Below are 57,187 nucleotides of genomic sequence, written 5' to 3' on the forward strand. Positions count from 1 at the left end.
CAGAACCGGGGCAGAGCCGCGTTCACATCGCTTCACGTCACGCGACCCGCGTCAGCGTTCGGTCCTCAGTGGGCGACGACCGGGACCTTGAACTCGTCCTCGACACCGTCGGCGTCGCCCGAACCGGAGGTTCCGGTCGCCGCGGTCATCGAGGGGCGCCCGGCGTTGATGAAGGTCACCGCGATCGCGGAGGCCACCACCAGGATGCCGACGGCCCACCAGATGGCACCGGTGAAGCCGTGCACCATCGACTGGAGCTTCAGCAGCTCCGGGTCGGTGGCGCCGAGTGCGGCGTGCGAGGTGGCGTACGCCGTCGCGGCCGACGCGGCAATGGTGTTCAGCAGCGCCGTACCGATCGCGCCGCCCACCTGCTGCGAGGTGTTGACCATCGCGGAGGCGACACCCGAGTCCCTCGGCTCGACACCGTGCGTGGCCAGCGACATGGCCGGCATGAACGCCGTACCCATGCCCAGCCCCAGCAGGAGCTGTGCGGGCAGGATGAGCATGGTGTAGGAGGAGCCGATCTCCAGCTGCGTCAGCAGCAGCATGCCGACGGCAGCGGTCAGGAAGCCGGGGCCCATGAGCTTGCGCGCCGGAACCCGGGTCATCAGCCGGGCACCGATCTGCGTCGATCCGGTGATCATGCCCGCGATCATCGGGAGGAAGGCGAAGCCCGTCCTGATCGGCGAGTAGCCCTTCACGACCTGCAGGTAGTAGGTAAGGAAGAGGAACAGCCCGAACATCGCGATGATGGCCAGACCCAGCGAGAGGTAGACGCCACCACGGTTGCGGTCCAGCAGGACACGCAGCGGCAGCAGCGGCGACTTGACCCGGGCCTCGGTCAGGACGAATGCCAGGAGCAGCACACCGGACGCGACGAACATGCCGATGGTCAGCGCGTCCGACCAGCCGGCGGACTCGGCGCGGGTGAATCCGTACACCAGAGAGACCAGACCCAGCGCGGACAGGACGACGCCCGGGATGTCGAGCGACGAGCGGTTACGGCTGCCGGCCGGCTCACGGATCACGAAGTACGCGCCCGCGGCCGCGACGACCGCGAACGGAATGTTGACGAAGAACGTCCAGCGCCAGTTCAGCGCCTGGGTGAGGAAGCCGCCGAGGATCAGGCCGACGGCGCCACCACCACCGGCGATCGCACCGTAGATGCCGAACGCCTTGGCGCGCTCCTTGGCATCGGTGAACATCACGGCGAGCAGCGACAGGGCCGCAGGGGCGAGCAGCGCGCCGAAGACACCCTGGAGCGCGCGCGAACCGAAGAGCATGCCCTGGTTCTGCGCCGCACCACCGAGCGCGGAGGCCAGTGCGAAGCCGATCAGACCGACGACAAAGGTCCGCTTACGGCCCCAGAGGTCGGCGATCCGGCCCCCGAAGAGCAGCAGGCCGCCGAAGGCGAGGGCATAGGCCGTGATGACCCACTGCTTGTTGGCATCGGAAATGCCCAGGGCCGTCTGGGCGTGCGGCAGCGCGATGTTCACGATCGTGGCATCGAGCACGACCATCAGCTGCGCAAGGGCGATGAACGCCAGCGCTTTCCAGCGACTGGGGTCCGGAAGTCGTATATCAGCTGTTTTTGACATGGAGGTATCCACCTAAGGACGCGCGTGCGCGCGAAGTCGTGAACCGAGAGGTCGGTGAACGGGCAGTCGGTCGAGGACGGTCGGCGAGAGGACCGTCGGCAAAAAAGAGCGCGGTGAAAGGGAAGAGATGGTCAACGTGTGGCGGGCGCGCCACCGGGCACCCGGCTCAGGGGCCCGGTGCGGGTGTCATGGCCGGCGCCGCAGATCCTCCAAGGTCGCAGCCCTTCCTGGCAGTTGGGACCGGGCCGGAGCCTCCAGCCCGTCCAGGAACAGTTGTAGATGGCGGTGGGTGAACCGGTCGATGTCCAGGCAGCCGGTGCCGGGCAGTGGCCGGGTGAGCTGGGAGAGGGCGACCAGCACATCACCGACGGCGATGTCGGTGCGCAGGCGCCCCGCGGACATGGCGCGCGCCACGAGCCCTTCGACGGCCTCTTCGAGGCGCCGACGCTCGGCGAGCAATTCGGGATGGTCCTTGTCGAAGCCGCCGGACAGCATCGGACACAGCGCCCCGATCCGCTCGTCGGCCGCCGCGTGCACAAAGCGGCTGAGCGCGGCGAAGGGATCGGCCTCTTCGGCCGTCGCCTCCTCGGCACGGTCGGTGGTGCGGGAGGTGACCGCGAGCACGACCTCGTGCGTCAGCGCGGCCCGGTCGGGGAAGTTCCGGTAGAGCGTGGCATTGCCGACGCCGGCGCGGCGGGCCACCTCGTCGAGCGGCACATCCGGCCCGAACTCGACGAACATCTCGCGCGCGGCCGTCACGATCCGCTCCCGGTTGCGCAGCGCGTCGGCCCGCGGACGGGTCGTCCGGGGCTGCACTGCTCCCGCGGCGGTGCGAGTGACGGTATCCACGACGGCTGCCCCTACCTTCCGGCTCTTCCAGCCCTCATTACGACGCCGTTGGTCATTGCGACGCTCTTCGTTCTTCATGGCGCCCCCTTCCCGTAACCGGGGACTACCTCCCCGCTTTCACGGGGACACAGGTTCAAACGGGGAAAGGATCCCCGGTTATTTCCCACCACAATGTGAGCTGAGCCACACCTCCAGGACGGGAAAACCAACCGATCGGCGCACCCAACGAGCGGTGCCGCACCACCCGTCACAGGCTGATCCGCAGAGGGCAGTCGGGGTCGGCCGGCTGCCGCGGACCCCGAGGCGCCTATATGCAGAAGACCCGCCACCGGATACGCAGGCACCGTCACCCGATCGCTCTCGGCTCGGCAACAGCCCTGGTCATTGCCGCAACGGCCACGGCCAGCAGCAATCTCCCGATACCCGGCCGGGCCTCGGCCGGCCCGGCGCCCACGGCCCGTTCGGCGGGGATCGCCCCGTGCCGGATACCGGTGACCATGGGCGTACAGATGTCGGAAGGCATACCGACTCCGGCGGGCTACGCTCGCTCCACGGGCAGGATTCACGCCCTCAACCTGATGATCGACTTCCCGGACGCGCCGGGCCCCGAGCCGGCGATGGACCGGTACGCCGAATTCTTCCCGCAGACCGCCGAGTGGTTCCGGACCGGTTCGTACGGGCGACTCACCTACATCCCCGACGCTCCCGTGAAGTCCTGGCTACGGATGCCACTGCCGTTCTCGGAGTACGGGATAGACCGCGGATCACCGTACGAGCCGGGCTACCACCACCTCGCCGAGGACATAGTCGCCGCAGCCGACCCGAAGGTCGACTTCAGTACGTACGACCTGGTCAACATCCTGGTCACCCCGAACGCCGGGCCATCCGCCCTGGACACCGTCCTGTCCGTGACGTTCTCCGGCAATGACGACGCCCCGCGCGCGGACGGCGTCCCGCTCACCAACGCGTCCTTCATCTACAGCCGCCAGGACGACGGCTCCGGGTCGTACGCACAGACCGGATACCGCGTCCTGCCGCACGAGAACGGCCATATCTTCGGCCTTCCCGACCTCTACACCCTGGAGGGCGGCGGCTCGGTAGGGCACTGGGACATCATGTCCGAGGACTGGGGGGTCAATAACGATCTGCTGGGCTGGCACAAGTGGAAGCTCGGCTGGCTGGACAACAAGCAGATCAGCTGCGCCTCCAAGCCCGGCACCAGCGACCACGTCCTGCAGCCGCTGGCCACCAAGGGCGGCACGAAGCTGGCGTTCATACCGCTGAGCAGTGAGTCCGGCTACGCGGTGGAGGTACGGACCCGGGCAGGCAACGACCAGGCGGTCTGCCGGCCCGGCGTGCTGATCTACAAGGTGAGCTCGGACATCGACACCGGTCAGGGACCGGTGTCCGTGACGGACAGCACCAAGGACAGCAGCGGCTGCACCCGGCTGCCGAATGTGCACGCCGAGCTCTCCGACGCCCCCTACGAGCCGGGCGAGACCTTCAGCGACCGGGCCAGCGGGATACGCATTTCCGTGATCGACAAGAACGACAAGGGGGACTACCGCGTCCGGATCACTCGCCCCTGACCACAGTGATCACTCGCCCCGACCGCCCGTGATCACTCCCTCCCGTCCACCGGCGTCCACTCATCCGACCGCCCGCGATCACTCGCCCCCGGCCGCCCGCCGCACCTCCGCCTCGACAGGGCCGCGCAACTCCCGCTTGAGGATCTTCCCGGTCGGATTCCGGGGCAGCGGTTCATCGCGTACGAGCACATGGGCCGGGACCTTGAACGCGGCCAGACTCCGCCCGACGTGCGCCCGCAGCTCCTCGACCGTGACCGTGGCACCGGCCCGCAGCCGGACGACGGCGGCGACCTCCTCGCCCAGGACCGGGTGCGCCACCCCCAGCACCGCCGCGTCCTCGACGTCCGGGTGGTCGTGCAACACCGCCTCGACCTCCACGCAGTACACGTTCTCCCCGCCGCGGATCACCATGTCCTTGATCCGGTCGACGACACTGACCCGCCCCGCGTGCACGACCGCGAGATCACCGGTCCGGAACCAGCCGTCGGTGAACGCCTGCTCGGTCGCCGCCTCGTCCCGCCAGTAGCCACGGACCAGGGACTGGCCGCGCAGCCACAGCTCACCGACCTCGCCCTCGGGCAGTGCCTCGTCGGCAGGACCGGCGATCCGCACCTCGGTGGTGGGCGTCGGACGGCCGACACTGCCGGGGTGGAGCCGGTATTCGGCGCCGAAGTTCGCCAGGACACCACCGCTGGTCTCGGTCAGGCCATAGCCGTTGCGGGGCTCGATCCGGTCGCCGTGGCGGGCGGTCAGCTGCGCGACGAGGTCGGGCGGGGCGGCGGCCCCGCCGGTGTTCAGCATCTGGAGGCTTTCCAGGCCGTCGCCCGCGTGCTCGGCCGCGGCAAGCAACTGGAGCGCGGTCGCCGGGACGCCCGCGTAGTGCGTGACGCGGTGCTCACGGATCAGCCGCAGCGCCTCCTCGGCATCCCACTTGCGCATCAGGACGAGCGTGCCGCCCGCCGCCATCGCCGCGTAGAAGCCGGTGAACGCGGCGACATGGAAGAACGGGAACGTCAGCAGCGACACCGGGGCGGGCCCCTGCCCCGGGATGATCCCGCGCCCGAGCATGGAGGCGGCCGCGTGGTACCGCGGGTTGAGTGCGGCCCCCACCTGGGCGAGATGCGTGGCGACCGCGCCTTTGGGCCGGCCGGTGGTGCCGGAGGTGTAGATGATCGTCGCGTCGTCCTCGGGCCGGATCTCGACCTCGGGGGGCGCGGCGAGCGGATCGGGCGCGGGCAGGTCCTCGTACCGCTCGACGCCGTCCGGAACCGCCCCCTCCTCGTGGAAGACGACCACGCGCGCCCCGTTCTTCGCCGCCCACCCGGCAACCCTGGGCAGACGCTCGCCGTCCACCAGGAGCACCCTCGGCCCGGAGTCGTCCAGCGCGTACGTGAACTCGTCCTCGGTCCACCAGGCATTGAGCGGTACGGCAACCAGACCGGCCAGCTGCGCGGCCCAGAAGGCGATCTGCCACTCAGGGTGGTTACGCATCGCGACGACGGCCCGGTCACCCCGGCGGAGCCCGTACGCCCCGGTCATCCGGCACGCCAGCGCGGACGCGGCGGCGAAGAACTCGGCGTAGGAGTAGCTGCGCTCCCCCGCGATCAGGAACGGCCGGTCCCCGAAGGCCCAGGTGGCCTCCACGAACTCACGGAGTGTCCTGGGCCCGTCCGCGTACACGAGCGAGCCCGCATGCACCCCGTCCTCCACCCGCACCACGGCGAACGGGGCTCCCGGACCGGTGAGCGCGGCTTCGACACGAGCGACAGTCTCCGCGGCGGCGGCCTCTGCGGCGGCCGATGCCTGGGCGTCCGGGTCGGGGGCGGCAGGAGTCGGGTCGGTGTGCGGCACGAACGACCTCTCTAAGCGCTTGCTCAGTACATTCGCGACGGTATGCCCGCCCCCGCCCCTCGTCAAGAGACCCTCCGGCCCCCGTCTCACCCTGACCGGGAACCCGCCCGAGGAGGTTCAAACGGAATCATCCGGACGAGGCGCGAAGGCGCCATGAGACTGCACCCGAACGACATGGGCGAAGTCCTCGGGCACTCCGGTCCGCTCCATCCCGTCGTCATCGCGATAGCGCCATTCGAACGGCAGGCCGTGCGCGGTCATGACATCGGAGCCGTCCATGAGCTGGAAGTGCAGATGCGGCTCGGAGGAGTTTCCGGAGTTTCCGCACTCGGCGATCTCCTGACCGCCCGTCACCCGGTCGCCCACAGCCACCCGGAGGGAGCCGCGCCGCAGATGGGCGCAGCCCGCGTACACGCCGTTCCCGAGGTCCAGCAGGATGTAGTTCCCCAAGAGATGGCAGGGCCATCCCAGGCTGCGAATGAATCCCTCCACAAAGAGGTAGGCGAAGCCGGGCAGGGACGTCCGGGACAGATGGTCGCGCTGCCTGCCCGCGGTCGCCACGACGACCCCGTCGCCCGGTGCCAGCACCGGCATACCGAAGGCGGGATAGAGCCGGGGACGCCGCCCGAACGGCCAGAGCCGGCGGAACGGCGGCGCCGCCGGTGAGTCCGCTTCACCCTGGGGCGGGTCGTACTTCAGGTCGACGGCATATGTCTGCGCGTGGCTGTGCACATGGCTGGGAACCTTCGTGCCGGGACCATTGAGCACCATCCAGCGGCCGGCCGCGGGCACCTGAACCGGCACCGGCACCGGCACTCGCCCCCGGGGCGGACGCTGGCTGCGCGCCAGGGTCCAGCGCATGAGCCCACCGACGGCGAGCAGCGCGACGCCGGTGTACCAGAGGGGGCCCAGGCCCTGCTTGTTCACCAGGATGCACAGCACCCCGGCACCGAAGATCAGGCCGTGCCGCTTCCACAGTCCTGACAGCAATGCACACCCCGCTCGTAAGCCGCTTGCGGCACCTCAGTTGACGACGCGTCCGGCCACGCAGGTGCGCGCCGCGCTCACGGCGATTTCACCGACGCCGTCGACCTCAACTGCTGGTACACCTCTGCCCACTTTACCTTCCATTGACTATCGCTTTGCAGTCACCGGACATTCTTCGCCAGAGGAAGGGACCCCTCGAAAGGTCAGGAGTCGAATCCCCACCCCCCAGTACGGGCCGCACCCACCCGCTACACTGTTCGCGGCGGCCCGGGCCTCACCGGCTGGACCACCACAACCCTGTCAGCAGCCCATCTGAAGCCCACCGCCCACCCGGGCCGGGTTCCAGACACGTTGTCCGACAGATCCCCGCCTTCGTAGCTCAGGGGATAGAGCACCGCTCTCCTAAAGCGGGTGTCGCAGGTTCGAATCCTGCCGGGGGCACAGTGCTAAGGGCCAGTTCAGAGGCTTGATCCTCTCGAACTGGCCCTTTTGCATGATCACGGCCGTGCCATGCGTGTGCCACTACGTCCCGGCGTCACCCTGCTGCTTGCGGATCATCGCCCCCAGCCGGTCAGCGATCGCACGGTCCCGGTCGGCCGTCATGTGCTGATAGATCAGCGCGGCACGGGCGGTGCTGTGTCCCATGCGCGTCATCAGCTCACGCGTGCTCGCCGTCGCCGCGACGAGATTGTTCCCCGTGTGGCGCAGATCGTGGAAGTGGACGTTGGCAGCGATGCCCGCGTCCCTGCGCGCCTTGATCCAGTCGTCCCGGAAGTTGCTGCGCCGCAGCTGTCCGCCCTGGGGGCCGAGGAAGACGTGGCCATCGCGGCCGGCACCCGCGTAGCGCTCCAGGTGCTCGACGACGTCGGTCAGGATCTCGTCCGGGAAGGCAACAGGGCGCACGCCGGCCGCAGAAAGGCAGAGCCGAGCAGTCGCGGCCCAGGGCGTCAAGGTCGTTCGTACAGTGGCGCGCTCCACCTTGACGCCCTGAACCACGCCCGCTCCACGGTGTGTGGGCCGAAGGCGGACGGGATGGGAGCTGGGGTGAGTGGTGGGTTGGGATGGGTGGTGAAGGCCCGCTGCAGCGTGACCGCATGGATGAACCCAGGATCAAGGTGTACGGCTCAGCGACCGAGATCACCGTTGCGGCGAATGCCGCAGGATTGCGCGACTTGGCTGAGCGACTCATGGGGCTCGCAGATCCCGAACTCAGGGACGGGTACCACGAGCATCTTGAGGGCGGCATCAATCTCGAAGAGGGCTCGGTCAGCCTGATCCTGGCCCGAGACGAAGCGCTGTAGAGCCACGCCGGATACGGCGAGAGGGCAGAACCGGCCGGATTCGAACCGGCGTCCTCGCGATTTTGGAGACCGCGCGCGACGACCTCTGCGCTACAGCTCCACCCTGTCCGCCATCCTAAGGACTCCCGCTGCTGCCGAGGTGGTATCCGTGCCCTTGCCGTGCCCGTTCGGCCGGGAACTGACGGGGAACCACGGATACCGACGGACAGCGCGCAGACGAACGGCCCCCGACCGATTCACCTGGTCAGGGTGCGTTCAACTGCGGTGGGTGTGGGATTTGAACCCACGGTGACATCGCTGCCACGACGGTTTTCAAGATCGTTGTTCAGTTACCACGAGCCCCGTACTTCGCATCAGGAGCCGTCGATCAGTTCCTCTACCTCGGGCGGGAGTTCTGAGCCGGAGTAGGAGGCGAAGAACGTGGCTTCCTCAGGTGTGTCCCCGATGGCGATGGCGACCTTCGGAGAGATGCCGTCCACCTCGTAGGCGGTCCCCGTCGTGGCCGGCTCCTCGTCCTTGTCCTGGCCGCCGGTGTCTTCGCAGGGTCGTTTGGTTGCGACGCCGAGCTTCTTCCCGACTGTGAAGTCCACGTTCGCCACGTCCCGATACAATCGGCCCTCGTGCGTGAACAGGTTGACGCAGGAAGCCGATTCCTCCCCGCCGCTACTGCTGTCGGCCGTGCACGCGGCTGCCGACAGCGCCATGGCCGCCGCCAGTAGCCCGCCCGCGAATCGCCCGGTCCAGTTCATGCGTGTCCCCCTCAGTAGATCTTCGCGCCAAGTAGACGTCGGCAACCCGGGACAGGTTCCCCTGCCGCGCCACCGCCCCGTTTCGGACCAAAACGTGATCTTGCAGCCTGGGCCTGAGCGGCAGAGAGGGCGATCTAGCATCCGCAGTTGACGTCAACGACATTGGACCGCTGCAGCGTTGAGCGGCTTTCAACGGCGCTGCTGCCCGTGGTGCGAGCAGGTGCGATGGCAGCCCGGGCGAACTTAGGGTCGGGTCGGGTCGTGCCACAACCGTGCCAGGTCGAGCGGGGAGCCACGGGGAGCCGGGGTGGCCGGCGGCGTGGTGGGCTTGGGTTCATCGTCGACAGCGAGCCGCAGGTCAGAGCCGGGGTCACCTGACCACTCTCCTTAAAGCGGGTGTCGCAGGTTCGAATCCTGCCGGGGGAACACAGGTCAGAGGGGCACCTCCGGATTTCCGGAGGTGCCCCTTCTGCTTTGACATCCACCATTGACATCAACGGCGACGGTCACTGACGACCGGGGACGCCTCCTCAGCAGCCGGTCCATGTGGCTCATGGCCTCGCGCTGTGTGTCCTGCACGACGTGCGTGTACACGTCCATGGTGATGCTCATCTGGGAGTGCCCGAGGATCTCCATCACGATGCGGGGCGCGACTCCGGGCGCCGTGAGGAGCGTCGCCGTGCCGTGCCGGGCGTCGTGCAGCCGGATGATACGGAGGCCAGCGGACTGGGCGATGCGAGTGAAGGAGCGGTAGACGTTGCGCGGCCCGACCGGGCGGCCGGTGCGGGTGGTGAGGACATAGACGGACTCCTGCCACTTCTCCCCCGCCTTCGCGCGGGCAGTCGCCTGCCGCATGCGGTGCCAGCGGAGGAGCGCGATGCAGGGAGCAGGCAGCGGGACGGCATGGTGACGGCGGCTCTTCGGGTCGTCGTCGTAGAGGACGCCACGGCGGCGAATGGAGCGACCGCCATGCCCGACGGAGAGATCGCCCTGGAGCTCGCCGAACTCGAAGTCGGGCTCGCGCGGATCGACGGCCAACTCGCGCTCCTGGTCCGGCGTTCCAGCCAGATCGACAAGGCCATCGAGGAAATCGCCGATGCCCGCACCTGCGTCGATCTCCTTCTGGACGAGGTGACCGAGCTCCGCGCCCGACTCGCCCGCGCGCAAACTCCTCGGCGCCGCACCTGGGGTGACCGGCTTCGCCTCAGGAACCGTGCGGACACGGGATGTCCACAACGACACCCGCTCCTCACTGTCCGCGCGGGGCATGGCAGGCGCCAACAAGAACGGCCGGATTGGGACGGTTGCGAGGGCGTCACAAATCGGGCCTGTTGGTCAGCTGACATCATGTTTCATCCAAGAAGACACAGGACCGCGAGGGCGACCCAGAGTCACGTCCGGGCCGCCCTTCGGCCGTCGCTCACGAATCCTCTGTCTCGTCGGCATCCAGAATCTCGAGCGCGCGCGGCACATCATCGCAGTCCCGCCAGCCGACTGGACGAGGGTCACTGAAGGCAGATGGCACGTCTACGTCCTCCCAAGTCGTCGTAGGCGTCCTTGCCTGGCAAGGTGAGTTAGGGCGGCCAGGGTTCATCTCTCTCCTCCAACTGTCGCGGCGGGCTTCTGACAGAGCTGGTTCACACCTTGAGATACAGAGCGAGCGCCACCCACACGGCCACGGCCAGCGTCATCGCCGGAATGAGCGAGGGGTGCGACACGGCGATGATTCCGGCAACCACAGCGCCCAGCGCAGCAATCGCAGTGCGTTCGGCCTTCATGTACTTCCTCCATCAAATCGGTACGGCACCCGCCACTGGGGCCAAGGACGACGTTGGAGGACCGAGGGGTTAGCGGCGCAACCCCGGCCACCGGGGCTGCGGTTCACCGTTCTCCGAAGCGACTGACGAAGTGAACCCCCGCCGCGAAGGCCGAGCGATGCTCACGGAATCGTGAGCCCGGGCCCCACACCCGCGGCGTTCACAGAGGTGGCGACGGCGTGCGGTACAAGCCGGGCGGCGGCCTCGGCGACCGCCCGATCCGTCGCGGGCAGCAGACGCGTACCGAACGGGACAACGTCCCCGCCGCACCGTATCCTCGCCGGCGGTACCGCGGCGGCTGCCGCACTGGGTCAGTGGTGCCGCTGGCCTGTTCCGGTCCCCTGGTGACGAGGCCACCGTGCCGGTTCCTCACTCTCGCCGTGGGCGCGCTGGTCGGATGGCGGCCGACGCGGAGGGTGCGTGAGCGGGATAGGCGTGCCGGGCGGAGGGCAGACAGTACGCTGAATCCAGCGGGATCGGGCCCGCAGCGCAGTGTCCGGGAGGTGCTACATGACGGCCGAGATGGTTGCCCCGGCGTGGATGCATGAACAGATCACGGCGGAGGAGTACGAGTCCTGGTCCGAGGAGCAGTGCGCCGGTATCGAGATCGTGGACGGGATGGTCGTCGTGAGTCCGAGTGCCTCCAAGCGGCACAACCGGCTGGCCCGGATTGTGGCGAACGCCCTGGATGCCGCCGCGGGCCCGGAGTGGAACGCCGACACGGACTTCGACGTCCGACTTCAGGACGTCCCGCTCACCAATCGGCGACCGGACGTTGTCGTGTACCGCGCAGAAACGATCGACGTCACTCCCACCCGCCCTGAGCACGTGCTGCTGGTCGCGGAGGTGGTCTCGCCAGGCTCGGAGACCACCGACCGGATCGTGAAGGTCGACCAGTACGCCAAGGCCGGCATCGGCTTCTACTGGAGGATCGAGCAGGCCGCGACAGGCGTTCCTCTCGTGTACACCTACGTACTCGACCCCGCGACGAAGACCTACCGGGACGGAGACGTGTTCACCGGCGTCCTCAAGGCAGCGGCCCCCGTCCCGGTGGAGATCGACCTCGGCCAGATCTGACCCACGCGTTGCTCAGCAGCCGGCAGCGCATGAGCAATGCGTGAGCGGACAGCCCGGTACAGGGCGGCATGAACCGGAATCGAGTGGCTCGCCGTGCGGTTCTGACCAGGGGAAACAGCATCGCGCAGCAGCGCCGGGCACTACCCGGTAAGGACTCGACCCCACTCCTGAAGCGGGTGTCGCAGGTTCGAATCCTGCCGGGGGCACCAGGCGAAAGGTCCCGGACCGATCACGGTCCGGGGCCGTTGCCTTCGTCCACTGCGCGTTCGACGAGCACCCTGCCTCGACATCCTTGGCAAGTCCGCGCCGCCGGCGGGTACCTCCGACGCGGGTCCGGCAAGTGGCCCGACGCGGACGGACTGCGGTCAGCCTTTGAACAGGTTCGAAACTGGGTGTCGTGTGGTGATCCCTCCTGGTACCGTCGCCCTCGCGCGCGGGGACGAGCGGCGGTTCCATGGGCGCCCCCCTGCGTCGCTCACCTTGGGGAGGGGCTCTTTCGTGATTCGTCCGCTGAACAGACGGGCCACGCGCCAGCAGCGCGCGCTCGGCCGTATCGCTCTCACCGTCACACTTACCATGACCGCCGGAATAGGCACCGCTGCGGGGACGGCCGTCGCCGAGACCCGCGACGCGTCCGCCGATCCCGTCGTCATCAGCCCGGGCGCACGCTTCGTGCCCCGCGCCACCATCGTCCTGAACGCCGGCGAGACCGGATTCCTCACCGCCCAGGAAGGTGACGACCGCCTCCGCTGGATCGACTACGCCACCGGTGTGACGACCATCCTCGATCACCGGCTGCCCGAGCCGCTCGCCTACGACGTGGACGAGTTCCGCTTCGCCAAGTATCCGTCGGACTTCGGTCATGGCTCCGACACCGTCGCCCTCTACGCGGAGTCCCCGACCCCGCGCGTGACGCTCCAGCAGCGGGCCGACGGCGGATCGTCGACCACGGTCCCGATCCCGGAGGGCCAGACGTACGTCGCGACCTACGGCGACACCGTCATCACCCGGACCGGTGACGAGAAGGCCGTGACGGATCTGCACCTCCTGCACCTGGAGGACGGCGAGGTGCGGGACCGGAAGCTGGAGGGCCTGCCGGAGGGGTGGACGCTTTCCATCAGCGAGGGCGACGCCCGGTCCGTCGCTGTCCGCGGCATCAAGTGGGAGGACAGCACAATGTCCCAGGGGTGGTGGGTCGTCGACCTCGCCACCGGGAGCGTGAAGGCGCTCTCCACGCGGGGAGAGCGCGTCTCCTTCGACCGGGACACCGTCTTCCACCTCGGCGCCCCGTCCAACGACGCCGCCCAGGTGTACCGCCGTGACGACCTGGACGCGGAGCCGACCACCGTCGACCTGCGGGACGTGGCCTCGTACAACGACGTCGTACGGCGCCTCGGCGACGACTTCGTCACCGTGACCCCGCCCAACCCCGGCGACAGCGAGTACCGGGGCAACCACCTCGTCCTGCGCGACGCCACGGGGAGCTGGAAGTCCCTGCTGGCCGTCGCCTCCCCCTCGGTGCACCGCACGCCCGACGGCTCGCTCCTGGTGGCCGGCGCGGAGGAGAACACCACCTACGGCGCACTCGACTGGGGGTACTACCTCTTCACCCCCGCCGCGGACGGCACCGTCACCCGCAAGCGCCTGGCGGACATAGAGAACCGGGAGGCCAAGCCGGCCGGCATCTCGCTGGGCAGCGGCATCCTCACCACGGCCGACGACTCGCAGCACTACAACCCTGCCACCACCATCGGCGGCTACCGGAGCACCTGGCTGACGACCTCCGGCCGTCCGGAGGAGCTGAACTCGACCGTCGACGGCACCGTGTCCGGCCGGGACGACGACGGCTGCAGTCCCACCTACGGCACCTACTGCGTGTCCATGTTCGCGAGCGGCGACGGGCATCACGGCCGCAAGGCCGCGACCGAGCAGGACGTCACCATGCTCTACCAAAACGGCGCCGCCCCGTGGGGCCCGAGGGTGACCTCCGGACTCAGCAGCCCGCAACTCGTCGACCTCTCGGGCCGGTTCGGTGTGGTGAACCAGGCGTCAGGCGGTAAGCAGGCGGTCCTCCACTTCAAGGACGCCGACACCGGGAAGGTGCTCCTGAACCGGGAGCCGGTCGCGGCCTCCGTCTGGGGCAACACGCTGTGGAGCGCCCTCGGCCGGTGGGACGACACCGGCTCGGGCGTGCAGACCCGGGTGGAAGCGAAGAACCTCTCGACGGATGCCGTCGGTGAGTCCTTCGACGCGGGCTGTGTCCCCAGTGATCTCCAGGCCGTGGGCCGTTGGGTGTACTGGCGGTGCAGCAACTACTGGCACGACTTCAAGGGCGCCGGCGTCTACGACCGGCAGGCCAAGCGTTCCCTGAAGCTCGGGTCCGACGAGACGCTCCTCGGCGACGGCTACCTGGTCCGCCGCTCGGACGCGGCCGGCCTCACCCTCGTCGACCTGCACAACGGACTCCCGGTCAGCGACAAGGAGGCCGACCTGCCCCAGCGGGTGGTCGCCACCGCCGCCGAGCTCGGTGACCGGACCGGGCGGCGTTCCGGGTGGACCGTCGACCGCTTCGGCGGTCACGTCGCCTACACGGGCGCGGATCGCCGAGTGCGGATCGTCCCGTCCGGCGTTCCGGCCTCCCAGATCGCCGCCATCGACGCCGACACGCCCGCCGCGGACATCAAGGCCGGTGCGTGGAAGCCGCGTTGGTGGCTTTCGAAGCCGGCGGGGTCGTGGGCGCTGACGCTGAAGAACAAGGCGACCGGGGAGACCGTACGGACGCTCTCCGGCAAAGAGGCCCGGGGGCTGGTCGCGCCGTCGTGGGACGGCAAGGACGCGGCCGGGAAGTACGTCCCGAACGGGGCCTACACCTGGACCCTTACCGCGAAGCCCGCCGACGGTGTCCAGGCGGACCTTTCCGTCCTCGGGACGGTGCCGGTGACCGGCGGTGCCGTCGTGCGCCGCGACTATGTCGGCGACGACGGCTACCCGGACCTCTACGCCCGCGGCACCGACGGCTCCCTGCTCATCTACCAGGGCAACGCCTCCGGCAGGGTATCGGCGAAGGCCGACGGCGGCACCTGGCCCACCACCTCCACCCTCGTCCCCTTCGGCGACCTCCAAGGCGACGGCACCAACGACACCCTGGTCACCGACAAGGACGGCTTCCTGTACCGCTACTCCCCCGAGCGCGGCAAGGTCGTCACCCCGGACGCCCCGCACACGAAGATCGGCAGCGGCTGGAAGGCCTTCGACGGCCTGACCTACTCGGGCGACCTCACCGCCGACGGCATCCCGGACCTGGTGGCCCGGCAGACCGCGACCGGTGACCTGTACCTGTACGCGGGCACCAGTACGGGCGGCTTCACCCGCACCGGCCGGATCGGCACCGGCTGGAAGAACCTGACCATCGTCGGCGCGGGGGACCTCAACGGCGACAAGCACGCCGACCTCGTCGCCCGCACCACCAACGGCGACCTCTACCGCTACTACGGCACCGGCAAGGGCACCATCTCCTCCGGCACGAAGATCGGCTCCGGCTGGGGCGGCATGGCCGACTTCGTCGGCATCGGCGACCTCACCGCCGACGGAAAGGACGACATCCTCGGCCGCACCACGACCGGTGACCTGTACCGCTATGCCGGCAACGGCACCGGCGGCATCGGCTCCGGCGTCAAGATCGGCACTGGCTGGAAGAACTTCACCAGCGTGCGCTAGGGCACCAAGGTGTAGGGCACGCTGGGCGTACGTCCAGCGTGCCCTACACCTTCTCGTCACTCTGCGGTCTGGTTGCGACCTGCGGCGCTACGCAAGGGCCGCCGCCTGGTCGCCTCTACCATCTGGCCCCTTCCCGTGTGGCCAGGCCGATGTGTCCCTGCAGTACTGGTCAGCCGTGCATCGCGGTGCGGTAGACGTACAGGGCGATCACACCGGCGACGCAGGCGAGGATCACCCATGAACCGAAACTGGTGTGTTTCCCACTGCCTTTGGGCCGCGCGGCCTTCCCGGACCGCTTGGACCGCCCGGGCGCTGCCTGTCCTGGCGCGACCGGCGCCACATCGGCTGCCGCCTCGGCGAGCAGGCGACGGCAGGTCGCGGCGAGCACGCCTGTACCGGCGGAGAGGGGCACCAGGGCCTCCGAACGCGCCGGAGCGGTGGTGCCGCCGTCCAGGATGCGCCCCGCGCGTACGAGGACCACGTCCCGGCCGCCCGCCGGAGCAAGGCTGACCCACCGCCGTACATGCTCACCCCGGATGACCACGCCCCCGGACCGCTCCCGGTACACGGTGTGTTCCCGCCACAATATCTCCGCCAACTCCACGGCAGTGTCCCTCAGTTGCGCGCTCACAGCGACTCCCCCTCCACCCCGCGGCAAATCGAACAAGCATCGCACTCTAGCGGCAGGCGCAGAGCGGGGGTCCAGCAGTGCCCCCAGCGGCCGTACCCGCCCCCGGGCATGGATCCAGTACTACGGGGATACATCAGCCTGGCCACACGGGAAGGGGCCAGAAGGCGGCGGCCTTGCACATCGCCGCAGGCCGCAACCAGATGCGTCCCTGCGGTACCAGCCAGTTCGACCGACTACCGCGGGTGTGGTGGCGGGCGGGATGAAGGAGTCACCGACGGGAGCGGTCGGCCAACCTCCGGCCAGGAAGTGCGCATGCGAGTCTTGCCGGACCTGTATGCCCAGGTCAAAGGCTCGTAGCGGCGATACGCGGACCGGTCTTGAAAACCGTCGCGATCCCAGCGCGGTAGAACTTTCCCCACTTCATCAAGGCCCGCGCACGGCGCGGGCGCGCAGGCGGGCGAAGGCCAGGGAAAACCTGCTGCTGCTGGGGCCGGTCGGTTCCACGGATTTGGCGACCTACCCGTTCCGCGACCTCAATGCGAATGTGCAGGCTCAATGCGAATGCGCAGGCCATTTCTCAAATAATCAACCTTTTGAGTATGCAGCGCATATCTGAGCATCATTGAATAAAACTTCGATATACACTCGCAGGTTTAAATCAGGCTCGACCAGCGCGGTGAAAGACGCAATCACCAACCTGGCCGGTCACTTTTCTTTCGGGGCGCGTGCTTGAATGCGGTCGGCCTATTTTTCGCGATGCATAGCAAATTGTCCGGGCCGCTTCATATATGCCCATGTTCACTGTTGCTTGCACGTCGTGACAACTGGAAAAGAGGTGGCGACAATTTCTGCAGTGAAACTTTCCTGGTGCACGCGCACTGCATCGGTGTCCCTGGTGGCACTTGCGATCGCGAGTACTCTTCCTGCCGCTCAAACCCAAGCCCAAGCCCAAGCTCCGGCTGCGTCGGCAGGGGTGAGCGCCCTTCATGCACCTGGCACTCCAGGGGTCCCACAGGCCCCGGTTGCGGTGTTCGTCGAAGACTTCGAAAACGCAGGCGAGACTCCGGTCTTCCTGGAGGACTACGTCGGCGCTCCACCGCTCGACGAGACGTACACGGCCGACCCATCGTGGCTTGACCACGGACAGTGCAACGGCATCATCCTCGATCAGACCGGTGCTGATCAGCCTGACTGCCCGGCAGTATTGAAGGACATGGCCAATGCGCTGGGACAGGTGGGCGGAACGAATCCGCCGACCAACCACGTGGTCGCGGCCTACACCAACTGGGTGTCACCTGGAGCCGACCAGGTGGAATTCCGGACCGAGCAGCCGATCCCGATCACGAAGCCGAACCGCTACATCACCTTCGCAGTGGACGCAGCCGCCGTGAATTGCGACCAAGTGACCCCTCTGCTGAAGTTCTATCTGACCGGCAACGGGTCAGACACCCCTACCTTCACCACCCCCATCAATCCCTGCACCGACCCCAACTCCAAGCCCTACCCCGGAGGTAGCGGGGTGATGGCCGGGACGTTCGCCAGCAACAGAGCTGTACTGCTCAACGACAGCCAGTTGGGCATCAAGATGGTCAACGGGCAAGGCGAGTGGTACGGCAATGACCACGCCTTCGACAACATTCGGATCCTGGATGCGACTCCGCAGCTGGACAAGGCATTCAGTCCTGCCACCATCGACGAGGGCGGCACCTCGACGCTCACCATGACGGTGACCAACACCAGTGAACTGGCGGCGAAGAACGACTTCAGCTTCACCGACAGCCTGCCCGACGGCGTGAATGTGGCCTCGGACGCGAACGCGTCGACGACCTGCGGCGACGGCACCGTCACCGCTGAGCCGGGCGGCTCGTCGGTGGCTCTGGACGGCGGCGACCTGGCCGTCGGCACGGAGTCCTGCACGGTCACGGTGAATGTCACCGCCGACGAAGCGGGAACCTACGTCAACGGCCCTGAAACGGTCACCACGGTCGGCCTGAACCTCCCCGACCCCACGACCCTGACCGTCAACGCGAAGGACTCAGCCGTGGGGACCGCGACGGGCTCGCCCGGTCTGCTGTCCGGCAACGTCGTCCAGGCACCGGTCAGCATCCCGGTCAACGCGTGCGGCAACACCGTGAACGTCATCGGAGTGCTCAACCCGGCAGCGGGCAACGCCTGCGTCAACAGCTAGCCGGCCAGATCGCTCACCGAGCCGGAACCCGGCGGTTCCCTGCGGATACGGGCAGTGCTCAGCGGTCCTTGCACCGGCACACCCGCTCCAGCAGGGCCGCCGGGTACAGCCATGAAGGCACCGACGCAGCGACCGGCGGACGCGAAGCCGAGGTGCAGCCAGCACAAGAAGCGTGCGGGTCACGACAATGACGCCCCATTAAGCTGCCGCTGTTGATCAGCTCATCGGATCAGGGGATCAGGGGATCAGGGGATCAGGGCATCAGGGGGACGAGGACCGATGAACAACGCGACTGAGGTGTTCCAGCCACTGCAGGCGGACGATCCGCCCCTGGTGGCCGGCTACCGCCTCGCCGCCCGGCTCGGCGCGGGAGGCATGGGTCGGGTCTATCTGTCGCACACGCAAGGTGGCCGACCGGTGGCGATCAAGGTGGTACGGCCGGAGTTGGCCGACGACCCGGCCTTCCGGCAGCGGTTCCGCCGGGAGATAAAGGCAGCCCAGCGGGTCAGAGGCGCGTACACTGCCGAGCTGATCAACGCCGACGCGGACGGCGTACCGCCCTGGCTGGCCACGCTGTACGTGCCCGGGCCCTCCCTGGCAGAGGCCATCGCCCGGCGCGGACCACTGCCGGTGCCGGCGGTGCTGTGGTTGATGGCGGGGGTGGCCGAGGCGCTGCAGGCCATCCATGGTGCGGGAATCGTGCACCGGGACCTGAAACCGTCGAACGTACTGTTGGCCGCCGACGGGCCGCGGGTGATCGACTTCGGCATCTCGCTGGCCTCTGGCGTCACCTCGCACACAGCCACGGGCGACGCCATCGGCACACCCCAGTTCATGGCTCCCGAGCAGGCGTCCGCGGATGAAGTCACGGCGGCGACCGATGTCTTCGCGCTCGGCCAGACAGCGGCCTTCGCGGCGATGGGTGAGCCGCTGTACGGGGACGGCCCCCCGGCCAGCGTGCTGTACCGGATCGTGCACTCGAAACCTGACCTGTCCCTTCTGCCCGCGCAGCTCCGTCCGATCATCGCCCGGTGTCTCGCCGCCGACCCGGAGGAGCGGGCCACCCCGGCCGAGGTCGTCGAGTGGTGCCGACAGCAACTGGGCCGGGACGCCGACGCAGGCGCGGGGCCGGCTGTCTGGCGGGAGGTCACAGGGCCGGAGGTGATGGTTCCGTCTCCGGTCCCCGATCCCACCCCGGTGCACACGCTGCCGTTGCTCGCGCTGCCGCAGCCGACGGGGCCGGACGAGCGGCGGGCCCGCCGGCGACACACCACGCTGGTCACGGCCACCGTGACGGCGGGTGCACTGCTGCTGACGGGTTTGGCGTGGACGGGCATGGACGCGGCGGACCGGCTCCGCCACCGGGACGCGGCCACATCCTCGACGCCCGGTCCGGTGGCGTCCGCACGGTCGTCGGCGTCCCCATCGGCATCCGCGCCGACCTCAGGAAACGCTGGTGGCCGGACACCGGGGTCGTCGCGCCCCTCCTCGACCGCGCCCAAGCCGCCGCAAGCCGTCGCGTACCCCCTCCTGTGGCTGGACGAGAAGAACTCGCTGAGCATCAAGGAGCCGGTCGAGCGCAAGGACCGCAAGGGGGACATCCGCCTCGTCTGCAAGAAGATCAGCTGTTCGCTGGAGAGCGATACCAGCGTGATCAGCATGCCGGACAGCAAACCGGGCGCCTCCCTCGATTCGTGCCGCCTCTACCTCACCGGCGCCGACAGCCACCGCCTCACGCTGACCGTGGCGGCGGCCGGCAGCGAGATCTGTATCAAGCACCCCTCCGGAGACATCGCACTGCTCGTGATCCAGGTGAAGTCGACCGCGATGCCGATGAGCGGGGTCAGCTTCGTGATGGCGGACATGACGGTCTGGCGGGCGGCCCGGTAGTCCAGTTGCAGTTCGCGATCTTGCTGGTTGAGTGAGTCGAGGCGTGTCGTGGTGGTTCGGCTGTTGCTGCGGTCGATGCTCACGCGGAGCACGCCGCCGAAGGTCTTCGGTCCGAGGGGATGAAGGCCATGGAGCAGAGCACGGGCCGGCCTGCCCCCGGCTGACAGTCGGGCGTCACGGGGCGATCTCCACCATGTCCTTGTGGCTGAGGCGCCCGTCCGTGAAGCACAGCCGGTAAGCCGGGGTGAAGGTGTGCGGGCCGGTGCGGTAGAAGCGGCAGTTGTCCGAGTCCTGCGGGGCCGCGGGGGCCCCGTCGGGGGGCCGGTTGTCGTCGAGCTCGTAGTCGGGGAGCTGCGGCTCGATGTCGGACTCGGACGCGCCGGTGCGCAGCCGGTCGTAGACGTCCGTGTCGAGCACGGAGCGGTACGAGGTGTAGAGGTTGAAGCCGAACATGAGCACGCCGAGGACCGCGACGGCCGTGATCGGCACCCAGATCGCGGCGAGCGTGCCGCGGCGCACCTTGAGCCGGGCCAGGGCGAGTTCGCGCCGGGAGACGTTCTCGCTCGGTGGGGTGGGCTCGGCGCCCGGGGCGAGCGGGAGGCGCGCGGACACCTCGTAGCCGCCGGCCGAGGGGCCCGCCCGGAGGATGCCGCCGGCGAGTCGGACTCGTTCGTCGAGGCCCACGAGTCCGTATCCGCTGGGGCTCGGCCCCGGGTCCGGTCCCGGCCCGGGAAGTGGGGCCGGCGGCGGTGTTTCGTTGGTGACAGTGATCTCGACCGTCTCGGCCTGCCACACCAGCGTGACGGTGACGGGTGCGCCCGGAGCGTGCTTGGTGGCGTTGGTGAGTGCCTCCTGCACCACGCGGTGGACGGCCCGGTCGGCCATCGGTGGCAGAGGTCCGCCCGACCCTTCCCGTACGAGTTCCACGGCCATCCCCGAGGCCGCCGCCCGCGCCACCAGCGCCTCGACGGTGTCTCCGGCGGGAAGCACCGGCGCGCCCTCGCCGTCCATCCGCAGTACGCCGATGATCTCCCTCAGCTGCTGGGTGGCCGTCGCCGCCGCCTGCCGCAGCTCGCCCGCCGCCGCCCGCTCGTGCTCGCCGAGGCCGGGTGAGACCTGCAGGGCGGCGGCGCGCAGTGCGATGAGGCTGAGTTCGTGGCCCAGTGAATCGTGCATGTCCCCCGCGATCCGAGAGCGTTCACGCAGTCGCGTCCGGTCCGCGATCAGGGTCTGCTCGCTTTCCAGGCGCTCGGCCAACTCCCATCCGGTACGCACCAGTTCCGCGTACTGGCGCCGGTTGCGGCCGAGCAGCCACGGCAGTACGAGGGCGAAGAGCACGGTCGCGAGAAGAGTGAACCAGTCCCACAGTGTGACCCCGAGGACCGCGACCGGGACGAGACCGGCCACGGACGCCGTGCAGAAGAGAACCAGCGCGCCGCGCACCCCGTCGGTTCTGCGGCCCATCAGGAACGCCAGGGCCACCATGGCGAGGGTGAAGCTGTTCGTGAACAGCTCCACCGAGGCGACCAGGCTCATGGCCACCGGGACGGCCGGCGCGGCGACGGGCAGGCGACGGCTCAGCACCACCGCGACGCCGAGCAGTGGTACCCCGGCGATCCGCAGCCACAGCGGCACGTCGCCGCTGAGCAGCACCGGCAGCGCGATCACCACCCACAGCAACAGATCCGCCGCCCGCTCGCTGTCCACAAGACGCCTCAGCCTGTCCACGCCGATCACGCTACGCGGCGCCGCGCCGCCCGACACCCGACGAAAGTCGGTAGTGGCTGTTGCCGATCGTGCGCAGCCCCGGACCTGCGCCGATTCCTATGTTGGCTGCCATGAATGACGCGATCCTCCAGGCGGTCGAAGGCTTCGTCACCACACCGTGGGTGTATGTGGTGCTCTTCGGCATCGCCGCATTCGACGGATTCTTTCCCGTGGTCCCCAGCGAGACCCTGGTGATCACCCTGGGGGTCTTCGCGGCCTCGACCGGCGACCCCCATCTCTTCCTCGTGGTCCTTGTCGCCGCGCTCGGCGCCTTCACCGGCGATCACATCTCGTACGCCATAGGCCGCAAGTCGGGCAGCCGGATCCTCGCGCGGCTCAAGCCCGGCAGCCGCTCCCGCAGGGCGTACGAACGGGTCGGCAAGGTCCTCGACGAGCGCGGCGGCCTCGTCCTGGTGGTCGCCCGCTACATCCCCGGCGGGCGCACCGCCGCCACGCTCACCACCGGGGCCACCGGCTTCCCGCGCCGCTCCTTCACCCGCTACGACGCGGTCGCCGCGTCCACCTGGGCGCTCTACTCCGCCTGCCTCGGCTACCTCGGTGGTGCCGCCTTCGAGGACGAGCCGCTGCTCGGTGTCGCCCTCGGTCTCGGCCTGGCCTTCTCGATCACCGTGCTGCACGAGGCCGTACGGTACGTGCGCCGCCGACGCGCACCGCAGGGAGCATGACCGGGTTCAGTGGCCCTGGACGAGTCCCGCTTCGTAGGCGATCACCGCTGCCTGCACCCGGTTCCTGACGTCGAGCCGACTCAGGGCGGAGCTCACATACGCCTTCACCGTCCCCTCCACCACGTGCAGCCGCTCGCCGATCTCGGCATTCGACAGGCCCGCACCCACCAGCGCCAGCACCTCACGCTCGCGTGGGGTCAGCGCCGCGATGCGCTCCCGGGCGGCCGACTCCCGGGCGATACGGCCGCCGCGCACCTGGGCGATCACCTGGTGAGCGACCTGCGGCGACAGGAACGAGGCACCGCCGTGCACGGCCCGCACCGCCGCCATCAGGTCATACGGATCACCGGACTTGAGCAGAAAGCCGCTCGCACCGTTGTCGAGGGCCTCGGCGATGTACTCGTCCTCGGAGAACGTCGTGAGCATCACCACCGCGGTCTCCGGTACCGTCCGGCGCAACTCGGCCACGGCTCCGAGCCCGCCGAGCAGCGGCATCCGGATGTCGAGCAGCACCACATCCGGCCGGTGCAGCCTGGCCAGCTCGATGGCCTCGCGCCCGTCGCCCGCCTCGGCGACGATCTCGATGTCCGGGGCGGGCGCCAGAATGGCGCGGACACCGGCCCGCACGATGGCCTCGTCGTCGGCGAGGAGCACTCTGACCCGCTTTGCCGACGGGGCGTCCTGCGGCTCTTCTTCCATGCGGCAAGGCTACGGCCCGGGCCGGGCGCGCTGCGGCCGGCAGTGTGCGTGAGCGGGGCGTCAGTCGGCGGCCGGCGTCCGCAGCACGTCCCCGTACAGGCGGAACAGGCGCGGCATGGACGTGGAGGTGCCCTCTTCGGGCCGGGCCTGCAGAAGGCGGCTCCAGCAAGTGGCGGTGAGTTCTCGGGCCCGGCTGCCGGGCCAGGGCCGGGGAAGCAACTCGGGCGGCAGCAGCGGATCGGGCTCCATCGCGCGGGTGAACTCGGCCGCGAGCTCTACGGCCATGGTCAGTTGCCCGGTATCCGACAGCGCCTTGCCGCTCTCGATCTCGGCAAGGCAGGACTCGGCGAGACCGGCGAGCCGGTCGTACCGGTCCGCGATCTCCGCCAGCGGCCACAGAGCCGCCGCCAGGTCGCCCGGCTTGTCGACGGTGCCCATGCGCAGGTCATTGCTGGTGAGGAAGGTGACGGCGTCCAGGACGTCCAGGTGTCGCGCCTCGGCCTCGACGAAGTGCTCGATGGGGTTGGCGCTCACGTAGAAGCCGCCCTGGACAGGTGCGGCACCCAGACGGAGGAGGCTGTCACGCAGGGCGTCCCGGGCGGCTCGTCTGGCCTCGGGGACGGCGAAGGCGAACAAGTGCCAGGTGCCGTCCCACGGAGCCAGTCCATGGTCTTGGCGGTAGGCATGACGTACATGGGCGGTGTCCGGGGCGATGGAGCCCGTGGCGTCCCGGGTGGCCCGCAGCACGGCTTTGCGTCCACGGCCCTCGTGGGTGAACCGCCCCTCGGCAACAAGGCGTTTGATGCACAGCCTCACCTGCTGGTCGGTCATGCCGAGGATGCCGGCGACCGCGTAGAGCTCCCCTGCGTCCACCGTGCCGTCCCCTCGTACGAGGGCGTGCACCAGCAGGCGGGTCGGGACCTCCGCCCTGCCTCTTCCAGCGTTCATCGTTCCTCCCGGCTGTCCGCCACCGTGACCGGACGGTACATGGTCGTGACCGCCGAGAAGCCTGGGGATCAGGAACGGCGCGGCGGCCGTGCGGTGCAGGGCGGCGAAGGCGGCAGCCGGGGTGGTTGCCGTGGGGACGGGCGTCATGGCTTCGGGGTTCGGTCGGGCCGGGCCGGCCGGGAGGCGGATGCCCCGTCCGCCGCCAGGTGTCCCACGGAGTCCGCGTAGTACACCGACCCCTCGAGGTGGAAGGCGAGTTGGCGGAAGGTCCACCCTGTTCCGGGCGACTTGTCGAGCTGGTCGGGCGTCAGGGCGTCCAGGCGGTTCGCCCAGATCCTGGCCAGCCGGGTGAGCCGGCTGCGCGCCTCGTCGAGGTCGGCCTCGGTGAACAGGGCGAGGTCCGCCTCGGTGGTGGTCGCCGAGGCGTGCCAGTGGTCGGGCTGTGTCTCCTCTCCTGCGAGCCTGGCCTCCATCTCCGCGAGATGGTCGACCATGTGGTCGGCGACGCGGCGGATCGCCTTGTGCGGGGTGTAGATCCGGTCGTCGGCGGGGGCGGGGCGGCCGTCCCAGGCGGTCCAGGTCGCGGCGACGGCCAGGACGTGGTCGACCATGGCCGTCAGGATCTGCGCGGGGTCGCGGTCGTCCGTCGCCGGGGCGTCTTCGAGGATGTCGGGGGCGCCGAGGACATCGGGGGCGCCGGGTGCGTCGAGTACGTCCGGTGCGTGCTTCGTTTCCGTCATGGTCCGACGCTAGATCCGAGACGCTTCGGCCCCGGCCGAACCGTTCCGGCCCCTTGTCGGGTTCAGGACGACGTGACGTCCTTCGACCTCGGACGCCGGCCCGGTGAGGCGCAGTTCGGGCACCAGTAGCCCTCCTGCTGGATGAATATCCATCCGAGCTGCTCGATGTACGGGGAGGCAACGGTCGCACTGTGCAGCACATGGCCGAACAGGTCGGTCTCGATGTCCGGCGGTGGCTCCGCGATGACCAGGTCGAACACGGCTCGTGCCCGGCAGCCGCTGTGGTCGCACGCCAGGTAGAACCGCACGGGGCCGGGTGGCTCTCCGTCTGTGGTCAGGCTCATACGTCAACTATGGACGCAGAGTTGGCCCCGCGGTGGCGTTTCCCGGCCATCGAGCCGCCGGCCCCCGAACCCCGAACCGGATCAGCGGCAGGAGACCTTCAGCTGCGCCGCCGCGTGATGCGCGCCCACCCTCTCCTCGTCGCCCCAGTCCCGCCCCCGGTCGATCAGCTGCACGGCAAAGGTGTCGCCCTTGACCGGGTAGCTGCTCACCTCGACCTGGCTGCCCCGGTGCGCGATCTGGCGTACGGCGAAGCCCGTATAGGCGGAGTCCGCGTCGTCGGGGTCGGAGAGCACCCGGTAGAAGGTGGGGTCGCCGGCGACGTCGCGTGCGTGGGCGGTGCTCGGCACGAAGACGGTCAGGGCGCACTCCCGGTAGCCGTCGCCCAGGTGCCAGGACCAGGTGGCGGTGTTTCCCCGGTCCTCGTCCGGGCTGCCGGACATGGGTAGGGCACTGAACCCGCCGTCGCACGAACTGCCGCGGTAGCCACCCGAGTCGACCGTGTACCAGCCCTCGTCACCGTCCTCGTAGCGGCCGTGCTCGCGGTACTCGCCCGTTGTGCAGCCGGGGCCCGCCCACGCCGCGTACCGGTATCGGATGTTCCCCGGCGACCCGGCGGTACGGGACGGACCGGGCCGCTCGGTAGCGGTGGACGGGGAGGGGGACGCAGACGGGGTGGTGGCGGGCGGCGGGTCCGGGAACCCGGTGCCCGACGGGCCGATCCGGGTGGGGGCGCCGCCCCTGATGTCGTCCGGTGCCACCCCCGCGCGGCCCACCGCCTCCGTACGGCTGCCCTCACCGCCCGCCGGGGCGAGGAGCGTGACGGCCGCGGCCAGCGAACCGGTCAGCACCACGGCTCCCGCCAGCAGCAGCGCCTTGCGGCTGCGGGGCAGCGTGGATATCCGGCCCGCGAGCGTCTCACGGGCGATCCAGGAACCACCCGGCCCATTCGGATCGTCCGGGTCGTTCGAGCAACCGCGGCCGCCCCGATCTCCCCAGCCGCCCCGCCCGGGGCGACCGTCCCGTCCACCCGTGCGCGTCACCGAGCCGCAGCCGGGACAGGCCATTCCTGGCAGCGCGCCCCGTTGTTCACCGCCGCACCGTTGGCACCTCATGGCAGCACACCATGCCAGGGCATCGCGCCCGGAGGGAGGGATCGCGCACGATCGGCTCGCACCACCGCGCTGCGGCGGCGGCCGAATTCAGCGCAGTTCCTCCGGGCACGGCGTGCCGGGTGACAGCTGGTAGGGCGCGGCCAGCCGGTACACGCCCGGCCGCGGCGCGAGCAGTTCCGTCCACTCGTCGCCGTCCTCGTCCTCCTCGACCTTGTTCAGACAGCCGTTGGTGTTGACGAAGGTCCGCGGGCTGCTCTCGTCCGCGCGCTGCTTGGACTCCTCGGTCTCCTGCGGCCGCTCCACGCTCTCGCCCTTGTCGTCGACCAGGGCGAGCCAGCGCGAGTACGGGATACGGATCAGGATCCGGCCGGCCGTCTCCACATGGATGGTCAGCTCACCCGCACCTGCCCGGTCCACCGTGGCCGGCGGATCGGCCAGCGGCACCGGACTGTCGACCTCGAAGAGCTGCCAGTTGGCGTCCGACCAGACCGGCTTCAGATACGGCAGCCCCTGGTCGACCAGCTCCGCCTCCTGCACCGCGCCGGTGGAGTCCGGTGTCCCCTTGGGCAGCACCACGTAGTGCACCGCCCAGCGGTCGAGCCACTCGCGGTAGCTGGCGCTGTTCAGGGTGTCGTCGTAGAAGAGCGGGTTGCGCTCCATGTCCGCCTGGCGGTTCCAGCCACGGGCCAGATTGACGTACGGCGCGAGCGCGGACGCCTCCCGGTGGCTGCTCGCGGGCACGACCTCGACCCTGCCGCGCTCGGCGCCGACCTCCTGCATCTCATTGACGAGCGGGGCCAGCTCGCGCGTCCAGGAGGCGGTGGGAGCGGTCCGGACGATGTCGTCGACGCCCTTGAAGCCGATCCAGAAGTTCAGCCCGACGAACGCGAGAACCAGCGCGTACCAGCGCCGGGAGCGCGGCTTCGTGTACGGCAGCGCGGCGAGCAGCACCACACCGGCGAACAGCATCGCCATCCGCGTGACGTTCGAGCCGATCTGCGAGTCGACCACATAGGTCAGCAGCGTCCCGACGCCGTACACACCGGCCGCGGTACGGACCGTCTTCCAGTCGCGCGGTACGAGGACGAAGACGAGGACCGCGAAGAGGAACGGCAGCGACAGGGTCGCGATCGACATCGGCTGCGTACCGGAGAAGGGGAACAGCCACGCGGACAGCGCCACGACCGCGACCGGGGCCAGGCCCAGCGCGTACGCCCCGGGGCGCCGCTTGTTCAGGAAGAGCGCGGCGGCGACCACCCCCAGGAACAGTCCGGCCACGGGGCTGCCCGCCGTCGCGAGCCCGGCGAGCGGGGCGGCGACGGCCGCCTTCGCCCACCTCCTACGGGGGGCGCAGCGACAGCTGCTCCGGTGGAGCCGGTGCTCGCACCGGAGGTGGGGCCAGCAGAACACTGCGGCCACCGCACCCACCGCGAACATCATGCCGAGCCCGAACGTCACCCGCCCGGACAGCGCGTTGCACAGATACGCGAACACCCCGGCGAGCGAGCAGGCGAGCGGATTGCGGACGGCCCGCACCCGGACCAGGATCAGCGCGGTCAGCGCCGACGACACGGTCCCGGCGACCATCATCGTCGTACGCACGCCGAGCACCGACATCAGATAGGGCGACACGACGCTGTACGAGACGGGGTGCATGCCCCCGTACCAGGCGAGGTTGTATGCCGTACCGGGGTGCCGGCCGACGAATTCGGCCCAGGCGTCCTGGGCCGCGAGGTCGCCGCCGCTGTTCGCGAAGAAGAAGAACCAGAGAAGGTGGGAGATCGCGGCAATCGCCGTGGTCAGCAGGACCGGATGACGGCGGCACTGTTCCTTGAGACCGACGACCCGACTGCCGCCGTCCGGCGCGGAACCCGGTGCCGAGCCCCCCGCAGGGTCTGCAAGGCCCGTACTGCGCTTCGCCCGTTTCGGCTCAGCAGTGGTCACTGCGACTCTCCCCGTCTCGCCCGGACGTGTCGGAACCGACGGTGCTCTGCGCGGGCCTCATGGGCCAGAAGACGCGTTCCGGGGTCCACGCGTTGTTTCCGGGACGCTAGCACGCACCGTTTCACTGTTCGAAAGAGGTCGTACGGAACAGGTCATTCCAAAGCGGGCGGGCTGCCGCATCAGTCACCCGCGTGGAGGCCGGGCTCCATGCAGGGCGGCGCAACCCAGTACGACCACGGCTCCCGCACCGCGTACGCCGGGCCGGTGCGACTGGCCGCAGACGGCAAGTGCGTGAAGCGGGGAGGCGTGTTCGGCAGCGATGAGTCATGGACAGTGGCTGGAGCCGCTGCGGCTGACCGGTACACCGTCAGCTCCCAGGACAGACCTGTGCCCCGCAGCGCTTGCCGCGCTGCGGGGCACGGGCGTGACCCGGATGTCGAGCCGTACGCCAATCTGCTCGGTCAGCCGATTCGCATCATCTTCTCGCCGAAGGTCGGGGCCTCCAGATCCTGCTGAAGGGCCACGGGGGCGCTGACCTTGCCGGTCCCCGTCCCCACGGTGACCACGCCCACCTCTGTGCCCGCTGCCGCGCTGTTCGGGATGTCCTTGCCGTTGCCCGTCACCGAAAGTTCGACCTTGAGGCCCGGCCAGCCCATCGCCTTCAGGCTCTTCGTGGCGACCACCGGAGTCCTGCCGCCGTACCCGTCGTCCACGTACCCGACGACGTCGCCCTTCTTGACGACCCTGGCGGAGGTGACGGTCTTCTGCACGTCCTGAATCAGCTTGAGACTCTTGTTCAGCGACTGCTCAAGACTGTCGTAGACCCGGCCGGTTCCGGCCTGCTGGCCCATGACGGCACCGTAGATCCAGAGCTTCTTGCCATCCACGATCGTGTTGGCGGACCAGAGCAGGTTGCCGCCCGCCGGGGTGGAGGAGCCCGTCTTGATGCCGCTCACACCGGGCTGCAGCAGGATGGTGTTGTTGTTGTAGATCTTGCCGTCGATGCCGTCGATCTCGACCTCGGGCGTATCGACAATCTCCCGGAACACCTCGTTCTGCATAACCGCCTTGGCCAGCTTGAGCTGATCGGTCGCGGTGGACACCGTGGTCTTCTCCAGACCGCTCGGGTCCGTGTACGTGGTGCTGGTCATCCCGAGCGCCTTGGCCGCGTCGTTCATCTTTGTCACGAAGGCGGCTTCACTGCCCGAGTCCCAACGGGCGAAGAGCCGCGCCGCGTTGTTCCCGGAGGGGATCATCAACAGCTGGAGCAGCTGCTTCTCGGTGAGCCGCTGCCCCTTCTGCAGCGGAGCCGTCGACTCGTCCGGACGCTTGGACTCGTCCTCCGCCTTCTGGTCGACAGTGATCTTCTCGCCGTTGTCCTTGGCGGTGAGGGGGTGCTCCTTGAGAATCACGTACGCCGTCATGACCTTGGCGACGCTGGCGATCGGCGCGGGCTTCTGAGCCCCGTCAGTACCGAGGGATCCGACACCGTCCACCACCACCGCGGACTGACCCTGACCCGGCCAGGCCAGGTTCGGCGCACCCCCCTCGAAGGTGTACGTCGGGTCGGCCGAGAGCTTGAGGGCGGGCGTCGGCAGCGGGCGCACCATCTGCGCGATCGCAAAGACGATCAGCAGCAGGAAGACCAGCGGGGTCCAGATCTTGACCCGGCGGACGGCGGTGCGGACCGGCGTCTGAGGCGGCGGAGGCGTGTTCGTCAGCTCGGCCAGCAGGTCGAGCGGCGGCTTGGGCGGCATCGGCTGCTGCGTGGTCCGCTCGGCTCCGGAGAGGGAGACGGCGGGCGGCGGGGTGCCGGGCGTCGAGGCGGCGACGGCTGCCGGCGCCTCGGGCTTGCGGGGCGCAGGTGCGGGCGCCGGCCGTGCGTCGTCCCCGCGCAGAGGTACGAACTTGCTGGTCCGCTCGGCGGCGGACTCGGGCTTCGACGCCGAGTCCGAATCCGGCTTCGAGGCGGGCGAGACGATCTTCAGCGCGGTCGTCGGCTGGTCGACCTTGGCCGCGGCGGGCGCCCTGAAGACGGCCGTCGGCTGATCGATTCCGCGCTTGCCCTCGGCGGTGTCCGGCTTGTCCGGCTTGCCTGCCTTGTTGTCCGCGTCGGCGGTGTCCTCGGCGTCCGCTTCTGAAGCTTCGGCGCCTTCGCTGTCTTCGGCGCCTTCCGCGTCCTCGGATGCGTCATCGGACGGCCCGTCTGCGGCGTCGGCATCGGCATCGGCATCGGCATCGTTCGACGCGGTCGCCTTGCCCGAGGCTCCATCGGCCGGAACGACCGGCTCGGGCGCAACGTCCTCCGCCACGGGGTCGGCATCCACGTCGTCGCCCACTTCCGCGTCGGGCGCGGTCTCGTCCTCGGACGTGGCGGCCTTCGCGTCGTCGTCGCCCTTCGAGCCCTCGTCGCTCTGGTCGTCGTCCTTCGCCACCCACGCAGCGACCGCCGCACGCAGCCGCGCGTCACCCTCCCCGGGCGCAGCGGCATCGGCGGGCTCGACGGCGTCCACGTCCTCCGAGGACTCGACGGCGTCCACGCTCTCCACGCTCTCCACGTCCTTCGAGGTCTCGGCGGCCCCGGAGGACTCAGAGGCCCCTTCCGGGCCCTCAGTGGCCTCCTCCGCCCCCTTGGCGGCCTCAGCGCCTTCAGTGTCCGAGGAGTCCTCCTGGGCCCCGGAGGCCTCCGGCCGCTCCGAGCCCCGGCCGTCCTCGCCGTCCTCGCCGTCTCCGGACGGCCGCGCCCGGAAGACGGCCGTCGCCGTATCCGTCTTGCCGCTCTCGGCGCCCTCGCCGTCGCCCGACGGGACCGGCCCCGTGCGGGAAACGGCCGTCGCCGCGTCCGTCCCGCCGCCGGCTTCGGCCTCGGCGGACGGTTCGCGGAAGACCGCAAGCCGCGGATCACTCTCGCTCCGAGCCGTCCCCGACGACTTCTGCTGCTTCGACCTGTCGGGGGACTCGCCCGCCACCGATGCCTCCTCCATGCGGCGCGGGGACATCCCCGCGCTGTCCGAACCATCTACCAGTGTCCTGTGTGAACCACCGGCCCGGCTGCTAGACGAGAACGACATACCTACTGGTTCCCGAACAAAGCGCCCAGGCGCCCTCGACAGACCAATGTGAGAGGGGTCACCCTGTCATTCATCCACGCGGGGAGGCATGGATGGGCAGGAGCCGCAGAACAATTCCGGAGGAGCTTCTGCTGCTCGCTCTGGACCCGGCCACGGGTACCACAGCGCAGCCGCAGTCGCTCGACCTCGGCCTCGCCGGAGCTCAGCTAGTGGAGCTGGCTCTGGCAGGACGGATAGCCCCTGACGGGGATCGTATCGCCGTGGTGATGCCACGGCCGACAGGAGATCCGACTCTGGACTCCGCACTGGAACTGCTGCGCCGACGCGGCAGCCCGGTTCGGGCGGTCCACTGGATTGGCGGGCCCCGGCTGGGGCTGCGCCAGATCTACCTCGCTCATCTGGAGCGATGCGGCATGGTGCATGCCGTGGCGGGCCAGATGTGCGGAGTGCTGCCGACAACTCGCTACCAGGCGACGGACACGGCAATCAGCCGGGACATCAGATCCAGGCTGGACAGTGCGATCCGCACCGGCGTACCGCCGGACCCGCGGACCGCGGCGCTCGCCGCACTGGCCCACGCGGTCGGACTCGGCAAGCACCTGTATCCCGGGAACGAGGGGCGTTCATCGCGCTCCCGGCTCCGGGACCTGATCAGACACGACCCGATGGGCGGACTCGTGGCGCATGCCGTGATGGACGTCCAGAACGGGGCGGTCGCACAGCCGCGCCGTAACCAGGCGGCCGGAGTGCCGTTGCAACCGCAAGTGCAGTCGCAGTCACGCCGCGGCAGCATGGCACACACCGCGGCCCACTAGGACCGCACACGCACCGCAGCACCGCAGCACCAACCGAATACCGCCGCACCGTCGTCCCCAAGACCCGGTTCGGGAGCCGCACCAAGCGCGGGGCAGCCGGAATCATGGCTGCCCCGCGCGCCTGCGTGTCGCCATTTCCCAGCGCGGCCGGGGGCATGGGTGGCAATCTGCTCAGCAGTAGATACGCACAGCTACATAGCCGGAGGTGCCGTTTCCGTGCCGTCCAACGTCAATCCCACCGTCAGGCGACGCCGGTTGGGCCAGGAATTGCGCCGACTGCGCGAGCTCAAGGGCATGACGGCCGAGGAGGTGGCGGAGCGGCTGCTGGTCTCGCAGTCGAAGATCAGCCGCCTGGAGAACGGCCGCCGCTCCATCAGCCAGCGCGATGTACGTGATCTCTGCGGGGTGTACGAGGTCGAGGATCACCGGATCGTCGACTCGCTCATGCAGATGGCCAAGGACTCGCGCCAGCAGGGCTGGTGGCACGCCTTCGGCGACATCCCGTACAGCGTCTACATCGGCCTGGAGACCGATGCCGAATCGCTGCGGGTGTACGAACCCCAGGTGGTCCCGGGCCTGTTGCAGACCCGGAGCTACGCCGAGTCGCTGATCCACGGCGCGTTGCCGGAGGCCCCGACTGCAGACATCGACAAGCGCGTCAGCGTCCGGGCCCGCCGCCAGGACCGGATCACCTCCCTTGAGCATCCGCTGCGGCTGTGGGCGGTGATCGACGAGTCCGCGCTGCACCGGCTGGTCGGCGGCAAGCAGGTGATGATCGAGCAGTTGGAGCAGCTGGTCGAGCTGTCGCACCTGCCGCATGTGACCGTGCAGGTGCTGCCGTTCGAGATGGGCGCGCATCCCGGCATCAACGGGCAGTACGCCATCTTGGAATTCCCGGACGCCGCGGACTCCAGTGTCGTCTATATCGAGGGCGTCACCAGCGACCTCTATCTGGAGAAAGCCAATGATGTGCAGCGGTACAGCGTCATGTACGAGCACCTGCGGGCACAAGCACTGAATGTGGAGCAGACCCGGCACTTCATCAGCGACATCGCGAAGGAGTACGCCGGACGCTCGGGCACGTAAAACCGGACAGCCCACAAAGTCCGGTATGCGGGAAATGGAGCGATGTTATGGGAGGGGCGGCGGTAAGGTACACCGCCGCCCACCCACAATGGAAGACCTTGATGGCATAGACCATCCGGTCGAGTGAATGCCCCCTTCACTCAAGAGCCTTGACGAGTAGCGTCGATCACGCCAACCGGAACTCTGTTGGTGTCTTTCACACGACTCTCTGAACCGGAGTGAACATGGCCATTCGTCAGGGTGCTACCGACAAGTGGACGAAGTCCTCGTATTCCGGGGGCAACGGCGCCTGCGTCGAAGTCAAGTCCCCTCTCGCGCAGGCTATTGCCGTACGCGACTCGAAGGCCCCCGAGGGCCCTTCGATCACGTTCGTCCCCGCAGCGTGGAACGCCTTCGTACGTGACGTCGGCCAGGGTGCCGTCGACGCCTGACCGATACTTTCCACCGTTCGCATCGCAGCATCGATTCCGGTGCTGCCGGTAGCCCTCTCGACTGGTCCGCCGTCCTGGCCGAGGGGGCTCGATGCCTGACCCTGAGAATGCCCGACCGGGAAATCCCGAACGGGAAATACCTGCCCCGGAGAGCCGGGCTCTCAGCGCAACCGGTCGACATGGAGATCGGTGCCGGGCACGGTCGGGATGAACGGCGCCACCAGCTCCACCCGCCCCAGGCCGGATTCCTCGACCATCGCGTCGAGCCCGGTGAAATGCCCGCCCCAACAGTCCCGCGGGTCCTCCTGGAGGAACCAGAGCAGGGTCAGCCGGGTGTCGACGCCCTCGACCTGCTTCACATAGGTCATCCGGTCGCCCGGCAGCGGCGTGGGGCGGAAGACGGTCACCATCGCCGCCGGGGAGCCGCCCAGCCGCTTCGGCAGGTGCCGCGAGCGCAGCCATTCCAGCAACTCGGCCCGCTGCTCCGCCCCTTCGGCGTCGATCACCTGAAGGACCAGCCCGCGGTACGGGTGGTCGAGTGCGTGGAAGTCCCGGGGCCCCGCGGCGCCGTCCCGGTAGACCGTCGCCTCGTGGTCCTGGAACGACGTGAACACATGGGTGCGGTCCTGGTAGACCCGGCCGTCCCGGTTCAGCCGCTTGTTGATCCCGACGGTCCACTTCATGTGGTCGTCGTAACGCCCGTCCGTCACCCAGTACGTCGACAGATAGCAGCCGGCGCCGACCGGTCGGGCGACCGCGGACTTCTCCGGGTAGCGCAGCTCCTGGAGCTCCCGGGTGGCCACCCAGCGCCGCCCGGCGAACATCCAGGGCATCGCCATCGCGCCTGCGTAGTAGTGGTCGTCCTCGTACCAGCGGTTGTACGCGTACTCATGGCCCGGGTGCGGTTCGACCATGGTGATCAGCGCGTGGCCGGGATGGACTCCGTACGGTCCCAGCGCGGCCAGTTCGGCGTACGTATCACTCCGTGTCTCGTCGCTCATGCCGTTCCCCTTCCGTACTCCGCAGCGGCGTCCTACTCTGACGCCCCGTCAGAAGAACTGCCAGAGCCGGGAGGCCACCGATGTTGCTCGCGGGGAAGACCGTCATCGTGTCCGGGGTGGGCGCCGGGCTCGGGCACCAGGTCGCGGCGACGGTCGTACGGGACGGCGGCAGCGCGGTGCTCGGGGCGCGTACCGCCGCCAATCTCGCCAAGTCGGCTGCGGAGATCGACCCGGAAGGCCGGCACACCGCTCATCTGGCCACCGACATCACGGACGAGGCGCAGTGCGAGGCGCTCGCCGCACTGGCGCTGGAGCGGTTCGGACGGATTGACGCGGTGGTCCATGTCGCCGCCTGGGACAGCTACTTCGGCGGGATCGAGGACGCCGACTTCGCCACCTGGCAGTCGGTCATCGACATCAATCTGCTCGGCACGCTACGGATGACCCGCGCCTGCCTGCCCGGCCTCAAGGAGCGGGGCGGCTCGGTGGTCGTCATCGGCACGCAGTCCTCGGTGGCCGCACCGTCCCAGGTGCAGCAGGCGGCGTACGCGGCCTCGAAGGGGGCGCTCACCTCGGCGATGTACTCCATGGCGCGGGAGTTCGGCCCGTACCGGATCCGGGTGAACACGGTGCTGCCCGGCTGGATGTGGGGTCCGCCGGTGCAGGCGTACGTACAGTTCACGGCGCAAACCGAGGGTGTGCCCGAATCCGAGGTGCTGGGCAGGCTCACCGAGCGCATGGCGCTTCCGGACCTCGCCACGGACGGGGATGTGGCCGAGGCCGCCGCGTTCCTGGCCTCGGACCGGGCGCGGGCGATCACCGGGCAGTCCCTGCTGGTCAACGCCGGCGAGCTGATGCGGTAGGGCAGGTTCGCAGGACCGGTTCACAAGACCGGTTCGCAATGCCAGTTCTCCTCCTTCTCGGCCGCACGGGACCCGCATCCCGTGCGGTCTTTCTGTGCTCCTCGGTACTCCCGATGCTCTGCACAGCCTGACGAAGTGCCCGCTCATCGTGTGGCCGCCGTCACGTTCGCGACAACGCTTACGTGAGTCAAGAACAAGCAAAATCGTTCGACTTACTGATCGGCGTTCACATCTCTGATCGCGAAAAACCTTGACCGGGGGACCGGGCAGGCGGTTCAATCCCCGAAGTCCCCGCTCCCGCACGGGGGCCCCGCTGAGCGGCCGTACTGACGAAGTGCGTAACCGTTCATAAGGCGGACCCCAGGAGGGGGCACATGAACAGTCTCGACTGGGTCGTGCTCATCGGCTACTTCGGCGTGATGATCGCGATCGGACTCTGGTCCCACAAGCGTGTGGACAACGTCAGCGACTTCTTCACGGCCGGCGGCAAGATGCCGTGGTGGCTGTCCGGCATCTCGCACCACATGTCCGGCTACAGCGCGGTGATGTTCACCGGTTACGCCGGTATCGCGTACCAGTTCGGCGTCACGTCCTTCGTGACCTGGTCACTGCCGATCGCCATCGGCATCGGCATCGGCGCCCAGCTCTTCGCACCGCGGCTCAACCGGCTGCGCTCGCGACTGCACGTCGCCTCGCCGCTCGAATACCTCAAGAACCGCTACAACATCCCGACGCAGCAGGCGCTCGCCTGGTCGGGCCTGCTGCTGAAGATCGTGGACGTCGGCGCCAAGTGGGCGGCCATCGCCACCCTGCTCTCCGTCTTCACCGGCATCTCGATCACGCAGGGCATCTTCATCACCGGCTGCATCACCGCCGTCTACTGCACGGTCGGTGGCCTGTGGGCCGACGCGCTCACGGAACTCGGGCAGTTCATCATCCAGCTCTTCGCCGGTATCGCGATGCTCGTCACCGCCATGGCCAAGCTGGACGGTTTCAGCACCCTGTGGACGGTCTGGGACAAGCTGCCCGAGGGCCACACCGACCCGACGGCCGGCCCGTACACCGTGACCTTCCTGCTGGCGTATCTCTTCATCAAGACCTTCGAGTACAACGGCGGCATGTGGAACCAGGCCCAGCGCTACATGGCCACGGACTCCGCCGCCTCGGCCAAGCGCTCGGCACGGCTCTCCGCCGTTCTGTGGCTGGTCTGGCCGACGGTCCTGTTCTTCCCGATGTGGTGCGCCCCGCTGCTGGTCCACGCACAGAAGCCGGACGCCTCCGACAGCTACGCCCTGATGACCGAGCAGCTGCTGCCGCACGGTCTGCTGGGTCTGGTCGTCGTCGGCTTCTTCTCGCACACGATGGCCATGTGCTCCTCGGACGCCAACGCCATCGCGGCGGTCTTCACCCGGGACATCGCCCCGGTCCTCTCGAAGGCGGCCCGCACCTGGAGCAGCCGCACCGGTCTGCTGGCGGCCCGAGTGTCCACGCTCGGCTTCCTCGGTCTGTCGATGGCGCTGGCCACCCAGATCAACTCGCCGACGTTCAAGGACATCATCTCCGTCGTCATCAAGTGGGTGGCCGGTCTGATGGGTCCGATCGCGATCCCGTTCATGCTGGGCCTGCTGCGCAGGTTCCGTAAGTCGGGTCCGACGGCGGCGCTCGTCAGCTGGGCGGCGGGCCTGCTGGCGTTCTACTTCACCAACTACAACTTCGACGGTTCGGTGAAGACGGATGTCGCGCTCCAGTACCAGGTGGCGCTGCCGCTGGCGATCTCGCTGGTGCTCTACATCGCGATCGGCTTCATCAAGCCGGAGGACACCCCGGAGCGCGACGCGATCATCGAGCAGATCAACTCGGACGGTGACGGCACGGGCGCCGCGGTTCCGGCGCAGGCGCAAGCCGGTTCCGGGGACGCCGCCGTCACGGAGGGCGTGAAGGACTGACGCTCACAGCCGCACGGAAAAGAGCCGAGGGGCGTGGTACGGACGCGGCGGCGTCCGCACCCCGCCCCTCCCTCCTGTTTCCGGGGTCTCAGCCGCGCGGATAGCGGGTCAGCCAGCCCGGTGCGGCGGCCGACGGGCTGTGCAGGGCGGGGCCCTGCGTCATCTCCATCGCGAAGTCGTCGGCGAGTTCCAGCACGGTGGCCCGGCCCTCCAGCTCGGCGAGCCAGGCCGGCGGCAGCGCGGTCTCGCCGTGCAGCGCGCCGAGCAGCGCCCCGCACAGGGCCCCGGTGGCCGCGGAAGGTCCGCCGTGGTTGACGGCCAGCCGCAGCCCGTGCCGCACGTCCTCGCCGACCAGGGCGCAGTACACGGCGACGGCGAGGACTTCCTCGGCGGCGTCCGTGGCACCCAGCGACTCGATCAGGGCCGGTCCCGGAATGCCCTGGCGCACGGTGCCGAGGGCCCGCTTCAGCGCCTCGGTGACCGGTTCATGCCCCGGGCGCTCGACGAGCAGGGCCAGGGCGTGCTGGACGGAGCCGTCCAGGGTCTCGCCGCGGGCCAGCCCGTGCACCATGACGGCGAGGGCTCCCGCGGAGAGCAGGGCGGTGGGGTGGCCGTGGGTCTGGGCGGCACATTCGACGGCCAGTTGGAGGACGAGCTGGGGCTCCCAGCCGACGAGCAGTCCGAACGGGGCGGACCGGGTGAGGGCGGCCGAGTCCCGTGCGGTGGGGTTCTTGGGCTTGTCGAGCGTGCCCATGGTGGTGTCGCCGAGGCCGGTGAGGCATTCCCGGGTGGGGGCGCGGCGGGCGTAGAGCCACTCCTGCTGGGCGAGCCAGCCGTTGTCCTTGCGGCGCTCGTCGGGCCCCCAGTCGTGCTGGGTGGCCGCCCAGCGCAGATGGGCCCGGTGCACATCGGTGGGCGGGTGCCAGGCGCCGGTGTCGCGGCGGACCTGGGCGCGGATCAGCCCGTCGACGGTGAACAGGTTGAGCTGGGTGACGGCGGTGATGGTGCCGCGTCCGCCGTGCGCGGGTACGAAGTCGGTGACGGCCTCGGCGCCGTGGGCCGCCCGGATCTCTTCGAGCGTGAGCCCGTCGACACCCGCGCCGAGCGCGTCTCCGACGGCCCCGCCCAGCAGAGCGCCGCGCACCCGGCTGCGGAAGTCCTGCTGCTCGGCACGGCCCCAGACAGCTGTGGTCCCTGTGCTCACCGTGCCCCTTCCCCGTCGGCCCGACCGGTGCGACTGCGCAGCACTGTAATCGAATGGGAACGGTGAGCTGTGGGGCTGAACCGTATGTACGGAGTAGATCCTGCGATCACTTTTGAACGGTATCCTCCGGTGATTTCCGGGTCCTGGAGCAGCAGCCACCCATGAGCCGTAGTGGCTCTATAGTGAATCTATGGCTACTACGACCATTCAGGTGCCTAAAGAGACGCGCGACCACCTCGCCCAGTTGGCCAAGGAACGCGGGCTGAGCCTGGGCCAGCTCGTCGATCAGCTGGCCGCCCAACAGCCCACCGCGGCCCAGATCGCCGAACGTGTCGCCGCTACCCGCAAAGTGCTGCGTGACCGCATGGGCTGCACCCTGACCGATGAGGAGTTCGATCACGGGCCGGACGTCCTGGCCAACGTGTATGCGATGGCAGCCGAGAAAATGCACGCCCGACGGAACACCGCCGCGTGATCATCCTCGACACGAGCGCGGTGTCGGCACTCGCACAGGGACATCGCGCCCTGCACCACCTCGCCGGCAATGTCGCCGCCACACCGGGCGACTGGCTGCACATCCCCGCCCTCTGCCTCATGCACGCCGAGGCGGACGACGAGGGGCTCGCGCGCAGCGTGCTCGCCCTCCCAGGCGTCCTGGTCGATCCGCTCGATCAGACCGCGGCGGCCACGGTCGGTGGGATGGTCCGGGACGGGTGGGGCAGCGCCGACATCTGTCACGCGCTGTACGTCGCGACTCCGCATCAGGAAAGCGGCGGCATGTCGATCATCCTGACGGGCTGCGAGGGCGACTATCCCCCCGGCATCCTCACGGTCGACATCGACTCGCCCGGCATGCTGGGCTTTCACTGAGCCTCGGCTCTGGTTCCGGCCCGCCGTCGTCCGCGCGTCCTCAGCCGTCAGACGTCGGCCACGACCTCGCGGAGGACTTCGTCGGTGACGGGACCGCTCCGGTCGACAGTCCCTCCGTCGGTGGCGCAGGGCTCGTCCCGAATGCGCGCACCCCTGCTCTCCGCGACCCGGAGCACTTCGCGCAGTGACTCGATGGCCCTGGTGAGCGCGAACCTGACCGCGAACTCACCGGCCGCCTGGTCGACGAGCACGGCCTCGGCTCCTGCCACGACCGCCTCCCCGCAGTCGAGTTGTTCGTCCTCCACCTCGTCGGCCAGCCGGGAGAGCCTGCTGTGGGGGTTGTCCGTGCTGAGGTAGCAGGGCCTGCCTTCGGCGGACGTCCAGGGGAGCAGACGGAGCGGGGCATCGGCCATGGCGGTTCCTTACGGCGGGGATCGGGTGGGGGAACGGCCCGGAGGGGTGGTGATGACCGTTCGTGCCCTCATGGTCACTCCCGCAGCCCTACGCTCGGCAGAGGCACGCGATTGCCTGTGAACGGGACAACAGGGAGGGGCCGGTGATGGCCGAACTCAGCGACGTGGACGAGGAGTCGGGGCGCGCGGCGCTGGGGCGGGCTCTGCGCTATCTGCGGGAGAAGTCCGGCAGATCACTGGGCCGGCTCGCCGAGGAGACGCGGTACGACAAGAGCTATCTGTACCGCCTGGAGATGGGTCAACGGCTCTCGAAGCTCGCTGTGATGGAGGACCTGAACCGGCACTACGACTCCGGCGGGCTGCTGGTTCAGCTGTGGAAGGCGGCCCGCAGGGAGGTCTTCAAGGACAAGTACAAGGAGTTCATGCGGCTGGAGCCGACGGCTCGGATCATGCACTTGTTCACATTAGGCATTCCGGGCATCTTGCAGACCGAGGCGGTCGCCCGCGCATTGTTGTCCGGGGCGCAGAAAACGGACGACGAGGCGGACTTGGCGGAGGAGCAGGTCATAGCGCGGATGAGCCGACAGCAGTTGCTGCAACGCAAGCCCGCTCCGTCCGTGAGGATCATCATGGACGAGTACGCCCTCCGTCGCCCGGTGAAGGACGCCAAGGTGTGGGACGAACAACTGACCCGCCTCATCGACATGGCCGGGACATCACCGGCCGTCATTCAGGTTCTCCCGTTCACCGCGGGGGCACACCATCTGATGGACGGTTCCCTGACATTGCTGTGGCAGGACGACGGCAGCGCCGTTGCCTACACAGAGGGCAACGGCTGCGCCGAGTTGCTCGAAGATCCGGCCGAAGTCACGCGCTATCGGCTGTCCTACGATCGGCTCCGGGATCTGGCGCTGCCCCCGTCGGACTCCGTTGCGTTCATCAGGGGCGTCCTGGAGGAGCACAGATCATGAGCCGAATCCCCGACCTCTCCACCGCGGTCTGGCGCAAGTCCAGCTACAGCGACGGCGGCGCCAACAACTGCGTCGAAGTAGCCCACAACTTCCCCGGCCTCGTCCCCGTACGCGACAGCAAGACCCCCACCGGCCCAGCACTCCTCTTCCCCGCCACCGCCTGGCGCGCCTTCGTGGCGTTCGCCGCCGGGCGCTGAGCCCCTGCACCATGCCGCCCCGGCCGGGCCGCCCGCACGGAGCGGCCCGGCCCGGGCGGCTGACCCTCTCCGAGACGAGCGCCATCGTCGAGAGCGAGAAGGCCGAGGAACGGCTGGAACTCAGCACCGCGCAGCGGGACATGATGGTCCAGCGGATCGAGAAGCTCGACCGCGCCGTGGCAGCCCTCGGGCACATGCTCGGCTGCCGCACCGACAACGCCCTCGACTGTCCGATGACCGGCGGCTACATCCTGGGCCGGATCGATGCCGCCCTCAGAGGAACCCCACCGGGGCCGCAAGGGCACCGGCAGCCCGCCCCGGAGAGCCCCGCAGGCCCGCCGAACCTTCCTGGCCCTGCTCGGTAGGCTCTCGTCGGGGCACGGGAGGTGCCATGACCGATGACGACTGGTGCGACGACAGCGACTACCAGAAGGCTGCCCAGCGGGCTGAACGCGTGACGCGGACGCCGCCTTCCCGGCGCCGGACCGTTCAACGGCAGAGAGCCGCGTCCACCGTCTTCTCGACCCGCCGCATGGCTGCCTCGTCGGGCGGCATGGTGGTCACCGCGACGCCGGCGGCGCGGCCGTCGTCGGTGGCACCGCCGCGGGTCTCGTATCCCGGAATGTCACCGCCGTGGCCCCAGTACACACCGCCGCACGACAGCGGCCTGCTCGCCAGACCCAGTCCGTAGCGGGCGCCGGTGCCGAGGTAGTCGGCGGGGACGGTGGTGCGCATCTCGGCGAGCTGAGCCGCCGGGAGGAGGCGGCCCCCGAGGAGCGCGGTGTAGAACCGGTTGAGGTCGGTGTTGGTGGAGACCATCGCGCCTGCCGCCCAGCCCCAGGAGGGGTCCATTTCCGTGTAGTCGCGCAGGGGCCCGTCCGCCGAATCCCTGAAGTAGCCCTTGGGGTGGGGCTCGCGGATGGTCATGTCACCGGGGGCGGGGAGGTACGTGTGGCGCAGTCCGACGCGGTCGATGACGCGCCGGGTGATTTCCTCGCCGAGGGGCCGGCCCGTGACCTTCTGGATGATCAGGCCCGCCAGCAGGTAGTTGGTGTTGCTGTACTCCCATTTCGCGCCCGGGGGGAAGTCGGCTTTGTGCTTGAGGGCGATATCGAGAAGGTCCCGGGGTTCGGTGTACCGGTGCTGAAGAGTGGTGAAGTCCAGATCGTCGGTGTACTCGGGAAGTCCGCTGGTGTGCTGGAGGAGTTGGCGGACGGTGACGCGGCGTCCGTCTATCCCGTCCCCGCGTACGAGGCCCGGCAGATAGGTGTCGATCGCGGCGTCGAGGCCGACCTTTCCCTCACCGACCAGCTGCAGCATGACCACGGCGGTGAACGTCTTGGTGTTGCTGCCGATCCGCACCTGACCGTCCCTGGGCACCTTCGAGCCGGTGGCCAGGTCGCCCACCCCTGCGGTGTACGTACGGGTGCGGCCCTCGCGGTCCTTGACGCTCGCCAGCGCGGCGGGCATTCCGTCGGTGCGCACCAGTGCGCTCAGGCTCTGCTGGACGGTGTCCGGCCCGGTCGCTGCGGAGGCCGCCGGCGGCGCCAACGCACCCGCCGCCATGACGCCGGCGATCACCGCGACCGCGGCCGACACGGCCTTGCGCCGAACGGCCTGCTTCCCGCCGCGGGAACGGAACCTCTGCCATGTCTGCTCGTGCACGAAACAACTCCTGCCGGATCGAGGGCAACCGTGGTGTGTGCCGGGTCCAGCATCTCCGGGTGCGGCCGCCCGAAGTGATCCCGCTACCTGCCCACTTCCGGGTAGGGCTACCCCCGGGGTGCACTCAGAGAAGGCAGAAGTTACGCCGGAAGGCGTCGAGTTCGGCTGCCCGGCCGATGAAGGATGCTCGTCTGCGGTCCTCGATGATCTGTTGCATCGAGCGGCGGCGCGGCCGGGCTGAGGGCATACGGCTCAGTCCGACAACACGGGAAACAGCTCCGGGAGGTGTCCGTCGGACGCGGCAGCCGCCGCAACCCGCTCCTGCGGCACATCGCCGTACAGCGTCGTACGCGGCTTCGCCGGGCGGCCCGCGAGCGGGCCCCCCCGCCAAAATGGGGTGTACGAAGCCGAGGGGTACCGGAACACGTTCGGCGCGATGCGCTGAACCCGGTGCCCGCTTTCATCCTTCGCGAGCGGGCCGCCCGGCGAACTGGGCGTGATCGACGCCGTGCTGACCGATCACGACCGGCTCGGCTGACATCGGCGGGCCGGGCGGCCCCAACCCACTGGTGCGCGTGCCCTCGCCGGTCACGGCTTGTCGTGGCCGGCGTGCAGGCTCGCTGCGAGGCTCAGTTGAATGAGAACGGACGTCATGAGGGTCGTTTTGACCGGTCTGACGGGCCATCGGGACGTCGTCGCCGACCGCGCGTTGGCCCTCACCGCTTCGATGTGTGCGTTGGGGGCCGGCCCGGTCGCGAAGGATGAAAGCGGGCACCGGGTTCAGCGCATCGCGCCGAACGTGTTCCGAGCTCGGAATCTAACCGCTGGTCATGCTGCGTGCCGAGGAGTACACGTCGAGGACGGCCAGGCAGAGGGGGACGAGTGCGAGGAGGAGAACCACCTCAGCCAGGTCGGAGAGACGGCCCCAGAAGGGTGACAGTCCCTTCTTCGGAATGATCAGACCGATGCCGATCAGCAGGGCGGCACCGGCCGTGACGGCCGCGGCGAGCCACAAGGTACGGATGTCGAGCGGCCCTCGGTCCTGTTCCGTCAGGAGCTTGATGACAGCGCCTGTAGGCGGATTGAGCGACATCCCCAGCACCAGCAGGCCCAGAGCGGCGAGGCCCGCGCCCAGAACGGCGGCGACTTGGGCGGTGTAACGGAAGAGCCGTGCTCGCAACAGCATGGCCAGGCCTGCGACCAACGCGAGGGTCTGGCCCCAGACGTCAGTGGAGAAGCCCAGGACAGCGGCGGCCGCGACCACCACCACGCAGCAGCCTCCGACAAGACCCAGCAAAAGCTCGTGCCCGCGCCGGGTTTGGGCCGCGATGCGTTCGGCGTCGACAGGATCGGAGTCGCCGACGCCCGGCTCGGTGTCGAGGTCGGCCTCCGTCGTGGGGCGGGGGGCGGCGTAGCCGATCGGCAGGTGGGCCACCCGCGCGGAGAGCCCGGGCAGGAAGGCGATGGCGCCGATCGCGACGACCGCGCAGACAGCGGCGGTCTCGCTGGGGCGGGCTTCGGTAAGGATCGAGCAGAACGTCGCGAGGGTGCCGACCGCCGAGGCGAAGACAACGGCGACGAAGGGGGCGTCGCCGGACGGCATCGCGGCGACGAGCCCGGCGGAGACGACGAACACCGTGGCGCAGCCGAGCATGAACTGGAGACGCCCGATGCCGGTGCCCGGGTCGAGCGCGAGGAGGCCGGACCCGGCGATCATCAGGTGTGGCAGAGCCGCGAGGCCGAGCGCGATCGCGGAGGCCCGGTCGCCGTAGCTCCGCGCCCTGACGCCGGCGAGCGTGACGAGCAGCACACCGACGGCGGCGGCAACGATGCCCGGCAGACCATGCATGTCATGCCGGACCGGGTCGGAGAACCAGAGCACGAAGCCCATGAGTACGAGAAGGAGCGCGCCACCGACGCGACCGGAGACGCCCAACAGCTGGTCGCTCCACAGTGCGCGGTCGCGGCGGACGGCGGACGCGACCGCGTCGGCGACATCGTCGAAGACGGCCGGGGGGAGCGATTCGGCGAAGGGCCGAAGCCGCAGTACGTCACCGTCCAGGACCCGCTGGACGGCCAGCGGGTGGGTGGCGTCCAGGAGGGTGCCGTCGCGGCGGGCCAGGTGGTAGCCGGGGGGCGCCCCCGGTGGTGTGACCTGGCCGGTCAGCCGCAGGATCTCCGGTAGGAGATCGGCGACAGCGACATCGTCCGGGAGGGCGACATCGACACGGCCGTCCGGCGCCACGACCGATACTCGGCAAAAACCGGTTGTCAGGGTCGAACTCACCTGATGGATCCCCTCGTTCGCTTACACCACGCTCCGGGCCAAGGGCGCCACCCTATCGGGGTCCCTCCCATGACCTACACGTAGGATTATTGGCGCGCGGAGGTAGGTCGCTGCCACGGGGGTGCCGGCCCGCAACTCTCCGGGCCGCATTGAGGGATTGATTCGCCGGTGACCCAGATCGTCGTCAAGCGCCCGCCCCGAGCCATGCCACCTGAGACATCAGCGGCGGAGGTCCGACTCGAGTCGCCTCCTGAACTGCCGCGTGGGCAGCAGGAGGGCATGGCCATGCAGTTGCTGCCGATGCTCGGCATGGGCTCATCGGTGGTGTTCTTCTTCATGCCCGGCTCACAGCCGTTCATGAAGATCATGGGCGTCATGATGCTGCTGTCCACAGCGGCCATGGCGATAGCGCAGGTGATGCGGCACCGCAAGGGAACCCAGGGCGAAGCCTCGGAGGGCCGCCGGGACTACCTGAAATATCTCGCGCAGACCCGGCGGAAGGTACGCCGTACCGCGCGGATCCAGAGGGACGCGCAGTTCTATCTGCATCCGAATCCGGACCAGTTGTGGTCGCTGGTCGCCGAGGGCGAGCGGCTCTGGGAGCGGCGGATCGGCGACAAGGACTTCGGACAGGTCCGCATCGGTCTGGGACCGCAGCAGTTGTGGACACCGCTGGTGGCTCCGAGCACCGCGCCGCTGGACGAGCTGGAGCCGCTGTCGGCCGGTGCCATGCACCAATTCCTGGCCACGCACGGTTCGCTCGACCGGCTCCCCATGGCGGTATCCCTTCGCGCCTTCTACCACGTCGTGGTGTCGGGCGAGCCGGGTTCGGTACGCGATTCCGCCCGCGCGATGGTGGCCGGACTGGTCGCGCTGCACTCACCCGACGACCTCGTGGTCGCGGTCGTAGCGTCCCGGGATGTCACGGACCAGTGGGACTGGACGAAGTGGCTTCCGCACACCCAGGTTCCGGGGTCTTCCGACGGGGCCGGCACGAAGCGGCTGTTCGGTGACAACCTGATGGAAGTCGAGGCACTTCTCGAAAACACCCTGGCGGGCCGGTCGAGGTTCAACCGCGAGGGGGCACCGCTCCTCGACCAGCCGCACGTCGTCATCGTGCTGGACGGCAGTTTCGTGCCGGCGGAGTCGCTGCTCGCCTCTCCGGAGGGACTGCAGGGTGTGACCGTCGTGGAGATCGTTCCGGAAGAGCTGGACGAACCCCGCGGCGGACTGCACATCGCCGTACGGCCGGGCCGGCTACGGCTGGAGTCGGCCGCGGCCACCTATCACGGCACGCCCGACCTCCTGCCGGTCGAAACCGCAGAAGCCCTGGGCCGTCAGCTCGCCCCGTTGCGGATGGGAAGCGGCGCGGAGGACGACGAACCTCTGCTCGCCAACCTGGATTTCACGGATCTGCTGGGAATCGGCGATCCGGCCGCGGTCGACACCGCCACCGTCTGGCGGCCACGTTCGACGGCCGACCGGCTGCGTGTACCGATCGGCATCGGCGAGGACGGCTCGCCCGTCATGCTCGACCTCAAGGAGGCCGCGCAGGAGGGTATGGGCCCGCACGGGCTGTGTGTGGGAGCGACCGGTTCCGGCAAGTCCGAGCTGCTGCGCACCCTGGTGCTGGGCCTGGCGGTCACCCACTCCTCCGAGACCCTGAACTTCGTCCTGGCCGACTTCAAGGGTGGCGCGACGTTCGCCGGAATGTCCGAGCTTCCGCACGTCGCCGCGGTCATCACCAACCTGTCGGACGACCTCACCCTGGTCGACCGTATGCGGGACTCCATCACGGGTGAGCTGCAGCGCCGTCAGGAGCTCCTTCGGTCGTCGGGCAACTACGCGAACCTCACCGACTACGAGAAGGCGCGCGCCGCGGGCGCCCCGCTGGAGCCCCTGGCGTCCTTGGTCCTGGTGATCGACGAGTTCAGCGAGCTCCTCACCGCGAAGCCCGACTTCATCGACATGTTCATCCAGATCGGCCGCATCGGGCGGTCCCTGGGCGTGCACCTGCTGCTGGCCTCGCAGCGCCTGGAGGAGGGCCGCCTGCGCGGCCTGGACACCTACCTGTCCTACCGGATCGGCCTGCGTACGTTCTCCGCCGCCGAGTCCCGTACCGCCCTGGGTGTGCCCGACGCGTACCACCTGCCCTCGGTCCCCGGTTCCGGGTTCCTGAAGTTCGGCACGGAGGGGATGACCCGCTTCAAGGCCGCCTACGTGTCGGGTACCTACCGGCCGGGAGTCGCCCCGGTCACCGGCAGCGGGGAACTCCCCATCGACCGCCGCCCCGTGCTGTTCACCGCGACTCCGGTGGCGGTCCACTACCCCGAGCCCGATCCGAACGTCTCCTTCGCGCCCGGACAGAGAACTGACGATGCGCTGGCGGACACCGTTCTCGATGTCATCGCACGCCGCTTGGAGGGTCAGGGGCCCCTCGCCCATCAGGTGTGGCTGCCGCCGCTCACCGAAGCACCTTCCCTCGATCAGATGCTGCCCCCGCTGGCGGTGACGCCCGAGCGCGGACTCCACTCCCCGCAGTACGCGCAGAACGGTGCTCTGGTCGTTCCCTTCGGTCTGGTGGACAAGCCCTTCGAGCAGCGGCGCGACTCCCTGGTGCGGGACTTCTCCGGCGCCGCCGGCCACATGCTGATCGTCGGCGGCCCCCGCTCCGGCAAATCCACCCTCCTGCGTGCCCTCATCGGCTCCTTCGCCCTCACGCACACGCCGCACGAAGTGCAGTTCTACGGAATGGACTTCGGCGGCGGCGGCATGATCGCCGTCGAAGGCCTGCCCCACGTCGGAGGGGTGGCCTCCCGGCTCGACCCGGAGAAGATCCGCCGCACGGTCGCCGAGGTCTCCGGGATCCTCAACCGGCGCGAGGAATTCTTCCGGGACAACAACATCGACTCGATCACCACGTACCGCCAGCTCCGCGCCGCCGGCCGGCTGCCGGGCGAGCCGTGGGGCGACGTCTTCCTGGTCATCGACGGCTGGCAGTCCTTCAAGACGGACTACGAGTTCCTGGAGCCCGTCGTCGCCGACATCGCCGCACGGGGCCTCGGACTGGGCGTGCACCTGATCGCCACCGTCGCCCGGTACATGGAGATGCGGGCGGCGCTCAAGGACCAGCTGCTCAACCGGCTGGAGCTGCGCCTCGGTGACCCGACCGACTCCGAACTGGACCGCAAGGTAGCGGTGAACGTCCCCGTCGGCACACCGGGCCGCGGCCTGACGGCGGAGAAGCTCCACTTCATGGGCGGGCTGCCGCGCATCGACGATTCCGCGGGCGCCGGCGACAACCTGTCCGAGGCCACCGCCGCCTTCGTCCGGGCCTCGGCCGACAACTGGCCCGGACCGCACGCCCCGCAGGTCCGCATGCTGCCCCGGAAGCTGTCCGCGCGCGAGCTGCCGAGCGGCCCCGACCGGTCGCCCGGTGGTGTCGCGATCGGCATCGACGAGATGAACCTCGCACCGGTCTTCGTCGATTTCGACACCGACCCGCTGTTCGCGGTCTTCGGTGAGTCGGAGTCCGGGAAGACCGCACTGCTGCGACTGCTCATCAAGCAGATCACCGAGCGGTACACCCCGCAGGAGGCGTTGATCTGTGTCGGCGACTACCGGCGCAGCCTGCTGGAGTGCGTGCCCGAGCCGTACCTGGTCGGATACGCAACGACGCACAACGCGTTCGAGACGTACCTCAACGACATGAACACCCTCATCAGCAGCCGCATCCCCGGACCGGATGTGACCCCGCAGCAGCTGCGCACGCGCAGCTGGTGGCGGGGGCCCCGGGCGTTCATCATCGTCGACGACTACGACCTGGTCGCCACGTCCTCCAACAACCCCATGGCGATGCTGGTCGACAATCTGCCGTACGCCCGCGACGCGGGGGTGAACTTCATCATCGCTCGCAGCAGCGCGGGGGCCGGCCGCTCCTCGTACGAGCCCTTCGTCCAGCGCTTCAAGGAGCTCGGTGCCCAGGGCGTCGTCCTGTCCGGTCACCCCGGTGAGGGCGAACTCCTCGGCGATGTGAAGGCCCGCCCGCTGCCTCCCGGCCGCGGCCTGTTCGTCTCCCGCCGCAGCACGCCTTCCCTGATCCAGACGGGCTGGCTGCCGACGGACCTGGACTGAGCGGGTCACCGCGGTACGAAGGAGGGGGTCAGCCCGTGAACGGGCTGACCCCCTCTCTCCACGCCGAGGCGCCCCTCCCTACGCCGAGGCGCCCGCGCCCTTCGCGCCGCCCTTGCCCAGGTTCCAGGGCTCGACGGTGTACCTTCCCGGGCCAAACCGCTCGACCGCGTCAATGATCAAGTCAGCGTGAGCCGGCCTCCGCCGGCGCCAGAGGGAGTTTCCGAGCGAGTGCATCAGAACCGCTCTCGGCCCTTCAACGGCGTTCGGCAGCTCCGGGAGTGCACCTTCCTTCAGCAGCAGTGTCAGGTAGCTCCGCCTGCTGTTGAACCGGACCTTGTCGATATCAGCCCAGCGCACGGTCTCCGTGCGGCCACGCCACACCTTGCTGATGCCCATTGAATCGATGCGCAGGGCCGAATATCGCGGCACAAGGTAGATCAGCAGCAGCAGACTCACTACTCCTCCCATCACCGGTAGTCCCGTACACAGGCCGACGACGCCCACACTGCCCATAAACTCAATACCTTCACCCAAGATCAGCACGCAGGTAACAAACACCACGAGTGCTTCCAAAAGCACCATGCAGAGCATCGCAGCGAGAACCAAACCGAGGTAGAACCCGCCGCGGCGCGCCCGCTCAGCGGGGAGCAATAGCCCTTCGGCGGAACCGGGGGGTGTGGACATGATGTTTCCTCCATTGAGTCTCGGGCGGCGAGTGCACGTCTCACAACTCTCCACGGCCAAGCCGATCGGCACCCAGAGCACCGCACAGCGCCGAACCTTGACGGCCATGGTGAGCGGGTACAGCGCTCACAGCGCTTGGATTTCTTGGATGCCGCCTTCCCTGGCACCAACACGAACTCAGGGAGGGCACGCCGCCTCGCAGCGCACCCTCCCTGATCCGGACCCGTGTGTGGTACGCGGGCTCACAATGCCTCGACCAGGGTTACTGCCACGTCCAACGGAGGCCGGGGAAGCCGGCGCTTGACCTCCCGTACCGCGTTGGCAGGCGCCTTCTCGTCGCGGATGCGACGCAGGCCCGGCTCGTCAACAGCCTTCCGCAGCACGTCGATCGAGCCGAAGCTCTGGGCGTACCAATCCCGTTGCTCCGCTTGGCGCGCTTTCTGTTTCCGGTGTGCCACCTGGCCCTCGGCCACCAACGGGCAGGCCAGGGACAAGACTACGGAGAGCATCAGGACCGCCTCGGGGAGATCCGATCTCATCAAGAAGAACGAACACCCCAAGGCCACCAGGCCGATGGCCCAGAGAGCGACCCGCAATCCGTACGTGAAGTCCACCCTGCCTGTTGATCCGAGAATTCCGCGCGCCCGGTCATGCACTGGGCGAAAGTCGGGCGTCGGACGGTGCCCAGGAGAAGGCAACGGCACCCGGCGCCGCGATCGCGCCGCTCAGGGTCACGACGTACTCAGCCGGGATGACGCCCGGCGTGACGTAGAACGCGCCCCGACAGCGCCGGGCCCATGACGGCCTTATCCGTGCTTGTTCCGACCTTGACGACCGCGGTGAGCGAGTGGAGCGGTCACAGCGACTGGACCATCTTCAGGGCTTCACTCAAGGGACACCGAGGAAATTCGCGCCTGAACCGGCGAGCAGCCACTAGCAACCCTTTTTCGTCACGGATCCGCCGGAGCTCTGCCTCGTCCGTCACTATCAACCGCAGTTCGTCGACGGACGCAAATCTCTGTTCGTACCAATCTCTCTGGCGCCGCCTTTGCGCGTATCCCTCGAACCAGCTCGGGAGGAGAACGCCCAGGCCGTAGAGGAGCGTGAGCAACACCGCGTTACTAGGCTGATGGAAGAACGCCACGTAAAAGCAGGCCAGGGAGGCACACCAAAGCGGTACTCGAATCCAGTACATGCGAAACCATCACCCGTCATTCAGAAGATCCTGCCTTCCCGGCGTCATCAAGCACTGCCGAGCTAGCAGAATCAATTCGGCTGCGCCGCAGGTACGTCAAGCCGTTGCGACCGGCCACTTGCCATTCGGGAAGGCGCTGTTGTCGTTTGCCTCACCCTTGGCAACTGCTACCTGAGCGGCCTGCGCTGTGAGAACCCCGACCAGGGTTACCACAAGCCCGGTGATGATGCCGGCATCCGACGCCGCTTCTGCGACACCAGCAAGAAGCCCTGCCCACGAGAACACGACGGAGCCCGCAGCCACGGCTGCCGCGATCATGACCACGATGGCCTTGATCAAAACAGCCAGCAGCGCCAAATAGAATGCCGCCCCGGCAACCGCACAAATCGTCAATGCCGTTGCGAGCTTGTCCGCACTCGTCTCGATCTGAGTGGCAGCGGTGGGCTGGCCCTTCACGGCCGCGGCGTACGCGTCGGCACCTTCCCCCTTCCAGCTGAGGGGCGCCTTGAGAGCTTCCCCTGCGACATTCCCGGCAACGCCTGACACTTTCCCCCGGATCGACGCCCCTTCCCAATCCTGAGCATCCAGGTAGAACATAACCGGCGCGGTAGCGCCCTTGAGGCATTCGATGATCTTGTCCAGGATCCAGGATCCGAGTTCGATCATCTTGTTCGCAAACCAAATCAACGGCTTGGCAATGGCATCCGGCACGTACCAGTGATTCACTGCCGACTCGGCGGCCGGACCGATTGCCTGCAGCTTGGCCGACATCTTGACAACTCCGGAGTTCAGCTTCTCCAGCGTCGCCTCTGTTTGAGCTACGTTGAACGCCATTTCAAGTCCCTCTTATCAGTAGGCGTCTTCGACGGACTTGGTGGTATCCGCCTCGTGATTGTCGTAGGCGTTTGCATTCTTGATCAATGCATCCGCAACCTCCGACATCCGACTCTGTCCCTCAAGGCATCGGGAGGAGATTTGATCGATGGCCTCGTTGTAGTTGGAGACGACCAACTGGAACAGACCGGCCTCGAGGCGTGTCAGCCTCATCCCATCAGCCGCGTGTGCCACCTCCCCCATGGAAGCACTCTGGTTGTCCCACATTCCCGCTTCGGTCCGCAGCGCATCGGTGATGTGCTTCAGATCTGCCATGTCGACCTGCCCTTCGAAACTCAGTCAATGAAACGCTGCGGATTGCGGAGCATGGCCAGAGCCTCGTCCAGCAAACTGTCCACCTGAAGGCCTGCAATGCCGTCCCCACCGGCAGCCTCAGTGCTGCTCAGCTTGTCCCTGGCATCAGCGAGGGCCTCTTCAAAAGCCTGGTTCATCCCGATGTACGACTGTCCGGCCGCCCACTGTCGATCCACCTCGCAGGAGCGCAGAGCGCCCTTGGTCACCACGAGGGTCACATGGCGGCCGGCGGACGTTCCCTCGACCTCGGCCGGCTCGGACGCGGTCTCGCCCATCCGGTCCACCACGTCGAAGGCCGAAAGGACATCCTCGGCCAGCTCATCGAGAGGGCGGGAGATGACATAGCGCAGGTCCCGTTCAGGGATCTCGGGCTGCATTGCGGGAGCGGCCGAAGTGGCCGGTTGAGCGGCTTGGCTGTCCAACTGGTCCGCCTTGGCCTGCCAGTTGCCGTCCTCGAACGCCTGGGCCCATGCCGTCATCTGCTGGCTCATGGCCGCTCCGTAAGCCTCGCTGACAGCAGCCCCGACAACCTCCGGATCCTGCCGACGCTGCCAGTCCGATGCGGCCCGGATGAACTCCGGAAGCCCGTCCGCCGCCAGCCGTACGGTCACGGCACCCTGGGCGTCCGTTCCTTCGCCGCCCTGGGGCATCCGGTTCTGCATGTCCGTCATCATGTTCTGCAGATTCAAGGCGTGTTGCTGGAACTGCTGCAGGCCGCGTATGAATTCTTCGTCCACGATGCCTCCTCCTGGCCTATGCGCGTACGGGTGATTTCAGATGAGGGTGATGAATGTGATGACGCACGTTCAATGCCTAAGACCGGCTGCTCTCCGGCGCAGCAGAAGCACCGCGCCGACGACGACCACCACGCCGACTCCGGCGATGATCCAGATGATCGCGCCGACGCCCTTGCCTTCGTCGGCCTTCGCCGAGGCGGCGGGCGGTGCCGACTGCTTCGAGGCGGCCGTGGGGCTTCCGGATCCGCTGGGGGCGGACGGCGACGGGGACTTGGGCGACCGGGCGGCCACCAAAGGGTTCACATCGGCCGGGCCCGGGTCTCCGGGGTCGCCGAGGACGGCCACGCGGGGGCGGACCGTGCCGTAGCCGATGTAGCGGCTGGGGATCGCGCCTTCGGTCGGTTTGCCCGCGGTGTTCATCAGGACACGGAGGACCTGGTTGCCGGTCCAGGACGGGTGCTTGGACCAGATGAGGGCGGCGGAGGCGGAGGCGATGGCGGTCGCCTGGCTGGTGCCCCAGCTGCTGCAATATCCGGGTGTGCCACCGCCACAGAGGATCGGGATGTCCTCACCCGGGGCGGCGAGCGCCACCTGGGGTCCTGACACCGAGAACTTCGTGACCGAAGAAGTCTTGTCGACGGCCCCGATGCCCGCCACCCCGGCGGTAGCCGCCGGGTACCCGACGTAGTTTCCCGAGTCGCCGGTGTTGCCGCTCCCCGCCAGAAGCAGTTTTCCGCGCATCACGGCGTAATCCACTGCCTGTTGGATCTGGGCCCGCTCGTCCTGATCGAGCATGAAGTACTCCCAGGCCAACGACATGTTGATGATCTTGGCTTCACTGTCGGCGGCGTACCGGATGGCCGCAAGCAGAGCCGAGAGGTGATTGGTGCCCGCTTCTTTGGAAGATCCGAAAACGGTCAACGGGAGAATGCGCGCATCCGGCGCAAGACCCTTCACACCCGAACCGTTCACCCCGTTGCCCGCGATGAGCATCGCCATGGCGGTGCCATGCCCGTCCTTGTCCTTGTGCGCACCCCGCTTGGGCTCGACGAAGTTCTTCCCGGGGAGCACTTTCCCCGTCAGTTCAGGAACGGAAGGGATTACGCCGGTATCGATTAGAGCGACAGTGATCCCTTTGCCGGTGCTGACTTTCCACATCTCAGCGGCCTGCATCCGGTCCAGATACCACTCGCGGTCGCGCATGGTGTCCGCGGACGCGGCCGGGGCGATGGTACCGCCGATGAGGAGCAGGGAACCCAGCGCTGACACCACCGCCGACGCTCGCCTGCGGTGACGCCTGACCGTTGACCTCATGCCACCCACTCGTTCTCTGTCCGCCATTCGGCGTCGCTGCTCCGGAACCGGCTCTAGTCGATCACGGGGGGAACCACGCCGTCGTCCCCCGTGCCCCAGGTCTCTTCGTCCTCGGCAAGATAATCCGGGCTCTCGCCGTCACGTCGCTGTGAACGTCGCCGTGTGCCCTGGGACCCGCCCATTGCAGCACCCATCGGGCCCATCGCTCCGCCTGATCGCGGCGATTCGCGGACGAGCCCGGTGCCGCCCGGGGTGAATTCCCGTCCCGCCCCGGACGGCGTTCCACGTGGCGCCCGCACGGTGCCACCCGGCTCGTTGACCAGGCGCTGCGAGCTGCCGCCGGGGCCTCTGACTCCGGACCGCCCACCGGCGATCCCGGGCGCGCCACCGGTGTGGCCCTGCATCATTCCGCGGCCGGTCGACGGCTTCTCGCCGCCGATGACCGTCCCGCGCGAGGTGCCCCGGACGGGGCCGCCCGCGGTCCGGCCCTGGGCCGGCGTACCGCCGTGGATACCGGTGTCGGTCCGGGTGGTCATGGGAGGCCGGACGCCTTCGACGCCACCCCGGCCGGGAGTGCCCATGGGAGGCCGGACGCTTTCCACGCCGCCTCTGCCGGGGGTGCCCGTCGGAGGCACGCCGCCCCTGTCGGGGTTGATCGTTGGAGGCCGGACGTGCCCGATGTCACCCTTGCCGCCCGGCCCGGTGGGAGAAGTACGCCCAGGGCCGCCTCCGGGACCGAACGGACCCGGACGCGAGGGCATCACCACGGGCGGAAGAGGCGTCTGGTGCCCGCCACCACTCGGGCCCTGCGGCGGGAGCCCACCGGTGGGCGGGACCGTGGTAGGCGTCGGGGTCTGCGGCATCGTCACCGTGTCGATGTTCGTCCCCGTGGTGTCCGGGGCACCGGGCACCGCAGTGACGTGCTGCGGCGTGTGGATGACGGGGGTGCCGTCCGGGGAGGACGGGGTGGCGCCATCGGGGCGCACGGTGGTGTAGTGGTGATCGGCCGTCGGCGTGCTGCCGTTCTGCGTACCTGTCCCTGAGCCCGTACTGCCGGAGTAGCTTCCCGGAGCCCCGTACCTTGTCTTCCCGCCGTCGACCGGCATGTCCGGCACTACTTCGCTCGGCAGCGGCCGGAAGTTCGGCTCCTCCTGCGAGGAGATCGACTGCTGTGCCATCAGGTAGTACGAGGCGAGCTTGTTCATCTGCGGAATGGCTTCGTTCCGCGCCGTCTCGACGGCTGCGAGCCGGGCCTTTTCCTTCTTCTCGTCCGCGAAGCACATCTGCACGGCGTCAGGGTGGCCTTGAATCACCTTGGCCACCTCGCTGAGGGCCTGGCCGGCCGTCTGCAGCGAGGTGCCCGCGGTGCCGGCGTAGTCGGCCAGCTTCAGGGTCTCCAGGGCGAAGTCGTTGCCCCACTCACGGAAGGCGTCACCGCCCTTGCCCTTCCAGGTGGTACGGCCGACGTGCTCCTTGAGCTCGGTGCCGATCTTCTCGATCTCGGTCTGCGCATCGACGAGAGCGGTGCCACGGCTAATGATCGCCGTGGCGTCGACGCCACTGACCATGTTGAGCATGTCCTGGTACGACGCGTGCTCGAAGTCGCTGGTGTTGTAGCAGGCGTTGAGTGGTGGCAGCTTCTTTGAGTCACCCATGCTTATCCCTGTCCCCCGTTCACTTCACGTGTTACAAGCCGTCTGATCCGCTGGACGAACCCCCACCGGTCTTGTCCTTGCCCTCTGCGGGCGCTCCGGGATCCTTGTCGGTTTCCGGCTTCTTGTAGTAGATCTCGGTGCGCTGCTGGATGGCGTGCAGACGGTCGGAGTATTCCTGGTCGACGTTCTCGTAGCCGCGGTCGGCCAGGTCGACCGTGATGCCCATCGCCTCCAGCTGATCACCGAGCGTCTTGGACAGCAGCTCCAGGCGCGCGTGCACCATGTCGTAGGCACTGGACAGCCCCATGGCCTCCGGGAAACCGGTGCCGTACGCGGCGGGGGTGACCTTCTGTTCAGTGATACGGCTGTGCGCGGCCGGTGACTCGTCGAGCTTGGTCAGCAGATTGTCCACACGGATCTTGAAGTTCTGCAGGGACTCGCTGGGCGTCGCCAGATCCGGCGCGGTCGGTCCCCTCCCCGGAAGGAACGGGCCGTACACCGGCGTCTTCGGTCCATCGTCCGGAAGTTGAGAACCCATCGAAGCACCTCCCCTAAAGTGCCGCGGAACCGCAGGCACAGGCACGGGTGTGGGATGCGCTGACCGCATCCCACACCCACAGCGTGCCGGTTCCGTCGTGATTCATCTGAGCCTGGGTCAGCCCTGGAAGCGCCGGGCCTGGGCGAGGTCGTTCGCCCGGTAGCCCTCGGTGGCTTCCAAGAGCTTCGTCGAGATCGTCAGCAGGGTCTCGTGCATGTGGTTCACCTTGACGTCCCAGCCACTGTGACGGTCATAGAACGCCTGCTGCGTCTCACCGTCCCACGTCGCAACGACGGCCTTGACCTTGGTGTTCAGCTCGTCGAGCTGGGTCTTGATGGTGTTGGCAGTCGACTTGACCTGGTTCGAGGCTTCGACGACGCCGGAGTACGTAATCTCCATTGAGCGGTCTCCTGATGCAAGGCGGGATGAGGACGGGT

General features: G+C 68.7%; 49 protein-coding genes, 2 tRNA genes and 1 pseudogene. 19 read left to right on the forward strand and 33 right to left on the reverse strand.

Features of this window, described 5'->3' with window-relative positions:
* Positions 1-65: 65 nt before the first annotated feature.
* Complete coding sequence (locus ACFVYE_RS23655) at positions 66-1,598, reverse strand: MFS transporter (protein WP_383971454.1); 1,533 nt, start codon at positions 1,596-1,598, stop codon at positions 66-68.
* 186 nt (positions 1,599-1,784) lie between these two features.
* Complete coding sequence (locus tag ACFVYE_RS23660) at positions 1,785-2,447, reverse strand: TetR/AcrR family transcriptional regulator (RefSeq protein WP_383971456.1); 663 nt, start codon at positions 2,445-2,447, stop codon at positions 1,785-1,787.
* Between the two features lie 311 nt (positions 2,448-2,758).
* Between ACFVYE_RS23660 and ACFVYE_RS23665 the strand changes: the two genes are divergently transcribed.
* Positions 2,759-4,036: a M6 family metalloprotease domain-containing protein gene (locus ACFVYE_RS23665; RefSeq protein ID WP_389607270.1), complete on the forward strand. Its 1,278-nt coding sequence runs from the start codon at positions 2,759-2,761 to the stop codon at positions 4,034-4,036.
* A 78-nt stretch (positions 4,037-4,114) separates the two neighbouring features.
* Here ACFVYE_RS23665 and ACFVYE_RS23670 read toward each other — a convergent pair whose 3' ends face one another.
* Both ACFVYE_RS23670 and ACFVYE_RS23675 read right to left on the reverse strand, forming a co-directional pair.
* Positions 4,115-5,887, reverse strand: coding sequence for a class I adenylate-forming enzyme family protein (locus tag ACFVYE_RS23670; RefSeq protein ID WP_383971461.1), 1,773 nt, complete (start codon positions 5,885-5,887; stop codon positions 4,115-4,117).
* Positions 5,888-6,004: 117 nt separating this feature from the next.
* Entirely contained in the window at positions 6,005-6,877 is an 873-nt protein-coding gene (locus ACFVYE_RS23675; protein ID WP_389607272.1) for a M23 family metallopeptidase, read from the reverse strand.
* A gap of 365 nt (positions 6,878-7,242) precedes the next feature.
* Here ACFVYE_RS23675 and ACFVYE_RS23680 point away from each other — a divergent pair.
* A tRNA-Arg gene (locus ACFVYE_RS23680) sits at positions 7,243-7,315 on the forward strand.
* An 81-nt stretch (positions 7,316-7,396) separates the two neighbouring features.
* On the opposite strand, the gene ACFVYE_RS23685 is transcribed toward ACFVYE_RS23680, so the two are convergent.
* Positions 7,397-7,777: a tyrosine-type recombinase/integrase gene (locus ACFVYE_RS23685; protein WP_383971467.1), complete on the reverse strand. Its 381-nt coding sequence runs from the start codon at positions 7,775-7,777 to the stop codon at positions 7,397-7,399.
* Positions 7,778-7,968: 191 nt separating this feature from the next.
* Between ACFVYE_RS23685 and ACFVYE_RS23690 the strand changes: the two genes are divergently transcribed.
* A complete protein-coding gene (locus ACFVYE_RS23690) occupies positions 7,969-8,175 on the forward strand; it encodes a hypothetical protein (RefSeq protein ID WP_093895140.1) in 207 nt (68 codons plus the stop codon).
* A gap of 25 nt (positions 8,176-8,200) precedes the next feature.
* On the opposite strand, the gene ACFVYE_RS23695 is transcribed toward ACFVYE_RS23690, so the two are convergent.
* The 4 genes and pseudogenes from ACFVYE_RS23695 to ACFVYE_RS23710 all read right to left on the reverse strand — a co-directional run bounded on the left by ACFVYE_RS23695 (position 8,201) and on the right by ACFVYE_RS23710 (position 10,702).
* Positions 8,201-8,275 (reverse strand) — tRNA-Trp (locus tag ACFVYE_RS23695).
* Positions 8,276-8,528: 253 nt separating this feature from the next.
* Complete coding sequence (locus ACFVYE_RS23700) at positions 8,529-8,924, reverse strand: DUF6281 family protein (RefSeq protein WP_383971509.1); 396 nt, start codon at positions 8,922-8,924, stop codon at positions 8,529-8,531.
* A gap of 519 nt (positions 8,925-9,443) precedes the next feature.
* Positions 9,444-9,878, reverse strand: a pseudogene (locus ACFVYE_RS23705) (tyrosine-type recombinase/integrase); the annotation flags it as partial.
* 683 nt (positions 9,879-10,561) lie between these two features.
* Positions 10,562-10,702 carry a hypothetical protein gene (locus tag ACFVYE_RS23710; protein WP_164986265.1) on the reverse strand — a complete coding sequence of 47 codons (141 nt, stop codon included), beginning with the start codon at positions 10,700-10,702 and terminating at the stop codon, positions 10,562-10,564.
* Between the two features lie 549 nt (positions 10,703-11,251).
* Here ACFVYE_RS23710 and ACFVYE_RS23715 point away from each other — a divergent pair.
* Both ACFVYE_RS23715 and ACFVYE_RS23720 read left to right on the forward strand, forming a co-directional pair.
* A complete protein-coding gene (locus ACFVYE_RS23715) occupies positions 11,252-11,818 on the forward strand; it encodes a Uma2 family endonuclease (RefSeq protein WP_389607275.1) in 567 nt (188 codons plus the stop codon).
* A gap of 576 nt (positions 11,819-12,394) precedes the next feature.
* Entirely contained in the window at positions 12,395-15,535 is a 3,141-nt protein-coding gene (locus tag ACFVYE_RS23720) for an FG-GAP-like repeat-containing protein (protein WP_389607277.1), read from the forward strand.
* 169 nt (positions 15,536-15,704) lie between these two features.
* Here ACFVYE_RS23720 and ACFVYE_RS23725 read toward each other — a convergent pair whose 3' ends face one another.
* Entirely contained in the window at positions 15,705-16,166 is a 462-nt protein-coding gene (locus tag ACFVYE_RS23725) for a hypothetical protein (RefSeq protein WP_383970667.1), read from the reverse strand.
* Positions 16,167-16,983: 817 nt separating this feature from the next.
* Between ACFVYE_RS23725 and ACFVYE_RS23730 the strand changes: the two genes are divergently transcribed.
* Both ACFVYE_RS23730 and ACFVYE_RS23735 read left to right on the forward strand, forming a co-directional pair.
* A complete protein-coding gene (locus ACFVYE_RS23730; protein WP_389607364.1) occupies positions 16,984-18,354 on the forward strand; it encodes a chaplin in 1,371 nt (456 codons plus the stop codon).
* Positions 18,355-18,633: 279 nt separating this feature from the next.
* A complete protein-coding gene (locus tag ACFVYE_RS23735; protein WP_389607279.1) occupies positions 18,634-20,244 on the forward strand; it encodes a serine/threonine-protein kinase in 1,611 nt (536 codons plus the stop codon).
* Between the two features lie 174 nt (positions 20,245-20,418).
* On the opposite strand, the gene ACFVYE_RS23740 is transcribed toward ACFVYE_RS23735, so the two are convergent.
* Positions 20,419-21,972, reverse strand: a complete 1,554-nt coding sequence (locus ACFVYE_RS23740; protein ID WP_389607281.1) for a sensor histidine kinase — start codon at positions 21,970-21,972, stop codon at positions 20,419-20,421.
* Positions 21,973-22,082: 110 nt separating this feature from the next.
* Between ACFVYE_RS23740 and ACFVYE_RS23745 the strand changes: the two genes are divergently transcribed.
* Positions 22,083-22,697 (forward strand): DedA family protein, encoded by a 615-nt coding sequence (locus ACFVYE_RS23745; RefSeq protein ID WP_389607283.1) that lies wholly within the window; start codon positions 22,083-22,085, stop codon positions 22,695-22,697.
* A gap of 6 nt (positions 22,698-22,703) precedes the next feature.
* Here ACFVYE_RS23745 and ACFVYE_RS23750 read toward each other — a convergent pair whose 3' ends face one another.
* From ACFVYE_RS23750 to ACFVYE_RS23780, 7 genes are all read right to left on the reverse strand, one after another.
* Complete coding sequence (locus ACFVYE_RS23750) at positions 22,704-23,396, reverse strand: response regulator (RefSeq protein WP_383970656.1); 693 nt, start codon at positions 23,394-23,396, stop codon at positions 22,704-22,706.
* 60 nt (positions 23,397-23,456) lie between these two features.
* On the reverse strand, positions 23,457-24,344 hold the full coding sequence (locus ACFVYE_RS23755; RefSeq protein WP_389607365.1) for a PaaX family transcriptional regulator C-terminal domain-containing protein: 888 nt from the start codon (positions 24,342-24,344) through the stop codon (positions 23,457-23,459).
* 143 nt (positions 24,345-24,487) lie between these two features.
* Positions 24,488-24,955, reverse strand: coding sequence for a hypothetical protein (locus tag ACFVYE_RS23760; protein ID WP_383970672.1), 468 nt, complete (start codon positions 24,953-24,955; stop codon positions 24,488-24,490).
* Positions 24,956-25,146: 191 nt separating this feature from the next.
* The gene (locus ACFVYE_RS23765) at positions 25,147-25,428 is read right to left on the reverse strand and encodes a hypothetical protein (RefSeq protein ID WP_327274667.1); all 282 of its coding nucleotides are present in this window, start codon (positions 25,426-25,428) and stop codon (positions 25,147-25,149) included.
* 81 nt (positions 25,429-25,509) lie between these two features.
* A complete protein-coding gene (locus ACFVYE_RS23770) occupies positions 25,510-26,541 on the reverse strand; it encodes an adhesin (protein ID WP_389607285.1) in 1,032 nt (343 codons plus the stop codon).
* Positions 26,542-26,628: 87 nt separating this feature from the next.
* Positions 26,629-28,485 (reverse strand): MFS transporter, encoded by a 1,857-nt coding sequence (locus tag ACFVYE_RS23775; protein WP_383970650.1) that lies wholly within the window; start codon positions 28,483-28,485, stop codon positions 26,629-26,631.
* A 461-nt stretch (positions 28,486-28,946) separates the two neighbouring features.
* Positions 28,947-31,484, reverse strand: coding sequence for a serine hydrolase (locus ACFVYE_RS23780; RefSeq protein ID WP_389607287.1), 2,538 nt, complete (start codon positions 31,482-31,484; stop codon positions 28,947-28,949).
* 164 nt (positions 31,485-31,648) lie between these two features.
* On the opposite strand from ACFVYE_RS23780, the gene ACFVYE_RS23785 reads away from it, so the two are divergent.
* The 3 genes from ACFVYE_RS23785 (at position 31,649) to ACFVYE_RS23795 (ending at position 33,888) form a co-directional block, all read left to right on the forward strand.
* Positions 31,649-32,371 (forward strand): GPP34 family phosphoprotein, encoded by a 723-nt coding sequence (locus tag ACFVYE_RS23785; RefSeq protein ID WP_093894223.1) that lies wholly within the window; start codon positions 31,649-31,651, stop codon positions 32,369-32,371.
* A gap of 216 nt (positions 32,372-32,587) precedes the next feature.
* Positions 32,588-33,457, forward strand: coding sequence for a helix-turn-helix domain-containing protein (locus tag ACFVYE_RS23790; RefSeq protein ID WP_383970644.1), 870 nt, complete (start codon positions 32,588-32,590; stop codon positions 33,455-33,457).
* A 224-nt stretch (positions 33,458-33,681) separates the two neighbouring features.
* Positions 33,682-33,888, forward strand: coding sequence for a DUF397 domain-containing protein (locus ACFVYE_RS23795; protein ID WP_383970641.1), 207 nt, complete (start codon positions 33,682-33,684; stop codon positions 33,886-33,888).
* 161 nt (positions 33,889-34,049) lie between these two features.
* Here ACFVYE_RS23795 and ACFVYE_RS23800 read toward each other — a convergent pair whose 3' ends face one another.
* Positions 34,050-34,889 (reverse strand): hypothetical protein, encoded by an 840-nt coding sequence (locus ACFVYE_RS23800; protein ID WP_389607290.1) that lies wholly within the window; start codon positions 34,887-34,889, stop codon positions 34,050-34,052.
* A gap of 80 nt (positions 34,890-34,969) precedes the next feature.
* On the opposite strand from ACFVYE_RS23800, the gene ACFVYE_RS23805 reads away from it, so the two are divergent.
* Positions 34,970-35,752 (forward strand): SDR family oxidoreductase, encoded by a 783-nt coding sequence (locus ACFVYE_RS23805; protein ID WP_383970636.1) that lies wholly within the window; start codon positions 34,970-34,972, stop codon positions 35,750-35,752.
* A 374-nt stretch (positions 35,753-36,126) separates the two neighbouring features.
* Positions 36,127-37,698, forward strand: coding sequence for a sodium:solute symporter family protein (locus ACFVYE_RS23810; protein WP_383970633.1), 1,572 nt, complete (start codon positions 36,127-36,129; stop codon positions 37,696-37,698).
* 88 nt (positions 37,699-37,786) lie between these two features.
* On the opposite strand, the gene ACFVYE_RS23815 is transcribed toward ACFVYE_RS23810, so the two are convergent.
* Positions 37,787-38,902: an ADP-ribosylglycohydrolase family protein gene (locus ACFVYE_RS23815; RefSeq protein WP_389607292.1), complete on the reverse strand. Its 1,116-nt coding sequence runs from the start codon at positions 38,900-38,902 to the stop codon at positions 37,787-37,789.
* A gap of 190 nt (positions 38,903-39,092) precedes the next feature.
* Between ACFVYE_RS23815 and ACFVYE_RS23820 the strand changes: the two genes are divergently transcribed.
* Positions 39,093-39,377 carry a hypothetical protein gene (locus tag ACFVYE_RS23820; RefSeq protein WP_383970627.1) on the forward strand — a complete coding sequence of 95 codons (285 nt, stop codon included), beginning with the start codon at positions 39,093-39,095 and terminating at the stop codon, positions 39,375-39,377.
* Positions 39,374-39,772: a hypothetical protein gene (locus tag ACFVYE_RS23825; RefSeq protein ID WP_383970625.1), complete on the forward strand. Its 399-nt coding sequence runs from the start codon at positions 39,374-39,376 to the stop codon at positions 39,770-39,772. Before ACFVYE_RS23820 ends, ACFVYE_RS23825 begins: the two co-directional genes overlap by 4 nt.
* 47 nt (positions 39,773-39,819) lie before the next feature.
* On the opposite strand, the gene ACFVYE_RS23830 is transcribed toward ACFVYE_RS23825, so the two are convergent.
* Positions 39,820-40,185 carry a hypothetical protein gene (locus tag ACFVYE_RS23830; protein WP_383970622.1) on the reverse strand — a complete coding sequence of 122 codons (366 nt, stop codon included), beginning with the start codon at positions 40,183-40,185 and terminating at the stop codon, positions 39,820-39,822.
* Between the two features lie 146 nt (positions 40,186-40,331).
* Between ACFVYE_RS23830 and ACFVYE_RS23835 the strand changes: the two genes are divergently transcribed.
* The 3 genes from ACFVYE_RS23835 to ACFVYE_RS23845 are packed head-to-tail and all read left to right on the forward strand — an operon-like array spanning position 40,332 to position 41,718.
* Entirely contained in the window at positions 40,332-41,156 is an 825-nt protein-coding gene (locus ACFVYE_RS23835) for a helix-turn-helix domain-containing protein (RefSeq protein ID WP_389607295.1), read from the forward strand.
* Complete coding sequence (locus tag ACFVYE_RS23840; RefSeq protein ID WP_383970616.1) at positions 41,153-41,353, forward strand: DUF397 domain-containing protein; 201 nt, start codon at positions 41,153-41,155, stop codon at positions 41,351-41,353. Before ACFVYE_RS23835 ends, ACFVYE_RS23840 begins: the two co-directional genes overlap by 4 nt.
* Before the next feature lie 11 nt (positions 41,354-41,364).
* A complete protein-coding gene (locus tag ACFVYE_RS23845; protein WP_383970613.1) occupies positions 41,365-41,718 on the forward strand; it encodes a hypothetical protein in 354 nt (117 codons plus the stop codon).
* Positions 41,719-41,842: 124 nt separating this feature from the next.
* On the opposite strand, the gene ACFVYE_RS23850 is transcribed toward ACFVYE_RS23845, so the two are convergent.
* From ACFVYE_RS23850 to eccD, 3 genes are all read right to left on the reverse strand, one after another.
* A complete protein-coding gene (locus ACFVYE_RS23850) occupies positions 41,843-42,952 on the reverse strand; it encodes a serine hydrolase domain-containing protein (RefSeq protein ID WP_383970670.1) in 1,110 nt (369 codons plus the stop codon).
* A gap of 190 nt (positions 42,953-43,142) precedes the next feature.
* The gene (locus ACFVYE_RS23855; protein WP_383970610.1) at positions 43,143-43,265 is read right to left on the reverse strand and encodes a hypothetical protein; all 123 of its coding nucleotides are present in this window, start codon (positions 43,263-43,265) and stop codon (positions 43,143-43,145) included.
* A 570-nt stretch (positions 43,266-43,835) separates the two neighbouring features.
* On the reverse strand, positions 43,836-45,305 hold the full coding sequence (gene eccD / locus ACFVYE_RS23860) for a type VII secretion integral membrane protein EccD (protein ID WP_383978699.1): 1,470 nt from the start codon (positions 45,303-45,305) through the stop codon (positions 43,836-43,838).
* A 168-nt stretch (positions 45,306-45,473) separates the two neighbouring features.
* On the opposite strand from eccD, the gene eccCa reads away from it, so the two are divergent.
* A complete protein-coding gene (gene eccCa, locus ACFVYE_RS23865) occupies positions 45,474-49,439 on the forward strand; it encodes a type VII secretion protein EccCa (protein ID WP_389607298.1) in 3,966 nt (1,321 codons plus the stop codon).
* A 78-nt stretch (positions 49,440-49,517) separates the two neighbouring features.
* Here eccCa and ACFVYE_RS23870 read toward each other — a convergent pair whose 3' ends face one another.
* The 9 genes from ACFVYE_RS23870 to ACFVYE_RS23910 form a co-directional block, all read right to left on the reverse strand.
* Entirely contained in the window at positions 49,518-50,123 is a 606-nt protein-coding gene (locus tag ACFVYE_RS23870) for a hypothetical protein (protein ID WP_389607300.1), read from the reverse strand.
* Between the two features lie 242 nt (positions 50,124-50,365).
* On the reverse strand, positions 50,366-50,737 hold the full coding sequence (locus tag ACFVYE_RS23875) for a hypothetical protein (RefSeq protein WP_389607302.1): 372 nt from the start codon (positions 50,735-50,737) through the stop codon (positions 50,366-50,368).
* A 677-nt stretch (positions 50,738-51,414) separates the two neighbouring features.
* Positions 51,415-52,152 carry a hypothetical protein gene (locus ACFVYE_RS23880; protein WP_389607304.1) on the reverse strand — a complete coding sequence of 246 codons (738 nt, stop codon included), beginning with the start codon at positions 52,150-52,152 and terminating at the stop codon, positions 51,415-51,417.
* Positions 52,153-52,167: 15 nt separating this feature from the next.
* Positions 52,168-52,467 carry a hypothetical protein gene (locus ACFVYE_RS23885; protein WP_389607306.1) on the reverse strand — a complete coding sequence of 100 codons (300 nt, stop codon included), beginning with the start codon at positions 52,465-52,467 and terminating at the stop codon, positions 52,168-52,170.
* A gap of 20 nt (positions 52,468-52,487) precedes the next feature.
* Positions 52,488-53,243, reverse strand: a complete 756-nt coding sequence (locus ACFVYE_RS23890) for a hypothetical protein (RefSeq protein WP_389607308.1) — start codon at positions 53,241-53,243, stop codon at positions 52,488-52,490.
* A 69-nt stretch (positions 53,244-53,312) separates the two neighbouring features.
* Positions 53,313-54,512, reverse strand: coding sequence for a type VII secretion-associated serine protease mycosin (gene mycP, locus ACFVYE_RS23895; protein ID WP_389607310.1), 1,200 nt, complete (start codon positions 54,510-54,512; stop codon positions 53,313-53,315).
* A gap of 98 nt (positions 54,513-54,610) precedes the next feature.
* The gene (locus ACFVYE_RS23900; protein WP_389607312.1) at positions 54,611-56,212 is read right to left on the reverse strand and encodes a hypothetical protein; all 1,602 of its coding nucleotides are present in this window, start codon (positions 56,210-56,212) and stop codon (positions 54,611-54,613) included.
* A gap of 31 nt (positions 56,213-56,243) precedes the next feature.
* Positions 56,244-56,750 carry a hypothetical protein gene (locus ACFVYE_RS23905; RefSeq protein WP_389607314.1) on the reverse strand — a complete coding sequence of 169 codons (507 nt, stop codon included), beginning with the start codon at positions 56,748-56,750 and terminating at the stop codon, positions 56,244-56,246.
* A 117-nt stretch (positions 56,751-56,867) separates the two neighbouring features.
* Positions 56,868-57,149 (reverse strand): WXG100 family type VII secretion target, encoded by a 282-nt coding sequence (locus ACFVYE_RS23910; RefSeq protein ID WP_362557448.1) that lies wholly within the window; start codon positions 57,147-57,149, stop codon positions 56,868-56,870.
* Positions 57,150-57,187: the final 38 nt, after the last annotated feature.

Source organism: Streptomyces sp. NPDC058239 (genome assembly GCF_042882185.1).
GTDB lineage: Bacteria > Actinomycetota > Actinomycetes > Streptomycetales > Streptomycetaceae > Streptomyces.

What these genes read in the sequence shown, in the direction of transcription:
- ACFVYE_RS23735 (WP_389607279.1), top strand. Translation starts at nt 18,634, where the DNA reads ATGAACAACGCGACTGAGGTGTTCCAGCCACTGCAGGCGGACGATCCG.
- ACFVYE_RS23840 (WP_383970616.1), top strand. Translation starts at nt 41,153, where the DNA reads ATGAGCCGAATCCCCGACCTCTCCACCGCGGTCTGGCGCAAGTCCAGC.
- ACFVYE_RS23800 (WP_389607290.1), bottom strand. Translation starts at nt 34,889, where the DNA reads ATGAGCGACGAGACACGGAGTGATACGTACGCCGAACTGGCCGCGCTG.
- ACFVYE_RS23755 (WP_389607365.1), bottom strand. Translation starts at nt 24,344, where the DNA reads ATGAACGCTGGAAGAGGCAGGGCGGAGGTCCCGACCCGCCTGCTGGTG.
- ACFVYE_RS23810 (WP_383970633.1), top strand. Translation starts at nt 36,127, where the DNA reads ATGAACAGTCTCGACTGGGTCGTGCTCATCGGCTACTTCGGCGTGATG.
- ACFVYE_RS23690 (WP_093895140.1), top strand. Translation starts at nt 7,969, where the DNA reads ATGGATGAACCCAGGATCAAGGTGTACGGCTCAGCGACCGAGATCACC.
- ACFVYE_RS23855 (WP_383970610.1), bottom strand. Translation starts at nt 43,265, where the DNA reads ATGCCCTCAGCCCGGCCGCGCCGCCGCTCGATGCAACAGATCATCGAG.
- ACFVYE_RS23760 (WP_383970672.1), bottom strand. Translation starts at nt 24,955, where the DNA reads ATGGTCGACCACGTCCTGGCCGTCGCCGCGACCTGGACCGCCTGGGAC.
- ACFVYE_RS23720 (WP_389607277.1), top strand. Translation starts at nt 12,395, where the DNA reads ATGACCGCCGGAATAGGCACCGCTGCGGGGACGGCCGTCGCCGAGACC.
- ACFVYE_RS23795 (WP_383970641.1), top strand. Translation starts at nt 33,682, where the DNA reads ATGGCCATTCGTCAGGGTGCTACCGACAAGTGGACGAAGTCCTCGTAT.
- ACFVYE_RS23750 (WP_383970656.1), bottom strand. Translation starts at nt 23,396, where the DNA reads ATGGAAGAAGAGCCGCAGGACGCCCCGTCGGCAAAGCGGGTCAGAGTG.
- ACFVYE_RS23870 (WP_389607300.1), bottom strand. Translation starts at nt 50,123, where the DNA reads ATGTCCACACCCCCCGGTTCCGCCGAAGGGCTATTGCTCCCCGCTGAG.
- ACFVYE_RS23780 (WP_389607287.1), bottom strand. Translation starts at nt 31,484, where the DNA reads ATGTCCCCGCGCCGCATGGAGGAGGCATCGGTGGCGGGCGAGTCCCCC.
- ACFVYE_RS23885 (WP_389607306.1), bottom strand. Translation starts at nt 52,467, where the DNA reads ATGGCAGATCTGAAGCACATCACCGATGCGCTGCGGACCGAAGCGGGA.
- ACFVYE_RS23770 (WP_389607285.1), bottom strand. Translation starts at nt 26,541, where the DNA reads ATGAGGTGCCAACGGTGCGGCGGTGAACAACGGGGCGCGCTGCCAGGA.
- ACFVYE_RS23900 (WP_389607312.1), bottom strand. Translation starts at nt 56,212, where the DNA reads ATGGGTGACTCAAAGAAGCTGCCACCACTCAACGCCTGCTACAACACC.
- ACFVYE_RS23820 (WP_383970627.1), top strand. Translation starts at nt 39,093, where the DNA reads ATGGCTACTACGACCATTCAGGTGCCTAAAGAGACGCGCGACCACCTC.
- ACFVYE_RS23835 (WP_389607295.1), top strand. Translation starts at nt 40,332, where the DNA reads ATGGCCGAACTCAGCGACGTGGACGAGGAGTCGGGGCGCGCGGCGCTG.
- ACFVYE_RS23880 (WP_389607304.1), bottom strand. Translation starts at nt 52,152, where the DNA reads ATGGCGTTCAACGTAGCTCAAACAGAGGCGACGCTGGAGAAGCTGAAC.
- ACFVYE_RS23745 (WP_389607283.1), top strand. Translation starts at nt 22,083, where the DNA reads ATGAATGACGCGATCCTCCAGGCGGTCGAAGGCTTCGTCACCACACCG.
- ACFVYE_RS23715 (WP_389607275.1), top strand. Translation starts at nt 11,252, where the DNA reads ATGACGGCCGAGATGGTTGCCCCGGCGTGGATGCATGAACAGATCACG.
- ACFVYE_RS23655 (WP_383971454.1), bottom strand. Translation starts at nt 1,598, where the DNA reads ATGTCAAAAACAGCTGATATACGACTTCCGGACCCCAGTCGCTGGAAA.
- ACFVYE_RS23830 (WP_383970622.1), bottom strand. Translation starts at nt 40,185, where the DNA reads ATGGCCGATGCCCCGCTCCGTCTGCTCCCCTGGACGTCCGCCGAAGGC.
- ACFVYE_RS23765 (WP_327274667.1), bottom strand. Translation starts at nt 25,428, where the DNA reads ATGAGCCTGACCACAGACGGAGAGCCACCCGGCCCCGTGCGGTTCTAC.
- ACFVYE_RS23665 (WP_389607270.1), top strand. Translation starts at nt 2,759, where the DNA reads ATGCAGAAGACCCGCCACCGGATACGCAGGCACCGTCACCCGATCGCT.
- ACFVYE_RS23805 (WP_383970636.1), top strand. Translation starts at nt 34,970, where the DNA reads ATGTTGCTCGCGGGGAAGACCGTCATCGTGTCCGGGGTGGGCGCCGGG.
- ACFVYE_RS23785 (WP_093894223.1), top strand. Translation starts at nt 31,649, where the DNA reads ATGGGCAGGAGCCGCAGAACAATTCCGGAGGAGCTTCTGCTGCTCGCT.
- ACFVYE_RS23905 (WP_389607314.1), bottom strand. Translation starts at nt 56,750, where the DNA reads ATGGGTTCTCAACTTCCGGACGATGGACCGAAGACGCCGGTGTACGGC.
- ACFVYE_RS23710 (WP_164986265.1), bottom strand. Translation starts at nt 10,702, where the DNA reads ATGAAGGCCGAACGCACTGCGATTGCTGCGCTGGGCGCTGTGGTTGCC.
- ACFVYE_RS23910 (WP_362557448.1), bottom strand. Translation starts at nt 57,149, where the DNA reads ATGGAGATTACGTACTCCGGCGTCGTCGAAGCCTCGAACCAGGTCAAG.
- ACFVYE_RS23700 (WP_383971509.1), bottom strand. Translation starts at nt 8,924, where the DNA reads ATGAACTGGACCGGGCGATTCGCGGGCGGGCTACTGGCGGCGGCCATG.
- ACFVYE_RS23845 (WP_383970613.1), top strand. Translation starts at nt 41,365, where the DNA reads ATGCCGCCCCGGCCGGGCCGCCCGCACGGAGCGGCCCGGCCCGGGCGG.